The 57,671-nt window shown below is 61.0% G+C and carries 52 protein-coding genes (1 of these 52 only partly in view); 10 read left to right on the top strand and 42 right to left on the bottom strand.

All coding sequences use genetic code 11. The features are described from left to right. The 8 genes from EX00_RS15095 to EX00_RS15130 form a co-directional block, all read left to right on the top strand. On the top strand, nt 1–1,024 hold the 3' portion of the coding sequence (locus EX00_RS15095; RefSeq protein ID WP_047459183.1) for an LLM class flavin-dependent oxidoreductase. It extends 77 nt beyond the left edge of the window; 1,024 of the gene's 1,101 nt are visible here — the last part of the coding sequence; its start codon lies beyond the left edge, outside the window; the stop codon is at nt 1,022–1,024. Between the two features lie 148 nt (nt 1,025–1,172). Next, entirely contained in the window at nt 1,173–2,360 is a 1,188-nt protein-coding gene (locus EX00_RS15100) for an acyl-CoA dehydrogenase family protein (protein ID WP_047459184.1), read from the top strand. Between the two features lie 26 nt (nt 2,361–2,386). Further along, complete coding sequence (locus EX00_RS15105; protein WP_047459185.1) at nt 2,387–4,054, top strand: ABC transporter substrate-binding protein; 1,668 nt, start codon at nt 2,387–2,389, stop codon at nt 4,052–4,054. 17 nt (nt 4,055–4,071) lie between these two features. Next, on the top strand, nt 4,072–5,022 hold the full coding sequence (locus tag EX00_RS15110; RefSeq protein WP_047459187.1) for an ABC transporter permease: 951 nt from the start codon (nt 4,072–4,074) through the stop codon (nt 5,020–5,022). Between the two features lie 14 nt (nt 5,023–5,036). Beyond that, nucleotides 5,037–5,954 carry an ABC transporter permease gene (locus EX00_RS15115; RefSeq protein ID WP_080761252.1) on the top strand — a complete coding sequence of 306 codons (918 nt, stop codon included), beginning with the start codon at nt 5,037–5,039 and terminating at the stop codon, nt 5,952–5,954. After that, entirely contained in the window at nt 5,951–7,591 is a 1,641-nt protein-coding gene (locus EX00_RS15120; RefSeq protein ID WP_047459189.1) for a dipeptide ABC transporter ATP-binding protein, read from the top strand. Before EX00_RS15115 ends, EX00_RS15120 begins: the two co-directional genes overlap by 4 nt. Before the next feature lie 95 nt (nt 7,592–7,686). Continuing rightward, entirely contained in the window at nt 7,687–8,271 is a 585-nt protein-coding gene (locus tag EX00_RS15125; RefSeq protein WP_047459190.1) for a TetR/AcrR family transcriptional regulator, read from the top strand. After that, the gene (locus tag EX00_RS15130) at nt 8,268–8,870 is read left to right on the top strand and encodes a 2-hydroxychromene-2-carboxylate isomerase (RefSeq protein WP_047459192.1); all 603 of its coding nucleotides are present in this window, start codon (nt 8,268–8,270) and stop codon (nt 8,868–8,870) included. The genes EX00_RS15125 and EX00_RS15130 overlap by 4 nt, the downstream gene beginning before the upstream one ends. Nucleotides 8,871–8,972: 102 nt before the next feature. Here EX00_RS15130 and EX00_RS15135 read toward each other — a convergent pair whose 3' ends face one another. From EX00_RS15135 to EX00_RS15290, 31 genes are all read right to left on the bottom strand, one after another. Next, nucleotides 8,973–10,508: a glycosyltransferase family 39 protein gene (locus EX00_RS15135; RefSeq protein ID WP_052210747.1), complete on the bottom strand. Its 1,536-nt coding sequence runs from the start codon at nt 10,506–10,508 to the stop codon at nt 8,973–8,975. A 199-nt stretch (nt 10,509–10,707) separates the two neighbouring features. Beyond that, on the bottom strand, nt 10,708–11,172 hold the full coding sequence (locus tag EX00_RS15140; protein WP_047459193.1) for a DUF1801 domain-containing protein: 465 nt from the start codon (nt 11,170–11,172) through the stop codon (nt 10,708–10,710). Nucleotides 11,173–11,253: 81 nt separating this feature from the next. Then, nucleotides 11,254–12,450 (bottom strand): patatin-like phospholipase family protein, encoded by a 1,197-nt coding sequence (locus EX00_RS15145; RefSeq protein WP_234709021.1) that lies wholly within the window; start codon nt 12,448–12,450, stop codon nt 11,254–11,256. Between the two features lie 205 nt (nt 12,451–12,655). Beyond that, nucleotides 12,656–13,468, bottom strand: coding sequence for a class I SAM-dependent methyltransferase (locus tag EX00_RS15150; protein WP_047459195.1), 813 nt, complete (start codon nt 13,466–13,468; stop codon nt 12,656–12,658). A gap of 129 nt (nt 13,469–13,597) precedes the next feature. Further along, complete coding sequence (gene dhaL / locus EX00_RS15155; protein ID WP_047459197.1) at nt 13,598–14,254, bottom strand: dihydroxyacetone kinase subunit DhaL; 657 nt, start codon at nt 14,252–14,254, stop codon at nt 13,598–13,600. A 58-nt stretch (nt 14,255–14,312) separates the two neighbouring features. Then, nucleotides 14,313–16,409, bottom strand: a complete 2,097-nt coding sequence (locus tag EX00_RS31085) for a bifunctional sugar-binding transcriptional regulator/dihydroxyacetone kinase subunit DhaK (RefSeq protein WP_080761253.1) — start codon at nt 16,407–16,409, stop codon at nt 14,313–14,315. A gap of 154 nt (nt 16,410–16,563) precedes the next feature. Beyond that, on the bottom strand, nt 16,564–17,205 hold the full coding sequence (gene dhaL / locus EX00_RS15170; protein WP_047459200.1) for a dihydroxyacetone kinase subunit DhaL: 642 nt from the start codon (nt 17,203–17,205) through the stop codon (nt 16,564–16,566). Nucleotides 17,206–17,218: 13 nt separating this feature from the next. Then, entirely contained in the window at nt 17,219–18,211 is a 993-nt protein-coding gene (locus tag EX00_RS15175) for a dihydroxyacetone kinase subunit DhaK (protein ID WP_047459202.1), read from the bottom strand. Between the two features lie 33 nt (nt 18,212–18,244). After that, nucleotides 18,245–19,018 (bottom strand): SDR family oxidoreductase, encoded by a 774-nt coding sequence (locus tag EX00_RS15180; RefSeq protein WP_047460365.1) that lies wholly within the window; start codon nt 19,016–19,018, stop codon nt 18,245–18,247. 58 nt (nt 19,019–19,076) lie between these two features. Continuing rightward, on the bottom strand, nt 19,077–20,066 hold the full coding sequence (locus EX00_RS15185; RefSeq protein ID WP_047459205.1) for a substrate-binding domain-containing protein: 990 nt from the start codon (nt 20,064–20,066) through the stop codon (nt 19,077–19,079). Nucleotides 20,067–20,151: 85 nt separating this feature from the next. Then, on the bottom strand, nt 20,152–21,156 hold the full coding sequence (locus tag EX00_RS15190) for an ABC transporter permease (RefSeq protein WP_047460368.1): 1,005 nt from the start codon (nt 21,154–21,156) through the stop codon (nt 20,152–20,154). A 56-nt stretch (nt 21,157–21,212) separates the two neighbouring features. After that, nucleotides 21,213–22,691, bottom strand: a complete 1,479-nt coding sequence (locus tag EX00_RS15195) for a sugar ABC transporter ATP-binding protein (protein ID WP_047459208.1) — start codon at nt 22,689–22,691, stop codon at nt 21,213–21,215. A gap of 318 nt (nt 22,692–23,009) precedes the next feature. Next, on the bottom strand, nt 23,010–23,828 hold the full coding sequence (locus EX00_RS15200; protein WP_047459211.1) for an ABC transporter permease: 819 nt from the start codon (nt 23,826–23,828) through the stop codon (nt 23,010–23,012). Next, nucleotides 23,825–24,694 (bottom strand): ABC transporter permease, encoded by an 870-nt coding sequence (locus EX00_RS15205; protein WP_047459212.1) that lies wholly within the window; start codon nt 24,692–24,694, stop codon nt 23,825–23,827. The genes EX00_RS15200 and EX00_RS15205 overlap by 4 nt, the downstream gene beginning before the upstream one ends. Before the next feature lie 65 nt (nt 24,695–24,759). Beyond that, complete coding sequence (locus EX00_RS15210; RefSeq protein ID WP_047459215.1) at nt 24,760–25,938, bottom strand: ABC transporter substrate-binding protein; 1,179 nt, start codon at nt 25,936–25,938, stop codon at nt 24,760–24,762. Nucleotides 25,939–25,993: 55 nt separating this feature from the next. Next, nucleotides 25,994–27,079: an ABC transporter ATP-binding protein gene (locus EX00_RS15215; protein ID WP_047459218.1), complete on the bottom strand. Its 1,086-nt coding sequence runs from the start codon at nt 27,077–27,079 to the stop codon at nt 25,994–25,996. Then, nucleotides 27,079–29,142 (bottom strand): hydantoinase/oxoprolinase family protein, encoded by a 2,064-nt coding sequence (locus EX00_RS15220; RefSeq protein ID WP_047459220.1) that lies wholly within the window; start codon nt 29,140–29,142, stop codon nt 27,079–27,081. The genes EX00_RS15215 and EX00_RS15220 overlap by 1 nt, the downstream gene beginning before the upstream one ends. Further along, nucleotides 29,139–30,833 carry a hydantoinase B/oxoprolinase family protein gene (locus EX00_RS15225; protein WP_047460370.1) on the bottom strand — a complete coding sequence of 565 codons (1,695 nt, stop codon included), beginning with the start codon at nt 30,831–30,833 and terminating at the stop codon, nt 29,139–29,141. The genes EX00_RS15220 and EX00_RS15225 overlap by 4 nt, the downstream gene beginning before the upstream one ends. Nucleotides 30,834–30,952: 119 nt before the next feature. Then, nucleotides 30,953–33,646, bottom strand: coding sequence for a LuxR C-terminal-related transcriptional regulator (locus EX00_RS15230; RefSeq protein WP_047459221.1), 2,694 nt, complete (start codon nt 33,644–33,646; stop codon nt 30,953–30,955). A gap of 147 nt (nt 33,647–33,793) precedes the next feature. Further along, nucleotides 33,794–35,164 carry an amidase gene (locus EX00_RS15235; RefSeq protein WP_047459222.1) on the bottom strand — a complete coding sequence of 457 codons (1,371 nt, stop codon included), beginning with the start codon at nt 35,162–35,164 and terminating at the stop codon, nt 33,794–33,796. A 13-nt stretch (nt 35,165–35,177) separates the two neighbouring features. Continuing rightward, complete coding sequence (locus EX00_RS15240) at nt 35,178–36,398, bottom strand: ABC transporter substrate-binding protein (RefSeq protein ID WP_047459224.1); 1,221 nt, start codon at nt 36,396–36,398, stop codon at nt 35,178–35,180. Between the two features lie 16 nt (nt 36,399–36,414). Further along, entirely contained in the window at nt 36,415–37,467 is a 1,053-nt protein-coding gene (locus tag EX00_RS15245) for a CobW family GTP-binding protein (RefSeq protein ID WP_047459226.1), read from the bottom strand. Beyond that, a complete protein-coding gene (locus EX00_RS15250; RefSeq protein ID WP_047459228.1) occupies nt 37,457–37,789 on the bottom strand; it encodes a hypothetical protein in 333 nt (110 codons plus the stop codon). The genes EX00_RS15245 and EX00_RS15250 overlap by 11 nt, the downstream gene beginning before the upstream one ends. Before the next feature lie 35 nt (nt 37,790–37,824). Next, nucleotides 37,825–38,706, bottom strand: a complete 882-nt coding sequence (locus tag EX00_RS15255; protein ID WP_007689414.1) for a polysaccharide deacetylase family protein — start codon at nt 38,704–38,706, stop codon at nt 37,825–37,827. Nucleotides 38,707–38,735: 29 nt separating this feature from the next. Next, nucleotides 38,736–39,845 carry an ABC transporter ATP-binding protein gene (locus EX00_RS15260; protein WP_047459234.1) on the bottom strand — a complete coding sequence of 370 codons (1,110 nt, stop codon included), beginning with the start codon at nt 39,843–39,845 and terminating at the stop codon, nt 38,736–38,738. 86 nt (nt 39,846–39,931) lie between these two features. Beyond that, a complete protein-coding gene (locus tag EX00_RS15265; protein WP_047459237.1) occupies nt 39,932–41,167 on the bottom strand; it encodes an ABC transporter substrate-binding protein in 1,236 nt (411 codons plus the stop codon). 105 nt (nt 41,168–41,272) lie between these two features. Next, nucleotides 41,273–42,040: an SDR family NAD(P)-dependent oxidoreductase gene (locus tag EX00_RS15270; RefSeq protein ID WP_047460373.1), complete on the bottom strand. Its 768-nt coding sequence runs from the start codon at nt 42,038–42,040 to the stop codon at nt 41,273–41,275. Nucleotides 42,041–42,053: 13 nt separating this feature from the next. Further along, entirely contained in the window at nt 42,054–42,794 is a 741-nt protein-coding gene (locus EX00_RS15275) for an SDR family NAD(P)-dependent oxidoreductase (protein WP_047460375.1), read from the bottom strand. Next, nucleotides 42,794–43,639, bottom strand: a complete 846-nt coding sequence (locus EX00_RS15280) for an ABC transporter permease (RefSeq protein ID WP_007689401.1) — start codon at nt 43,637–43,639, stop codon at nt 42,794–42,796. The genes EX00_RS15275 and EX00_RS15280 overlap by 1 nt, the downstream gene beginning before the upstream one ends. 2 nt (nt 43,640–43,641) lie before the next feature. Continuing rightward, on the bottom strand, nt 43,642–44,541 hold the full coding sequence (locus EX00_RS15285) for an ABC transporter permease (RefSeq protein WP_047459240.1): 900 nt from the start codon (nt 44,539–44,541) through the stop codon (nt 43,642–43,644). Between the two features lie 48 nt (nt 44,542–44,589). Next, nucleotides 44,590–45,663 (bottom strand): ABC transporter ATP-binding protein, encoded by a 1,074-nt coding sequence (locus EX00_RS15290; protein WP_047459243.1) that lies wholly within the window; start codon nt 45,661–45,663, stop codon nt 44,590–44,592. 561 nt (nt 45,664–46,224) lie between these two features. Here EX00_RS15290 and EX00_RS15295 point away from each other — a divergent pair. Then, nucleotides 46,225–47,235, top strand: coding sequence for a GntR family transcriptional regulator (locus EX00_RS15295; protein WP_047459246.1), 1,011 nt, complete (start codon nt 46,225–46,227; stop codon nt 47,233–47,235). Between the two features lie 74 nt (nt 47,236–47,309). Here the strand turns inward: EX00_RS15295 and EX00_RS15300 are convergent, their stop codons facing one another. The 5 genes from EX00_RS15300 to EX00_RS15320 are packed head-to-tail and all read right to left on the bottom strand — an operon-like array spanning nt 47,310 to nt 51,563. Beyond that, a complete protein-coding gene (locus EX00_RS15300; protein WP_047459247.1) occupies nt 47,310–48,281 on the bottom strand; it encodes a 5-oxoprolinase subunit C family protein in 972 nt (323 codons plus the stop codon). Then, entirely contained in the window at nt 48,271–49,146 is an 876-nt protein-coding gene (locus EX00_RS15305; RefSeq protein WP_047459249.1) for a 5-oxoprolinase subunit B family protein, read from the bottom strand. The genes EX00_RS15300 and EX00_RS15305 overlap by 11 nt, the downstream gene beginning before the upstream one ends. Continuing rightward, nucleotides 49,146–50,531, bottom strand: coding sequence for an acetyl-CoA carboxylase biotin carboxylase subunit (locus EX00_RS15310; protein ID WP_047459252.1), 1,386 nt, complete (start codon nt 50,529–50,531; stop codon nt 49,146–49,148). The genes EX00_RS15305 and EX00_RS15310 overlap by 1 nt, the downstream gene beginning before the upstream one ends. Further along, nucleotides 50,528–50,770 carry an acetyl-CoA carboxylase gene (locus EX00_RS15315; protein ID WP_047459254.1) on the bottom strand — a complete coding sequence of 81 codons (243 nt, stop codon included), beginning with the start codon at nt 50,768–50,770 and terminating at the stop codon, nt 50,528–50,530. The genes EX00_RS15310 and EX00_RS15315 overlap by 4 nt, the downstream gene beginning before the upstream one ends. Further along, a complete protein-coding gene (locus EX00_RS15320; RefSeq protein ID WP_047459256.1) occupies nt 50,763–51,563 on the bottom strand; it encodes a 5-oxoprolinase subunit PxpA in 801 nt (266 codons plus the stop codon). Before EX00_RS15320 ends, EX00_RS15315 begins: the two co-directional genes overlap by 8 nt. Nucleotides 51,564–51,822: 259 nt before the next feature. On the opposite strand from EX00_RS15320, the gene EX00_RS15325 reads away from it, so the two are divergent. Further along, a complete protein-coding gene (locus EX00_RS15325; RefSeq protein ID WP_047459258.1) occupies nt 51,823–52,731 on the top strand; it encodes a LysR family transcriptional regulator in 909 nt (302 codons plus the stop codon). 102 nt (nt 52,732–52,833) lie between these two features. Here EX00_RS15325 and EX00_RS15330 read toward each other — a convergent pair whose 3' ends face one another. From EX00_RS15330 to EX00_RS15355, 6 genes are all read right to left on the bottom strand, one after another. Next, on the bottom strand, nt 52,834–53,508 hold the full coding sequence (locus tag EX00_RS15330) for a 4-carboxy-4-hydroxy-2-oxoadipate aldolase/oxaloacetate decarboxylase (protein ID WP_047459261.1): 675 nt from the start codon (nt 53,506–53,508) through the stop codon (nt 52,834–52,836). 141 nt (nt 53,509–53,649) lie between these two features. After that, nucleotides 53,650–54,486, bottom strand: a complete 837-nt coding sequence (locus EX00_RS15335) for an ABC transporter substrate-binding protein (RefSeq protein WP_047459263.1) — start codon at nt 54,484–54,486, stop codon at nt 53,650–53,652. 28 nt (nt 54,487–54,514) lie between these two features. Continuing rightward, nucleotides 54,515–55,279 carry an amino acid ABC transporter ATP-binding protein gene (locus EX00_RS15340; protein ID WP_047459265.1) on the bottom strand — a complete coding sequence of 255 codons (765 nt, stop codon included), beginning with the start codon at nt 55,277–55,279 and terminating at the stop codon, nt 54,515–54,517. Beyond that, nucleotides 55,276–56,037 carry an amino acid ABC transporter permease gene (locus EX00_RS15345; protein ID WP_047459267.1) on the bottom strand — a complete coding sequence of 254 codons (762 nt, stop codon included), beginning with the start codon at nt 56,035–56,037 and terminating at the stop codon, nt 55,276–55,278. The genes EX00_RS15340 and EX00_RS15345 overlap by 4 nt, the downstream gene beginning before the upstream one ends. Next, complete coding sequence (locus tag EX00_RS15350) at nt 56,034–56,741, bottom strand: amino acid ABC transporter permease (RefSeq protein WP_047459269.1); 708 nt, start codon at nt 56,739–56,741, stop codon at nt 56,034–56,036. Before EX00_RS15350 ends, EX00_RS15345 begins: the two co-directional genes overlap by 4 nt. Nucleotides 56,742–56,745: 4 nt before the next feature. Next, nucleotides 56,746–57,504: an SDR family oxidoreductase gene (locus EX00_RS15355; protein WP_047459271.1), complete on the bottom strand. Its 759-nt coding sequence runs from the start codon at nt 57,502–57,504 to the stop codon at nt 56,746–56,748. Nucleotides 57,505–57,671 lie beyond the last annotated feature (167 nt).

The raw sequence follows: 57,671 nt of genomic DNA on the forward strand, positions 1-57,671 counted from the left end.
TCCACGTTTTCTGGTGCGATATGCGCGCTCGCTTGACGATTACGGCTTCAATTATACTCTGGTCCCTTACGACTCCTCGTCCTTTGATCCATTCACGATCGGCGCGACCATCGCGGCGAACACGAAAAACCTCAAGATCATCATCGCGCTGCGCCCGAACACGCTCTATCCGACAGTGGCGGCAAAGGCGCTCGCCACCCTCGATCAGCTAAGCGAAGGTCGGGTCGTCGTCCACTTCATCGCCGGCGGCAGCGATGTCGAGCAAGCGCGCGAAGGCGATTTCCTGACAAAGGAGCAGCGCTACGAGAGGCTTGAGGAATATATCCGCATCCTCAGACGCGCATGGGAATCGCCGGAGCCCTTCGATTTCGACGGGCGCTATTACCAGTTCAAGCAGTTCAGCAACCAGGTCCGTCCGGTAAACGGCAAGATCCCGGTTTCGGTCGGCGGCTCCTCCGACGAAGCTTACCGGATCGGCGGCGCTCTCGCGGATATTTTCGGGCTTTGGGGCGAGCCGCTAGCCGAGACCAAGGAGCAGATCGACCGCGTCAACGCCGAGGCCAAACGCGCGGGACGCACCGATCGTCCGCGCATCTGGGTGACATTCCGGCCGATCGTCGCCGAAACCGATGAACTGGCCTGGGTCAAGGCGCATAAGGTGCTCGAGTCCTTGCGCGAAAACCGCGCCAACGGCCTCGGCAAGGCCCCGGCATCCGCACCGCCGCCGCAAAATGTCGGCTCCCAGCGTCTGCTCAACATCGCCGCGCGCGGCGAGGTGCACGACCGGGCGCTCTGGTACCCGACCGTGACGGCCACGAATGCGCGCGGTGCCTCGACGGCGCTCGTCGGCTCGCCACAGACTATCGCTGATTCTATTCTCGACTACATCGACCTTGGCGCCGATCTGATCTCGATCCGCGGCTACGACAACCTCAACGATGCCATCGACTATGGCCGCTATATTCTGCCGCTGGTCAGGTCCGGACTTGAGGAGCGTGCCGCGCAGCAGCGAAACGTTGCCTGAGGACGGAGACATCAGAGGATTAAGCCTGCCGCCCTGAACGGCGACGGCTTTGATCATCACCACAAGCATCAAGGCGAAAATTCAACGCGGCAAGCGAATGCGCGCGTGAAGTATCGCGCATTTTTTCAATCGGAAAGGGCTCATCAGAGTGTCCCATAGCACGATCGATTTGACGGATCTGACTCGTACCCTGGCCGACGCGGCACCTGCTGCGGACGCGACGGGGGCCTTTCCCTGGGTGGGTATTCAGGCTGTGCACAAGAGCGGTCTGCTCGAAAGCACGGTCGGAACCCGCTTTGGCGGCGCCGGCGCCTCGCTTGCGGACACCGGGCGAATTCTCGCGGCACTGGGGCGCGGAGATCCCTCGGTCGCGCTGATCAGCGCCATGACGATCTTCACGCATCTCGGTGAGGTCAGCCGCAACCGATGGCCGGAGGGCCTTTATCGCCGTCTGCTCGCTGAGGCGAATGAGCGCCCCATCCTGCTCAACGCGGCGCGCGTGGAACCTGATCTCGGATCGCCCGCACGCGGCGGCTTGCCGGACACGCTGGCGCGGCGCACGCCGCATGGATGGTCCATCACCGGCAAGAAACGCTTCGTCACCGGCGCTCTCGGACTGACGCATTTCCTCGTCTGGGCACGCACCGACGAGGAGCCGCAGCGCGTCGGCACCTTCGTGGTCCCTTCGGGCTTGCCGGGAATTAATGTCATCGAGAATTGGCGGAGCCTAGGCATGCGCGCCAGCGGTTCGCATGATGTGGAGTTCACCAATGTCGAGATACCGCACGAGGATGTGCTTGATCTCACGGACGTTGCCGCAGGCACTCAGGACAATCGTGCCCATGCCGGCATGACCCTGGCGCTCACCGCCATCTATCTCGGCGCGGCGGAAGCCGCCCTGGAAGCCTTCGTCCGTTTCGCCCATGAGCGCGTGCCGGCCAATCTCGGCTACCCGATTGCCCGCACGGAACGCTTCGTGACGCTTGCCGGAGAGATCGACCTTCTGGTCTCAGGCGCGAGGCAGATCATCTTCGACGCGCTGGATCACGGTCTCGACAGCCCGGAGAAACTGATCCGCGCCCGTCTTCTGGCCGGTCGCCAAATCCGCCAGAGCGTGCAGCTCGCCGTCGGCGCACTCGGCAATCCCGGCCTCAGCGCCGATGTCGGCATCGAGCGGCACTTCCGCGATATCCAGTCCGTTCTCGTTCATGCGCCGCAAGAGGATACGGCGATTTCCATCCTCGGACGCGCCGCACTCGAACAAGGCGCAAAGACGCAACGCCCACCGGAGCTTTCCCCCACGCTTGTCTCCCGATCCATTCTTAAAACCGGCTGATCGGCCACAGCATCAGGATATCCATCATGACGTCTTCTTCCTACACCGTGACACGCCGCCGTCTTCTTCTCTCGGCAAGCACCCTCGTTGCTCTGTCCGCGGCCAATCTTTCAATGAATCTTCCCGAAGCGAAGGCGGCCGGCGCGCCGACCCAGGGTGGAACGCTGCGCATCGCCTTCCTGCGTGATAACACCACCCTTGTCAGCATCGACCCCTTCCAGGTTTACTGGCTCGAGCATCGCGTCGTGCTGCGCAACGTCGCTGAATCCCTGACCGACCAGAACCCGCAGACCGGCGAGATCATTCCCTGGCTCGCCACCAGCTGGCAGATCAGTGAGGACGGGCTTACCTACACGTTCAACCTCAGGAAGGACGTTACCTTCTCCAACGGTACGCCGCTGAATGCGGAAGCTGTGCGCATTGCTTTCGATTCCAACAAGGCCTTCGCCGCGAGCGTCCCCGCCACCTTCGGCCGTACCTATCTCGCCGGCTACGACCACTCCGAAGTCGTGGACGACCACACCATCCGTGTTCGCCTGTCGAAACAGAATGCCGGCTTCCTGCAGGCGACATCGACCACCAATCTCGCCATTCTCGCGCCTGAATCCTACAAGCGCACGCCGGAGGAGCGCTCCCGCGGCGCGATCATCGGCACCGGGCCGTTCGTGCTCAAGGAATACAGGCCGGAGGTCGGCATCAAGCTGGCGCGGCGCGACGATTACGCCTGGCCGTCGAAAGCCGCGCACAATCCGGGCAAGGCCTATCTGGACGCTGTCGAGATCCAGTATATCCCGGAGGAAAGCGTGCGCAGCGGCCAGTTCCTGCAGGGCGAGCTCGAACTCCTCTGGCCGCGTGATCCGTTCAGTGACGTGGACATCAAGCAGTTCGAGAGCATCAACGCGCAGATCCTCAGCCGCTCGCTTCCCGGCCCGGCGCTTAATCTTTATCCCAATGTCGGAGAAGGGCGCATCCTCAGCGATCCCTCGGTCAGAGCCGCATTGCAGAAGGCCATCGACCGCAAGACCTTTGCCCAGGGCGTCTATAGCGCCGAGTTCCCCGTCGTTCAGGGACCCTATGATGTTACCACACCCTATTTCAAATCGCAGGCGGCAAAGCTCGCCTATGATCCCGACGGCGCGGCGCAACTGCTCGACAAGGCCGGCTGGCTGCGACGCGATGACGGCTGGCGCTATAAGGATGGCAAGCGCCTGACGCTCGTTCGGCCGCTTCAGACGGCGGAGACCGCCGGCGACGTGCTGATCCAGGATCAATTGCGGCAGGCGGGGATCGAGTTGAAGCTCGAAGTGCTGGTCGCTGGCGAATTCCTGACCTTCGTTTCTGCGGCACGCTACGATCTGCACTCGACCTACATGACCCGCGCCGATCCGGTCGTCCTCCAGACGATCCTCGACCCCCGCTACACCAACAACTCGGCACTTTCCGTCAATGCTTATCCGCCCGAGACACTGAAGAAGGTGGAGGCGTTCTTCGACGCCGGCCTGCAGACGACGTCGAGCGCGGAAAGGGCGAAAGCCTATGCCGGACTGCAGGACGTGCTGATCGACGACAACGTCGCCTTCCCGATCTACGAGCGCCTCTGGCAGGCGGCGGCCTCACCCCGGGTGAGAGATTTCCAGTGGACGTCGGAAGGCTTTGCGCTCTTCAACGACATCTGGCTCGACGCTACGGCATGAGAACGGGGGCGGAACGGATGAAGACCTATATTATCAGCCGGATCACACAGGCATTTCTGGTGCTTTGGGGCGCCTATACGATCACCTATGTGATCCTCTATCTGCTCCCGAGCGACGCACTGTCGCTGATGCTGACGGCATCGGGCGTCGATGCCGATACCTTGAGCGCCGCGCAGCTCGCCGAGGCCCGGCATCACTACGGGCTCGACCGTGGCGTGGTCGATCAATACCTTCATCTGTTGGGCAATCTGCTGCGGGGCGATTTCGGCGCGTCGCTATCGACCGGCAGCTCGGTTACCGCCTTGCTAGCCGACCGGCTGCCGCAAACGCTCATGCTTGCCGGCTGCGCCATCACGCTCTCGGTGGCGGCCGGGGTGGGCTTTGCCTATGCGGCGGCCTGGCTCAGATGGCGACCACTTCGGCTTGCGCTCCGCAGACTTCCGGCACTGGGTCTTTCGGTCCCGGTGTTCTGGACGGGGCTGCTGCTGATCCAGATCTTCTCCTTCACGCTCGGCTGGTTTCCGTCTATGGGCAACAAGGGCTTCGCGTCGCTGGTCCTCCCCGCAGTGACGCTGGCTATTCCGAGCGCTGCCATCTACGCGCAGGTGTTGATGCGCAGCTTCGACGATGTCTGGGGTGAATCCTACATCGTCACGGCACGGGCCAAGGGGCTTTCCCGTGGGCAGATCCAGTGGCGGCATGTGCTGCGCAATGCGGCACTGCCGATCCTGACGCTGATCGGGCTGCAGATCGGCAATACGGTCTCCGGCGCGGTCCTGGTCGAGACGGTTTTTACCCGCGTCGGCGTCGGCCGGCTCGCGCAGGAATCGGTGTTGAGACAAGACATTCCCGTCGTGCTCGCCGTGGTGACAATCTCGGCGGCGGCCTTCGTGACCATCAATCTCATTGTCGATCTTCTCTACCCACTGTTGGATCCACGCATCGCGCGCGCAGCGAAAGTCACCTGAAGGAGCTTGAGACGATGACCACTCCGGATTTCACCCATTTTTCGCCCCTCGCGCCGGCCTATATCGACGCCACGGATAGCGATGACGTGCCGATCCGCTCGGCCCGGCTGCGACGCTGGAGCGAGACGCTCGGCCTTCTGCGTGGTCATCCGGGCTTCCTGCTCGCGCTTGCCTTCATCCTCTTCGTGCTGCTTGCCGCGGCGGTGCCGACACTGCTGACGCGTTTCGACCCTTACGCGACCGTTCCGCTGGAAAAGCTGCGCGCGCCGAGCCTGCTGCATTGGTTCGGCACCGATGAGCTGGGCCGCGATCTCTACACCCGTATCATCTATGGCGCCGGTCTGTCGGTTCAGGCTGCACTTCTGGCCGTGTCGATCGCCTTTATCGGCGGCTCGACCCTCGGATTGTTTGCCGGCTTCTTCGGTGGGCGGATCGATGCTGTCATCATGCGCCTGATCGACGTGATGCTGGCTCTGCCCAGCCTTCTGCTCGCGCTCGTCATCGTCACGGCAATCGGTTTCGGCACGCTGCCGGTCGCCGTTGCCGTCGGCTTTGGTCTTTTGCCCGGTTTTGCTCGCACCATGCGCGCCGAGGTCATGCGGGTCAAAACGCTCGCCTATGTCGAGGCCGCCAGGCTCGGCGGGGCCGGCTGGAGCCGCATCCTCGTCAATCACATCCTGCCCAACGCTTCAGGCGCGGTCATCGTGCTCGCCACGCTGGATTTCGGAGTGGCGATCCTTGTCGCCTCGGGATTGAGTTTCCTCGGCTTCGGTGCGGTGCCACCGGCTGCCGAATGGGGCACGCTCATTGCCAATGGCCGGAAATTCCTCATCACGGCGCCCTGGCTTCCGCTTCTGCCCGGCATGTTCGTGGCGCTTGCCGTCTTCGCGCTCAACCATATTTCGCGCACGCTCGAGGAGGTGTCGAGATGACTGAAGCAGCACTCGAGCCGATCATCGACCTCACTGATCTCAGCGTCAGCTATCGCTCCGGCAACCAGATCGTCGATGCCGTCAAGCATGTCAGTCTCACTGTCGCCCCCGGCGAAGTGGTGGCGATCGTCGGCGAGTCCGGCTCGGGGAAATCCACACTGGCAAATGCGCTGATCGGCCTTCTCTCTGACAATGCCGAGGTCAAGACCGGCACGATCCGGGTTGGCGGCGAAGACATGACGAACGCGGGCGAAGGCCAGTGGCGGGCACTGCGCGGGCGCGTCGTCGGCCTCGTGCCGCAGGATCCGATGGTCAGCCTCAATCCAACCATGCGCATCGGCCGTCAGATTGGCGAGGCCGTGGAACGTGCGCGTGGACCTCGGGGCAGAAGCCTCGATGCCGATGTGCTGGAGCTACTCGAACAGGTCGGCATCGACCAGCCGGTGCTGCGCGCGCGGCAATACCCGCACGAGCTTTCCGGCGGCATGCGCCAGCGCGTCCTGATCGCCATTGCGATTGCCGGACAGCCCGAACTGATTATCGCCGACGAACCAACCAGTGCGCTCGACGCCACGGTGCAGCGCCGCATCCTTGATCATCTCGACCTGCTGGTGAAGGGGCGCGGCATTTCGATGCTGATCATCACCCATGATCTCGGCGTCGCGGCAGACCGGGCCGATCGGGTCCTGGTGATGCAGGCAGGTCGTATCGTCGAGCAAGGTCCGCCGGCCTCCATCCTGCGCGCGCCGGCCGAGCCCTACACCCGCGCCCTGATCGCCGCCGCACCGGCGCTGAGGGCTCCGCTCTCGCAAATAGGTGCGAAGCCCGTTGCCGCGACACGCGAGATCCTGCGTTTCGAGGATGTCAGCAAGGTCTTCGCCCTGCCGGGAGAAGCATCCTGGTTTGGACGAGGACCAAAACCGCTATTCCAGGCGCTCGATCGGGTGAGTTTCAGCGTCCATGCCGGACAGACACTGGCGATCGTCGGGGAATCCGGCTCGGGCAAGACCACCTCGCTGCGCATTGCCCTCGGCCTGGACAGGCCCACGTCGGGGCGCGTCATTTTCGAAGGGCGTGATATCACAGGGCTCGGCTGGAACGAGTTCCGTCCGCTACGCCGACGCATCCAGCTCATACAGCAGAACCCGTTCGCCTCGCTCGATCCGCGCTACACCGTCTTCGAAAGCATCGTTGAGCCGCTGCAATCCTTTGGGAAATATACGGCGGCTGAGCTTCAGGCCCGCGCGCGTCAGCTTGTCGACCAGGTGCGGTTGCCGAGACTGGCGCTCAACCGGCTGCCGCGCGAGCTTTCCGGCGGGCAACGCCAGCGCGTCGCGATTGCCCGCGCGCTGGCGCTCGGGCCGGAGCTTCTGTTTCTCGACGAGCCGGTTTCCGCCCTCGACGTTTCCATTCAGGCGCAGATCCTCAACCTGCTCGGCGATCTGCAGCGTGATCTGGGAATGAGCTATGTGCTCGTCTCGCACGATCTGGCCGTCGTATCGGCCATCGCACATCAGATCGTCGTGCTGCGGGGCGGACGCGTCGTCGAACACGGCGCTACGGGCCAAGTCTTCGGAAATCCGCAGGCCGCCTACACACGCGAACTTCTGGAGGCGATCCCTGGACGGGTTGCCTGATTACCCGTTTCATCATGAAGATTAACCCGCCCGATCCCACACCATCACGGGATCGGCGCATCCAGATCAAAAACAGAGGCATTCCGAATAGCATTATGAGAACGTCCATATCCGAACAGATCGTGAATGTCGCCGGAGCCCTCTTCTACAAGGAGGGAATCCGCGCCGTCGGCATCGACAGGATCATCGAAGAGGCCAGCATCGCCAAGGCGACCCTCTATCGCCACTTTCCCTCCAAGGATCATCTGGTTGCCGCCTATCTGAGCCAGCGCCACGACCGCGTGATGAACTCGCTCGATGAGGTGACGAGCGCGATCGAGCAACCCAGGGACCAGCTGGCCACGATCTTCGACAGGCTGTTCGAAAAGGCCGACAGTCCGGAATTCCGGGGATGCGCCTTTGCACTCGCGGTCGCCGAACACGGCGATTCCGAGCGCGTGGTTTCCGTTGCACGCGCGCACAAAAGTGCCGTTCGCGCGATTTTCAAATCGATCATGCTGCGCGCCGGCGCGATATCGGAGCAACCGGCTGCGCATCTTGCGCTTCTTTATGAAGGAGCGCTTGCAACAGTTGCCGTCGATCGCGATCCGAATGCGGTGCTGGTCGCCAGGGATTGTGCATTGACGGTTTTTGACGGGGCATTAGTGTCCCGTGGACTTCAAAGCAGGAATGGAAAATGACAAAGACGATCGACTATTTCTTCGGGATTGGATCCCCCTGGGCTTTTATCGGGCTTGAACCCTTTGCTGCACTTGCCGCGCGCTACGGCGCGGACATCCAGCCCTATGTCATCCCTCTGGTCGAAGAAAACGGCGCGATCTTTTCACGCAACCGGCCGGAGCCACGGCGCGCCTATTGGTTCAAGGACTTGAAGCGCTGGGCGGCGCTGCGCGGCAAGAGCCTCGACCTGGACAACAGGGCCGGCCTTTCCGATCCGACGCCCGCGGGCCTGACGGTGATTGCCGCACAACTCGAGGGCAAGGACTGGATCGGGCTGACGAAGGCTCTGCAGGAAGCCTTCTGGTCCCGCGCCGAGGACATCGGCAACGCTGATGTGCGCAAGGCGATCGCCGATGCCGCCGGCTTCGATGGCGCGGCGCTTGAGGCGCGGTCACAGCAAGGCGACGTACAGGAACTCTGGCGCTCGAACTATGACATCGCAAAAGCTGCCGGCGTCTTCGGCTTTCCCACTTTCCGCTATGATGGCGAACTCTATTGGGGACAGGACAGCCTGCCCTTCCTGGAGCGCCATCTGAACGGCGAAAAACTGATCGCCTGACGCAGCTCCGCAAGTCATGGAAGACCTGAAACTCCCGCTTTCCCGGCCACTTTCGTCTCGACGGAGTGGCCGGCAGCGCATTCGACGATACCGGCCGAACCGCTATTTTCCGTTTGGATAGACCCAGGCATAGCCGAAATGGTAGCGATCGGGTTCACGGCCATAATAGTATGGCACAGCCATGTCATGCTGTTGCGGATTGGACAGGGCCTCCCCGTATTTCTCCTTCAGCCACTGCGTCAGCGTGGGAGGCATCGTCGATGGCTTGCCGTCCCGCTCGTTCCAGACCAGCAACAGAGGTTGATGGCCTATGCTGGCATGATCGATGTCGTACAGGGGATAGGCGATCGAGATCACGGGTGTGTCCGGCATATTGATGCGGACATTGCCCGCTTTCTGCCACGTCGTCGTGACCACCGCCACCGGCTTTCGTCCTTCAGCCGCGACGACCTGTTCGAGAAACGGGGTGTAAGGGGTGTTCAGATGTTCGTAACTGCCGAGGAGTTTCGGAACCAGCACACTTCCCGCAATGATCATCGGCAGTACCAACATCATGGCGAAGGGCACATACAGAAATTTCCGGATCACCTGAGCGGACCCGACCCCCGACGCCTCCAGTTTCAGGCAGAAATACAGCGGCGCCAGGAACAGGAACGGCAGGAGCCAGCGATCCCGGAACACCGTCAGTGTAACCACGACGATCATCAGCAGCAGTATGGCGAGCGTTGTGGCGAAAATCGTGCCGACGAAATCCGACCATTCGCTTCTGGCACGAAAACTCCGCACGAACGCTTTGCGGAAAAAGATGAGGAAAATGACAGCGGTCGGCGCGATGATGGCGAAGCCTGTCTCGAATAGCTCCTTGAGCCCATTTCCGATGTCGGAAAATTTGCCGCCCTCTCCCTGTTCCGACATGGTCCGCGTGGTCTGATCGACTACCGCGTTCATATGGGTGATCATCCACAGACCGTGGGGCAGGAAGACTAGGATCGCCAGCAGGATCGTCAGCAATAGCCGCTTGTCGAGAACTCGCTTCAGCCCATCCGGATGTCTGAGGACGGCGGCGAAAGTCGCAAGGACGATCAGGATGAAATTGTACTTCGTCAGCATCCCCACGCCGACCCACACACCCATCGACGCGTAGGATATGAAGCTGGGCTTTTTGAGCGTCGTGACGACGCTGTGCAGAAACAGGCAGATCGCCAGCAGTGTCCCGACCGTGTGGGTCAGGTCCCGCTGCGCCTGCCAGAACATCTGCGGCATCGTCAGCAGCGACAGGGTGGCGATGGCCGCCAGCCCCTTGTCGGTAAGCAGCAGTCGGGCCAGCCGATAATAGGTGTAGTAAACGAGAAAGAGCAGGACGTTCTTCAAAACCACCAGCGACGCCAATGTGGTGCCGAAGATAGCGAACACGCCCTGCTGAATCCAATTGTAGAGAGGAGGCTGCGCATCATAGCCCCAGTCAAGCCATTGCGCGACGACGAATTGCTGCGCCTCATCAACGCGCAACGAATTCGGCAACGCGATGCGAACGATGGCCTGCACGAGGAAATAGGCGGCAAGAACCCAAGGCACCCAGCGCAGAGCGGAAAACAACCCCGACTTGGCGGAACGCTCGCCGCCGTCAATGCTATTCATCGTTTTTCCTTCTGGTGGAAAATCTCGTCCGCGAGTGACGACGGCATGCACCCGCGCCTCTTTTAGGTAAGCGGTATAGTGCGTCACTGTGACGAAGGCAAAGCCTATAGCAGAGGCCAGAAGAGAGCGTACATCCGGGAGGAAATCTCAGAGCAACCGCGCCGGTTCATTCCGAATGCCCGTCATCTCGCTATGTTCCTCAAGCGCGCTCTGAGCTCTTCCGCGAACGGACGCGAGCGGCAGATCGCACCGACATGTTCAGCGACACGGCCGCACGAATGAGCGCCTTCAACGCCTCTTCATCAACCTTGGCGCCCTCCTGGAAATCGATGGCACGCCTGGTGTTGCCCTCAAGGCTGGAGTTGAAGAGGCCTGAAGGGTCTTCCAACGAAGCGCCCTTGGCAAATGTCATTTTCACGACATTCTTGTAGGTCTCGCCGGTGCAGACGATCCCGTCGTGCGACCACACCGGAACACCTCTCCACTTCCACTCCTCGACCACTTCGGGGTCGGCCTGCTTGATGAGAGTTCGAACCCGCGCGAGCATCTTGCCCCGCCAATCACCCAGCTCCTCGATCTTCGCATCGATCAGCTGAGAGGGAGAGGCTTCTCCCTTTCCATCCTTCGGGTCGCTATTCTCCGTGGCTGCTGTCACTTTCCTCATCGCTACGGTCTCCTCGCCAAACGCATAACGACTGAACCATAGCAGAGTCAGCCGATCAACTCCTGACCTCTCTCCCGAGCATCAATTGGACGAGGACTGAGCGGCCACCGCGACCGATGGTGAGGGCACCGATTGGCACTCGGGATTCGACGTGGCGGCGGTGAAGAGCGGAGCATCGTTCCAAAGGGTTCCGTTCAATGTCTCGCGCTCACCCAGATCGAATACTGTGCGCATATAGCGGTCATTGAATGGGTCGGCGATGTCATAAGGAATTTGGCAGTCGATTGACGCAACGTGAAATGTAGCGCCGGTTCGGCGTGCCCAGCCGTACAGCGCCATCAGCGCATCCCGCTCCTGTGCCTTGATCAGCGTGGCATATGCCCGCGCCATGACGGGCAATGTCCGCTCGGACGTGTTGGAAAATTCAGGCATGAGCGCATTGTTGACGAGCACGAAAATATTGAGTCTCCGGGTCTGCGCCCGAGGCGCATGCCACGCCGACGCCAGCACCGTGCTCGGGAAGGTGAGAATTTGCGAGGAGGAGCCGCCATCGGAGTGGAGCTCCTGAAAATGCCTGTCTCCCGCCTGCACTTTGATCAGCACGGGCGGATATACGCCGGGAATGCTTGCGGAGGCGACAAGCACGTCACGAAATAGCTGAAGGGCGCCCGGCCGGCCGCTTGTGGCTATGGCGCCCATATTCCAGACCACCGCTCTCTGTGAATCGAGATTGGAGGTAAGAACCAGGAGCCGGCGCCCGTTTCGATGTTCTCTCGCGATCGCGTCGAAGACGTCCTGCGTGATGTACTGATCGACCATGTTGCGAAGCGTCCGTCCGCGCAAAAGGCTCTTTCCAAGCATCTGATTTGGCAAAAGCCTGCGATCGACGAGGTTCTTTGCAACGCCGCTGGTGTAGAGCCGGGCGATCAGATCGTCATAGGATGATCCGAGAAAGGCGAAGGGAGCGATGAGCGCACCGGTGCTGACGCCGCTGACGATGTCGAAGCGCGGGCGTTTGCCTGTCTTCGTCCATGCCGACAGCACGCCGGCACTGAAGGCACCCCCAGCCCCGCCTCCCGAGATCATCAGGTAATTGACGTCTTCCTGTGCGGCGGTGGGTTGCCAGTCAAAGGCGTCTTCCCACGACCTGGAGCCTTCGTCCAGGTAGGATCTTACCCCCGGAAACCCCGGAACCTCGGCGGCGGCGGACTGGTCTGCGCGGTATTGCGGGCGCGAGGCGGTCATGCAGCCCGCAAGGGGAAGAAGCAGGATGATCAACAGGCAAAGAGATCTGCGGTAGGCTTGGCTGCGGTTCGGCAACGCGGATACTCCGGGGAAAGCTGTCGCGTCATGCGTGAACCGTTCTTAGCGTCGGCTATGGGCGCGGATATGTTCCGCATATTTCCGTTGGTGAATGCCGTGTGACCAAACCGTGGCCGAGTCTAGCAAATCGACGGACCGCAAGCGCGGCATCGTCAATCCGCTAGGCGCGTGCGACGATGACATGCGCCTGGATATTTCCGGAGACAGGGCCTTCGCCATACTTCTTTGCAATCGCGTCGGCGGCGCGGTCGGTAACGGTCTTCAAGGCCTTCGGGTCGCGAGCTTCGATCTCGTTGCGCAATGGAGTCCCCTGGCAGTAAGCAGTCGCGGCGGCGCGGGCGCTTGAAGCGTCGCTTCGATGTCGAAGCGTCGTGATCTCGATGGCTGTGAAGCCTGCCATCCGCAATTCTGCTTCGATCAGCCCGACATCGTGATACCCGTGCGGCGTTCGAGCGAGGAACCGGGGTGGATCGCTCGGGAAAATGCTGCATGCGACATCCGTCACTATGCGAGCAAAGTCATTTTCCTCGATGCGATCCCACACATTGAAGAGAAAGCGGCCGCGAGGTTTGAGAACGCGAAGCGCCTCTCGATAACCGGAGACCCGGTCGGGGAAGAACATTGCGCCAAACTGGCAGACAACCGCATCGAAGCTTTCATGCTCGAAGGGCAAGGAAAGCGCGTCCGCCTGTTGCCAGACGATACGCTCGTCCGCGCCCTGTCGAGCAGCGGCTCTTTCGAGCATGGGTTGATTGAGATCGCTGACGATGTAGCTGGCGCTTTTATCGAGAAGCGGCGCCAACGCTCGCGTAACGACACCGGTTCCCGCAGCCGTTTCCAGAACTTGGGCGGGAGCCGCTTCCGCGACCCGGCGGGCTAGGTCAAATGCATAGGGCTCAAAGATGAGAGGCACCATATAGGTGTCGTAAATCTCAGGGATGGATCCCGCGAACAGCTTGTCCATGGCAGGCATAAGTGATGATCCTATCGCGCCTCAGGCTCCGATGGCCAATAGGAGTATACATCGGCAGGGCCTCCGACGCCATCGCCTGTTATTCATCGAGCCATCCGTCGCACGCAACCCGAATGACTGCTCCAGTCCCTACCCTGTCGAGTCATTCGTGGAGAAACTATCCCTCATGGCGCGCAGGATGATCACCGCCGATGCCGCACCCGGATCGACGTGGCCTAGCGAGCGCTCTCCCAGCCTTGCCGCCCTGCCGCGCGCGGCAATCATAGACCGGGTCGAATTCGCGCCGGTTTCCGACGCCTCCACGATGCTGTTCCAGAGCTCGCGCGTTCCGCATTGTTTTGCCCGTGCATTGACGGCCGCTTCGGTCGCGGGAATCCAGGCATCCAGCATAGTTTTATCACCGCGCTGCCCCTTGCCACGCTCCTTTATGCCGGCCGTCATTGCTTCGACGATCGCAACCTGGCGAGCATCCGAAAGGGACTCGTCCTGCTTGAGCGCTTGCGCTGCTTTTCGGAATGCAGTCGCATAGAGCGGGCCGGTGGATGCGCCGACGGCGTCCAGAAACGCCGAGGCGGCAACCGTAAAAATATCCGACGGAAGCACTTGCTCCAGATCGAGTTTTGCGAGCGCGGCATTCACGGCCATGAAGCCGAGAGCCATGGTGATCCCATGATCCGCGTCTCCGATGGCGCCGTCGAGTTCCGAGAGATGATCCTTCTCCGCGGTGATCGCTATGGATATGCGTTGAAACATGCTGCTCAAACGTCGCGCCGCGTTTTCCGGCATAATCTTCCTCCCAGTCCAGGAGATCGCGGCGGTTTTCTCCGACCCGCGTCTCGCATCTTCATCCCACCTTCAAAGCGGCGGTATCGCAAGGATGGTACAGCAGCTCGGTCAATTCCTGATCGAGGTGCAAAATCGATATGGACGCGCCGACCATGTCGAGCGACGTGCAGTAATGCCCCACCCAATTCGCTTCTATCCTGATGTCCTTCGCGCTCAGCCGCTGCTCGACGCGCCTGAACAGGATGTAAAGCTCCATCAGCGGCGTTGCGCCGAAGGAGTTGATCAGCACGGCGACACGGTCGCCGGGCGTCGGCTTCATTTCCGCGAAAATGCGGTCCATTACCCTGTCGGTGATTTCGTCGGCCGTCATCATCTTCTCGCGGATGACGCCCCGCTCGCCGTGGATGCCCATGCCGAACTCGATATCATCGGGACCGATCTCGAAATTGTGCCGGCGCGTCTGCGGCAGCGAGCAGGGCTCCAGCGCAACGCCCATCGTATAGGTTCGATCATTGGCTTTGCGCGTCGCGGCCTCGCAGGCATCCAGCGACAGCCCGCGATCACAGGCGGCTCCGGCGACCTTGAAGATGAAGAAGTTCCCCGCAACACCGCGGCGGCCTTCCCTGTCCTCCACCGGAGAGGAGGCGATATCGTCCGTGGTGAGAATGGTGCGGACATCGATCCGTTCGTCCTGCGCCATCTCGGCCGCCATCTCGAAATTCATCACATCGCCGGCATAGTTACCATAGACGAAAAGCACGCCCTCGCCGCCGGATGCAGCCCTGGCGCATTGCAGGATCGGCGTGGGCGGTGGCGACGAAAAAATATTGCCGACGGCAACCGCATCGGCAAGGCCCTTGCCGACATAGCCGACGAAGCAGGGTTCGTGGCCGGTGCCGCCGCCGATGACGAGCCCGACCTTCCCCGGCCTCGGTCCTGTCCGGGCGACAAGCGCGCGATTGGATCCCTTGATGGGCGCGACATGGCCAGCATGCGCCTTGACGATGCCGTCGAGCATCTCGTCGACGACATCGTCGGGATTGTTCAAGAACTTCTTGATGTGAGTGCGAAAGCTGCTGGGCAGTGGCACTGTATTGTCCGTTCGCGAGCGCTGCGAAATCTTCTGGTCGATCTCGGTTACGCCGTCGGCGTTGAGGATACCCCGACCGGTGGCGGCATCGGTGATCAGGACATTGATGTAGCCGCCACGCAGCGCCGCGAGGATCGCCGGCACTTTGTCGAAACCGCCCGCAACCGCGATGCGCAGCCCTATCGCCTTCAGCATGTCGAGGGATATGCCGATGGTCCGGTCATCAAGCGGTCCGGCGACCGGCTCTCCCTTCGGATCGATGAAGCGGCCGGCCACGACCCCGACGGCGTTCTTCGCCAGATAGTCCTGGAGCGAGACGGATTCAAAGAAGCCGCTGCTGTGGATGGTCGAATTCGGGCGCAGCGACGAGATGCCGAACAGCGCCTTGTTGGCTTTGGAAAGCGTTGCGAACTGGTCTTCCACCAGCGGTTCCCGCAGCAGGATGTTGCGCACCTCCCCGGTCGAAACGATCGCCGGTGCGGTGATATTGATCAGCTTTCCGCCGACCGCATTGGCAAAAGCCGCCGCGCAGAGTTCCGGCGTATAGGCAAAGCGCGCCCGCGTGCCGCCGGTCGCCTGGACGATGGTGACATCCTGGAGATTGGGTACGGACGCCTGCTCGGCTATCGCCAGGACCGTTCGCCCCCAGGCGACAGCCAGGGTATCACCCGATTTCAAAAGCTTGGCGATCGCCTGGGCGCCCGCCGTGCCGAGACGATCGATCAGCGGTCGCGTTCCGTCGTCACTGGGAACGACCAGGCAGTCATGCAGGCCGAAATGGCGTTTCAGCTCCATGGCAATCGAAAGCGAACTCAGGCGTGACGGCTCGAGGGAAATGTTCACGATCCCCCGGCTGCGGGCATCGGCCAGATAGCTATTCACCGTCGCGCGCGAAATACCCATGATCTCGGCGATATCGCCCTGTGTCCTGCCATCCTCATAATAGAGCCAGCAGGCCCAGACGTAGGGATCGTCGCCGTAGCGCAGCGGCATGGCGTCCGATGTTTCCGGCACGCCCGCCTTGCCTACACCGGTTTTTCCGACTGAAGATGTCTTGCCTGTCATGACTGTCCGCGGTTCCCTTTTGTCGTCCGAAGATGAAAGCAATAGAGCATGTTTGCAAATGCTTCTTCAGAGAAAGGGGCGGCGCGCGACCCCATCGACAATAATGGGATCGCGCAGCCTTGGGAGATCCTTGTGTGGGCGAGTATCGCGGTACCTATTGAAGCCTCTCGCGCGCGCCGAAAGAGAGTTCTCTCAATATGATCGCACACGATGTCGCCCCGGCATCCAGCACGCCCAGCGAGCGTTCGCCGAGACGGCTCGCCCGGCCGATCTTCGCCACCAGATTGAGCGTCGAATCCCGGCCCGCTTCGGCCGCCGCCGCCAACGCATCGAGCGCGTCGGCAAACGACTCGCCGGCCGCGATCGCACTATCGAAGGCTTCGGTTGCCGGAACGAGCGTGTCGAGGAGCGTCTTGTCGCCGACTTTCGCCGCACCGATTGCCTGGATGCCTTCAAGCCCCGCATGCAGCATCCGGCTATAGGTCGCGCTGTCTATGGCGTCGACGCCCTCCAGCTTCTCGGCGAATTCGATGAACATCACACCGTAGAGCGGTCCCATCGAGCCGCCGATCTCGGTCATCAGAACGGTGCCTAGCGTATCAAGCGATGCGGCTAGCGACAGATGCTTGCCCTTCATACGCTCCGCGGCCATGCCGAAGCCCTTGGCCATATTGACGCCGTGGTCTCCGTCGCCAATCTTGCCGTCGATCTCGCTGAGATAGGCGCGATTTTCGACAATCCGGTCGGCCATTGCCAGGACGATATCGCCGGCCGTTGCGTTGCTAAATGTCTGCATGGATCTGTCTCCCTCAAAGCAACGTCGTGCATTGGACTTCAACGTCGAGAAGCTCTTTCAACTCGTCGTCGAGAGCCAGCACCGTCAGTGTCGCGCCGACCATCTCGAGCGAGGTGAAATAGTTGCCGACATAGGTCTTGTAGATCTTGAGGCCACGCGCGGTGATCTGCGTTTCGATCGTGTCGTTCAGAATGTAAAGCTCGTTGACCGGCGTTGCGCCGAGACCCGAAACCAGGACCGCCACCTCGGTGCCGGCGGCAAGGTTATGATCGTCCAGAACGATCTGGCTCATGGTTTTGGCGATTTCCGCAGCTGTCTTGAGGGGTTCCACGCGAACCCCCGGCTCGCCATGGTGACCGATACCGACTTCCATGGTGCCGGGCTCGATCTTGAAATTCGGATGGCCGACGGCCGGCAGCGTGCAGGGGCCGAGACCGATGCCGACGGAGCGGCAATTGTCGATCGCCTTCTGGGAAATGGCACGCACTTCTTCGAGGCTCGCGCCCTTCGAAGCCATGGCGCTGCCGATCTTCCACATGAAGATTTCGCCGGCGACACCGCGACGCTTCTCGCGCTCCTCCGGCGGGGCCGAGCACACGTCGTCATTGGCAACAACGGTCGCAACCTCGATGCCGTCCTTGGCCGCGAGCTTGATCGCCATCTTCACATTCATGTTGTCGCCCGCGTAATTGCCGTAAAGGCAGATCACGCCGCGACCGCCATTAGCCTCGCGAACGGCGTCGTAGAAGCTCTTGGCCGTCGGCGAAGAGAAGAGCTCACCGACGGCGACAGCGTCGAGCATATTCTTGCCGGCATAGCCGATGAAGGCAGGCTCATGACCGGAACCGCCGCCGGTGATGACTCCGACCTTGCCGGCATGGGGCGCATTCTTCGCGACGACGACGCGCGGGTTTTCGGCAAGGCGTACGGTCCCCGAATGCGCCTTGACGAAGCCCTTTACGGTGTCTTCGACGACTTCATCGGGATTGTTGATGAACCGTTGCATAGTGTCTCCTGTAGGATGCCCGAGCGCCTGCGCTCAGAGAATTGTGTAGCCGCCATCGATCAAGAGATCGGCGCCATTGATCATGTCTGCTCCTGATGAGGAGAGGAAAACGGCGGCCGCCGCGATCTCCTCCGGAAATGCGAAACGGCCCGAAGGAATGCGCTTTTTCGCCGCCTCGCCCTTTTCACCGGACCACGCCTTCTTGCCGAGCTCGGTCAGGACGATGGTTGGGGAAATGGTGTTGACGCAGATGCCGTGCTTGCCCCATTCGGCGGCGAAGGTCTTGGACATGCCGATGACGCCGAATTTGGAGGCGCAATAGGCGACATGTTCCTCGATCGCGACGGTGCCGGCCTGCGAGGCGAGGTTGATGATCTTGCCGCCCTTGCCGGCTGCGATCATCGCGCGGCCAACCGCCTGGGTCACCAGGAAGGTGCCTTTGAGGTTGATGTTGATCGTCTTATCCCAGTGGTCCTCAGACAGGTCTTCGGCGGGCGCGAGGAAAACCACGCCGGCGCTGTTCACCGCAATGTCGATCTGGCCGAAGTGCGACAGGACATCGGCGATAGCCTTGTTGACGGAGGCTGCATCTGCAACATCGCAGGCGAACGGCTTGGCATCGCCGCCCAGTTCGGCAGTTTTTGCCCTGGCAATATCGACATTGATATCCAGAACCGCGACTTTCGCGCCCTTGGACGCAAAGGCAGCCGCGACCGCGGCGCCAATGCCGGATCCACCGCCTGTCACAACAGCGACTTTGCCGGAGAGCGGGAAATTCAAATCAATGTCTGGAGCTTTATCAGTCATCTTGTTCAAGCCTCGATAGGGTGGAGTGGGGCGAAACTTTCGCCCCACCGGATCGATTTCACTTACGGGTTTCAAGCAGCTTGTCGACATTCTCCGTGGTCACCGGGGTCCACGGAACGTTGTAGTTCTTGTCCTTGCCGTCGTTAAACGGCATTTGCGGATATTCGGCCCAGATCGGGGACTCCGGCTTGTAGGTGCCCTTCTTGGCGTTGAAGATCGCGAGATCCAGCGCACCCTGCGCCTGCGCAGTGGCGTCCTGCAGGATGGACGTCATGGTGCCCTGTTTGACGGCGTGAAGCGCATCGGTAATGCCATCGATGCCTGCAATGGCAAAATCGCCGACATTGAGCTTTGCCGCCTTGATCGCCTCGATCGCGCCGAGCGCCATTTCATCGTTCTGGCCGATCACGCCGTTGATCTGTCCCGGATGCGAGGTCAGCCAGTTTTCCATCAGCGTCTGCGCCTCGGCGCGCGACCAGTTCGCGGTCTGGTCCTCGATGACCTTGACGTTAGGGCACTCAGCAAGCGCCTTCTTGTTGCCTTCAAGGCGGGAAATCTGAGCCGACTGGCCAATCGGGCCTTCGAGGATCACGACATTGCCCTTGCAGCCGATCTTGTCGAGCACTGTCTTGGCTTCCATGTAGCCGGAAACCTTGTCGTCGGAACCGACATAGGCGGACAACAGGTCGGAATTCACCCTTGTATTGGAGCCCACGACCGGGATGCCGGCGTCATGGGCCGCCTGAACCGCCGTCGCACCCGCTTCGATGTCGATCGGTGCAAAGATGATCGCGTCGAATTTCTGCGTGATCATCGTGTTGAACTGCTCCTGCTGAACAAGAGCGTCGTAACGGCCGTCGAAGATCGTCAGCTCGACTTCGCCGCTCTTGACGGCGGGATGCTGCTGGAGTGCTGCGGACCAGATCTGCATGAATTCGGCGTTGAGGCCGTAAGGCGCGGCGCCGATCTTCAGTTTCTTGTCCTGCGCCAGGGACGGTGAAGCCAGCAGCGCGGTTGCGGCGGCAAGGGCAATCAGTAATTTCTTCATAGTAAATCTCCTCCGTTGATAGTCCGGCGGCCGTTCTGGCGCGCCGTTTGGTTTCCGGGTGCGCGGCACCCGAATGTCTTCGGGCTCAAGCGCCCAGATTTCGTTTCTGGTCGAGCATCACCGCCCCCACGATGAGCGCGCCCTTGAGGACCTGCTGGTAGTAGGACTGGATCCCCATCAGATCGAGGCCGTTGTTCATGACGCCGATGATCAGCGCCCCGATCAACGTGCCGGTGATGCGCCCGACACCACCGGAAAGGCTGGTTCCACCAATGACGACGGCGGCGATTGCATCGAGCTCATAGGCAATGCCAGCCTGGGGCAGCGCGGAGCCGGTACGTGCGGAAAGGATCATGCCCGCCAGACCGGCAAGACCACCGGAAATCACATAGACGAGGAAGCGCAACCGGGTGACGTTGATGCCCGACGTGTTGGCCGCATGCGGATTGCCGCCGACGGCATAGATATATCGGCCAAATCGCGTGCGATTGAGCACCCACCAGGAGACGGCAAAGACGATCGCAAGCAGGATCACCGGCATCGGGATGGAGAAAACGGTCCCGGTGCCGATCCAGCGAAAATCGGGGGTCAGTGCAGGAACCGGTTTGCCGCCGCCATAAATCAGCGTCAGGCCGCGGGCCGCGGAAAGCATGCCGAGCGTTGCGACAAAGGCCGGCACGGCAAAGCGCGAGACGATCAACCCCACCACCGCGCCGCATGCGACACCGACTAGCAGCCCGATCGCGAGCGCCACATAGGGTGGATAGGGTGCGCCCACAATGCCCGCCGTCGCGGAGGTGGTCGCAAAGCTCGCACTGATGATGCCGGTGAGCGCGACGACGGAGCCGACGGATAGATCGATGCCCCGTGTCAGGATGACGAAGGTCATGCCGATTGCCAGGACACCGTTTATCGAGGTCTGCAACAGCACATTCGATATGTTGCCCGCCGTCAGGAAATATTCGTTCGAAACGGAAAGAACGATGGCGAGCAGCAGGAACGCCAGGAAGATCCCGTATTCCTGCATGATCACCCGGCGCCGGTCCGAACTGAACCAGGCGCTGGATCGATTATTGTCTGTGGCGGACATATGAAACACCTCTTGTTGCCGGTCGCGACCCTGTCGCTCGTCGTTGCCTGTCGCGGTCATGTCGACAGGTGGACGAGCGCTTGTGCGTCGGCCTCTTTCCGTTCAAGGATCCCGGCGGAGCGCCCCTGACGCATCACCAGGATGCGGTCAGACATGCCGAGAACCTCATCGATCTCGGACGAGATCATGATGACCGTGCCGCCTTCGGCGGCGAAGTCGCAGATAATGCGGTAGATCTCGCGCTTGGCGCCGACATCGACGCCGCGGGTCGGCTCGTCCAGCAGCAGCACCTTCGGCTTGCGCAGGAACCATTTACCAAGCACGACTTTCTGCTGGTTGCCGCCAGACAGGCCCGAAACCGCCATGCTGTCGCGCGCCGCCTTGATGTCGAAACGCTCGATCATCGCCGTGCTGGCGGCGGCTTCCGCGCGGCGGTCCATCGAAAAGTGCGGGCTCATTTCCGGCAGGCTGGCAAGGCAGATATTGTTGCGGACGCTGTCGCTGAGATTGAGCCCCGTCAGCTTGCGGTCTTCGGTCACGAAGGCGATGCCATGCTGCATCGCCTCGGCCGGCTTTCTGACCGATATGGCTTGTCCGGCCAGCTTCATGTCGCCGCTGATCGGCCTGTCGAGGCCGAATATGCAGTCGAAAATCTCGGTTCGCCCCGACCCCATCAGGCCGTAGATACCGAAGATCTCTCCCTTGTTCACCGCGAAGGAGATGTCTTCGATCTTGCCGGGGGCTGTCAGGCCGGAAACTTCAAATCCGGCGGTGGCGGTCGGTGTGTTTGTCTTGATATATTCCTCGCCGAGTTCACGGCCAACGATCATGCGGATCAGGCCAGCCCTGTCGACGTCGGCGATAGCGCCGCTGCCGACATAGGAGCCGTCGCGAAAGGCCGTGTAGGCATCGGCGATCTGAAAGATCTCCGACAGCCTGTGCGAGACATAGACGATGCCCTTGCCTTCGGCCTTCAGGCGCTCGATCGTCGCAAATAGCTGCTGGGCCTCCTTCTCGCCAATGGCGGAGGTCGGCTCGTCCATGAAGATCACTTCCGCATCGTGGCTGAGCGCCTTGGCGATCTCCACCAGTTGCACCTGCGCGACGGAGAGGTTCATCATGAATTGCGTGGCGCGGATATTGAACTCCAGCCGATCGAGAAGGGCCTGGGCGCTACGGTTCATCGTCTTGAAATCGATGCCGCCAAAGCGGGCCGACGGCTCACGACCGAGATAGATGTTTTCGGCCACGGTCATGTGCGGGATAGGGCTAAGCTCCTGCTCGATAATGGCAATGCCGGCCGCCAGCGCTTCGGCGGGGCTCGCATAGTCGACCTCCTTGCCACGACGGCGGATCAGACCTGCGTCGCGCGCGTGAATACCCATCAGGATCTTGAGGAAGGTCGACTTGCCGGCGCCGTTGCCGCCGCAAAGCGCATGCACCGAGCCCGCCCGCAGCTGAAAACGGCCATCGCGCAATGCCGCGACGCCACCAAAGGACTTCTGCAGCCCGTCTACCTCAAGCAGGAATTCCACGACTTCGCCTCCTCAAGCGCAACCCGAAACATGGGGTCCAGAGATACCCATGGCCTCCTCGGTTGGCGCATTTTGACATTATTCGACTCAGTATCGACAAATGTCAAGTTACCAAATGAAGATGCGATATGTCGGACGCCGATCACACGGAAAAGCCTTCGCTCCATGGGAGTGCAGCTCATGTGAGAGACAAGCCGAGCGGGACCACGCCGAGACGTCGAAGGTCAGAGCGAGAGAGTCATCGATGGTGAATTGATCGCGGATTGCCGTTTTGGCGAACCGATGGGAGCCTCGGCACCTGCCAGTATGTTGGCAAACTCAGCCGCTGTTGCGAACTGAATCCGCTACCCGGCCCTGCCACAGAAACCGGAGCGCAATCAATGCGACGCACAGGACCGAGATCAGGAAGATGGCACCGGACATGGCGTAGATCACCGGCGAGGCCCCGGAGTTCATCTTCCCGAACAGCACCACGGGCAAAGTGTTCTGCCGTCCGGCCAGATAGAAGGCCCGCGTGAATTCGTTGAGCGACAGCAGGAAGGAAAAGATGAAGGCGCTGATCAGTCCGGGGCGGACCAGCGGCAAGGTGATATCGATAAATTGGCGCCCCCAGTTCGCGCCAAGATCGGCCGCTGCGATGAGATAGGACCGCCGCACCGCCGCAAAGCTCGTCAGAATGACGATGAATGCGAAAGGCATGGCCCACAGCAAATGACCGGCGATGACCGTCAGGGTCGACGCCTTGATGCCCGCGCGCGTAAACACCGCCGAGAGCGCCAGCCCCTGAATCACACCCGGCACGAACATCGGCAGGATCACCGCCAGCAACCACGCGGTCCGGCGCGCGCGCAATTCGAAATAGGCAAGTGCTGCCAGCAGCGACATGATGGTTGCAAGAACCGCCGTCGCCGTGGCGATGATCAGCGACTGCTCCAAGGCACCGATCAGCGCCGTCTCCTGCGGCAGCGATGCGTACCATTTGAGACTGAGTTCGGAGATATTCGGCAAGCCCGGCTGCAGGGCGGGATTGAAGGAGATCGCCAGCAGATAGAGCGGCGGCGCATAGATCACGAGCAAGCCGGCGATGGTGACGACCCAAAGCAGAACACGGTTGGCAAGACCTTCGCGCAACATCATGGCGACTGGTCCTCGAATAGCGATGCAAGGCCGAAGATTCGGTTGCCTATCAGCACAAGACCGAAGATCACGGCAAGCACGATGGTCGAAATGGCGAAGGCCATCGGATAATTGGCGACGCGCATGACGTCGTTGATCATCACCGACACGATCGAAGCGCCCGCCCCGCCCAGCATCTGCACCTCGGTGGACGAGCCCACCACCATGACGAAGACGAACAGGAAGCCGGCAAAGATGCCCGACTTTGTCAGCGGCAAGAGGATCGTCGTCAGGCCCTTCCAGAATCCCGCGCCAAGGTCCTGGGCGGCCGCCAGATAGGTTGGATCAACCCGGCGCATGGACAGCAACAACGGGAAGATTGCAAACGGCAGATAGGAAGCAACCAGCCCGACGATGACGGCGAAATTGCTGAACAGCAGCCAGTCAACTGGCGCATCGGTGATGCCGACAGCCTGCAGCCAGTCATTGATAATTCCGACACGTCCAAGCACGAGTCGCCAGGAAAAGGACCGGATCAGATAGGAGGTGAAGAAAGGAATGGTGATCAGCGCCAGGAGAATGACGTTCAGCCGCCGCCCGGCCAGGAAATGGATCGCATAGCTGGTGGGATAGGCGATCAACAGGCATAGCAGCGCCGTGCCGAATGCCTTGATCAAGGTCGAGACGATGACCGTCCAGCGTCCGGCCTCGAGGATGCCGGCGTAGCCTGCAAGGCTCACGTCCGGCTTGATCCAGTATGTCACCGGATCCCAGCTCCAAAAACTCCAGACGACGACGACGATCAAGGGCAGCAGTCCGAACGCCAGGATCGCCAGCAGTGGCGGCGCCATCAGCATTGACGAAATCGGCAAACGTGCTCTGGACATACGAGGCCTTCAAGAGTGGACGGCAGCGGCGAGGGAGACATCGCCGCTGCCCACGATTATGAAACTCAGGCGTTACGAAGCTTCTGCCACCACTCTTCGTAAAGCTGGAAATTATCCGGCCGGGTGTTCTGCCAATAGACCTTGCCGGCGAACTTGGCCTTGACATGCTCGGCCAGTTTCTCGACCTCGTCCGGCTTGTATTCGTCCGGATGGGCCTTGGCATAGGCCAGGTTGTTGTCGGTCGGCACAAGATAGCCACGGGCCTGGCCGAGTTCGCAACCATAGAAACCGCCGAGCAGGCCGTTGACAAATTTATGAGCGACGTCGGTGACACCGCGATCGCCAGCACCCTTCAGGAGCACCGTATTGTTGCCCCAGGCCTCATAGCCTTCGACGGGCGCGGCATATTCCACCTGGAGGCCACGCTTGCGCCCTTCGTAAACGATCGGTTCCCAGCCGGTCATGGCGTCGACTTCCTGATCGGCCACCAGCTGAACGCCCTGCTCCCAGCCATTCCAGAAGGTGCGGAACTGGCCGTCCTTCTTGTGCTTGATCAAGAATTCCATGACCAGACCGAGTTCGGATTCGGTCAGGTTGCCCGGCTCGACGATCGGTTTGTTTTCGCTCTCCTTCAGATACATCGCGGTGAAGATGGCGCTGTTGATCCAGGCATCTTCCATGGCCACGCGGCCCTTGAGCTTGGGATCGAAAATGACGCCGTAGCTATCGACCTTGCCGAGCTTGTCGGGCCGGTAGATGATCGAGTCGGCGTTGACGACGGTCGGGATGCTGTACTGCTTGCCGTCATGCTTGAGATAAGGAATATCCTTGGCCCATTGCCAGACGCTTTCGTAGTTCGGGATCTTCGTCAGATCCCAGGGAATGATGACGCCCTGGCGCGCCAGTTCCTTCTCGGCACCGCCCTGGAACCCGCCGATGTCGAAAAGATCATTGGCATTGCCGGCGGCGAGGCGGGCAATGACCGGGCCGATGTCGTTGCCGTTATCGGTGAACTCGGGTGCAACGCCGTTCTGTGTGGCAAATGCCTTCCATTTGTCGCCGATATCCAGCGTCGCGGTTGCCCAGAAGGCGACCGTTGCGGCATCCTGCGCGGCGGCACGCGAGGCCCAGCCAAGACTGCCGGCCGACAAGGCAGCCCCCCCTGCCCCCATAAGCTTCAGAAAATCGCGCCGCTGCATATTGCTATGCTGCGCCGATGCAAACATTCCGACATGCTTCGTCATTGCCATTCCCCTTTGCGGTCCGGTTGAATCACTCTTCACACCACAAAGCAGCCATTCAGCTCGTAGGCAATAGTCCCGCATCGGAAATCAGAACGGCGGCATCCGGCTTCAAGCCGACCCGGATGGATCTTCCCGCCTCGAGCCTGCCAAACCCCGCCTCTTCCTCAATCGCCATCGTCAGTATCTGACCATCCCAGAAGGCGAGCTTGAGATCGTGATAGAGGCCGCGAAATGTCGTTTCGACCACGGTCAGCATCAGCGTTTCAGGTGTATCCGCGGCAGCGAGAAACAGCCGGTCCGCGCGGATGGCAACGACGGACTGCAGCGGGTCCACCGGACCGGCGACCCGCACCGGCACATTTTGCCCGGCAATGACCGCGTATGTCTGGCCGTCGGACGTCGTGATCTTCTCCGGACGCACCAGCGTATCGATGCCGACGAAACGAGCGACGAAAGCATTGGCCGGAGCCTCGAAGAAGCGGGCGGGTGCATCCACCTGTTCGATACGACCCTTGTGCATCACGGCCATGCGATCCGAGAGGCTGAGCGCTTCGTCCTGATTGTGCGTGACGAGGACGAAGGTTGCGCCGGTGCGCTTGTGCAGTCGTGCGAATTCGTCGCGCATCTGCTGGCGCAGGCGCTCGTCGAGGCCGGTCAACGGCTCGTCGAGCAACAGGATGCCGGGCTCCATGACCAGGGCCCGCGCAAGGGCGACACGCTGACGCTGGCCGCCGGACAAAAGATTGACGTCGCGCGGGCCGAAACCGGAGAGCTCGACGAGATCAAGGGCATCGTTGATCTTGGCCGCGAGCGCACCACCTGATAGCCCCCTCAGCCGCAGCCCGTAGCCAACATTCTGCGCGACGGTCATATGGGGAAAAAGCGCAAGGCTCTGGAAGACGGTGTTGACCGGGCGCTTGTTGGCCGGCACGTCGCTCACATCCTTGCCGTCGAAGGAAATACGGCCAGAGGTCTGCCTGTCGAAACCACCGATGAGCTTCAACAGCGAACTCTTTCCGCAACCCGACGACCCAAGCAGTGTAAAGAATTCACCGGCGGCGATATCGAGCGTTACATCGTCAAGAGCCTTAACCGGCCCGTACTCCCTGCTGACCTTCTCGATCTGAATGGATATAGCCACTAGCCTGCCTCGGAGACGCTTTCGCGAATGATCAGCACGCCATTATCGGCGACGCTCAGTTGCTGGTTCTCCTGTACGAGCGTCGTCGCCGTTGCCTCCTCGACAATCATCGGACCCTCGATCGACAGACCGGGCGCCAGCAGGCTGCGCTCATAGACCGGGCAAGAGACCCAGCCAGGAACAGCACCAAAATAGACATTGCGCCGTCCTGTCAACGCAGCTTCGAGACTGCGTCCGTTTTTGGACAAAGCCGGCAGAGCAATCACCGGGCCGTTCAGAACTGCTTCGAGATGCAGCGTGGTGATCTCGATGGCCGCGTGCGGCAAGCGGAACGAATAGGCGCGCTCATGGACAGAATGAAAGCGCTCGGCAAAGACCTCACGATCGTCGCCGCGTTGGAAATGGGCAAAAACGCCGTGTTCCTGTCCGCGATACCGCGCCTCGACCTGATAGGTGAAGCGGATATCGGCATCCTGCCCCTTGGCGAAATAAGCGATCGCTTCCTTTTCGAGCTTGTCGAAGCGCGCCAACAGCGCCTTGATCGCCTCGGCCGTCAGTGCTGAAAACCAGGTATGACGAAAATCGGCGCGCGGCTCGGCGGCGAGCATGCCCCAGGCGGAAAAAAGGCCGGGATGAAGCGGGATGACCGTCGACTTGACGCTCAGATCCCGTCCGAGCCTGGTTGCAAGCGCGGGGCCGGCACCACCACTGATGACGAAGGCCACTTCGCGCGGATCATGCCCGCGCTGGACTGTCACCAGTTTCAGCGCATTGATCATGCTTGCATGAGCGATATCGATAATTGCCATCGCGGCATCCTCGATGCTCAAGCCGAGGGGCGCGGCGATGGTGGCAATCGCCTCGGCCGCTTTCTGCTTGTCGAGGTGCATGGAGCCGCCGGCAAAATTGGTGGGATCAAAGATCCCGATCAAAAGAATGGCATCCGACAATGTCGGTTTCGTGCCGCCGCGACCGTAACAGGCCGGGCCTGGCATGGAACCAGCGCTCTCCGGGCCGACACGAAGGACGCCGCGTTCGTCGAGCCAGGCGATCGAGCCGCCGCCGGAGCCGATCTCGACAATATCGACCACCGGCACCTGAATGGGATGACCGGGCTCGATGCGGGTATGTTCGAGCTTGTATTCGACGTTCAGCGTCGGGCGCCCGCCGTGGATCAGCGAGCATTTGGCGGTCGTGCCGCCGACATCGAGCGACAGGACTTCGCTCTCGCCGAGCGCATTGCCTATCCGTGCCGCGCCCGCCACACCGCCGGCCGGACCGGATTCGACCAGGGTCAGCGGACTGTTCACCGCCTGTTCGAATGTGGCGATACCGCCGTTTGACTGCATCGCGTAATAGGGGCACGTCAGGTCGCGCCGCATCAGCGCATCTTCCAGCCGTGCGAAGTAGCGGCGAATGATCGGCTGGACATAGGCATTGAGAACGACCGTGTTCGAACGCTCATATTCGCGCCATTGACGCGAGACTTCGTAGCTGGCGCAGACAGTCGCATCCGGTAGCGCAGCGGCCAGAATATCGGCGCAAAGAATCTCGTGCTCGGGATTTGTATAGCTGTGCAGGAACAGGATCGCGACCGCCTCGATCTTTTCCGCCTTGCACTGGGCGATAATCGGTTTGAGGTCTTCGACCTGCAGCGGCGTAATGATTTTTCCCGAAGCGTCGAGTCGCTCGCGCACCTCAAAGCGTAAGCTCCGGGGAACAAAGGGGGCCGGACTGCGGAACCGCAGATTGTAGAGATCGGGACGGTTGCCGCGACCGATCTCGAGAACGTCGCGAAAGCCCGCCGTGGTCACCAGTGCGGTTCGCACACCCTTGCGCTCGGTAATGGCATTGATGACCGTCGTGCCGCCATGGGCGAAAAACGTGACGTCCCGTGTGCGAAGCCCATCCTTGGCTTCGGCGGAAGCGATCGCGTCGAGCACTCCGATAGACTGGTCGGGCACCGTCGTCAGGCTCTTGGCTGTGAACAGTTCGCCGCTACGCTCATCATATCCGACGAGATCGGTGAACGTGCCACCGACATCCGTTGCCAGTCTGATCATACTGCCACTTTCGTTTGGTAACCGTAAAGCTTCACGGCCTGTGCTTCGGTAATGAAGCCATTGCGCAAATCGCGCTCGATCAGATGCTGTTCGCGCTGGCGCGCGTCGCCCCATCCCCCGCCGCCGCCAGTGATGACACGCAGGATATCGCCGGAATTGAGATCGATATGGGCGATCCTGCCGTAAGTCCGCACCTTGCCGTCGCTCGCGGATGCGATCTGCAACGCATTCACCGTTCCGCTTCCGCCGCCGTCCATACCCCAGGGGCGCGTGCGGGTGCGGCCGAAACTGCCATAGGCGGATGCGTCCTTGCTGAGGATTTCATATTCGCGCACGATACCGAACCCTCCCCGCCTGCGACCAGCGCCAGTGCCGGCTTCGATATTGTAGCCGTAACTCTTGACCCGCAAGGGGAACCGCGCCTCGATGGCTTCGACCGAATAATTATAGGTATCTCCGTCCGTCAGCGCTATCAACGCACCGGCGCCATCAGCCTCTTCGCTCGCACCCCAGCCGCCATGCTGCGGTTCGATATGGATGAAAGGCTGTCCGTTGCGATCCTTGCCGGAGATGTAGACAACGCAGAGGCTGGAATAGGAACCGGCGGAGAAGCGAGACGGCACCAGAGGCGCAAGCGCCTTCCAGACGAGCTCGGAGGCATGCACCGACCCTTCATAGTACCAGCCGGTCGGCGAAGGCTTTTCCGCGGTGAAGATCGTTCCGGGCGGCGCAATCACGGTCAAGGGACGGAACCATCCCTCGTTGGACGGCTCCTGCGGCCCGACCAATGCCTTGACGATGGTTCTGACCGCCGACTGCAAGGCGCCGCGCGCGCAGTTGATGGGGCCGGGCACGGCCGGCGGACAACCGGTGAAATCCGCGATAATGCTGTCGCCGTCGATGGTGACCGCCACCTGCACGGGGATCGGCGCATCAGTGATGCCGTCGCCATCGATGATATCGCTCGCTTCATAACGGCCATCCGGAAGGGCGGCGATCGCTGCCCGGCTGCGCTTTTCGCTGGCTGTCAACAGATTGGCGAAAGCCGCCCTGACGACATCGGACCCGTATTTCGCCGCAAGTTCGGTTAGACGCCGCGCAGCGACCCGAACTGTCGCCACCTGCGCGTTGAGATCACCGAGAGCGATTTCCGGCAGGCGCACATTTTCGCAAATAATGCTGAGGATGTCGTTCGAAAAGACGTCGGAGCGCGCGATCTTGACGCCCGGCAGACGTATTCCCTCCTGGAAAACCGAGGTGGCATTCGGCGCCAGGCTTCCCGGCACCGAGCCGCCGACATCGAGATAATGGGCAACATTGATGGCATAGCCGAGAATTTCGCCATCGACGAACAACGGCTTGACGATGGCGAAATCGCAGGCATGGGTGCCGCCGGCATAGGGATCGTTGGAGAGAAGGACATCACCATCGGAGAGATTTCCGGCGGATTTCTCAATCAACGCCTTCACCTGGACACCGAAGGTGCCGGTGAACAGTGTGATACCGTTCATCTGCGCGACGAGCTCGCCATCGGACGTCAGTAGCCCACAGGCAAAATCGAGAACTTCATAGATCACGGGGCTCATGCTGGTGCGCGCCATGACGATCCCCATCTCGTCGACGACAGCCGTCAGCTTACCCTCGATGATTTCCTGAGTCACGGGATCGACGGAAATTGCCTCAATGGTCATCGTCTCGGTCACCCTCATCACTATCGTTGCGTGTAGACTAGGCTGGTTCCCTGGGGGCAGGTAGCCTGTCAGAAGGGTGGGCAAGGTTTGCCGACCCTACCCGTTCGGGTGGGGTTTGGTCAGAGAAGGATACCGGTATCGCGCGCTATGGTAACGGCAGCCGTTCGAGTCGTAACATTCAGCTTCGCGTAGATGTTGCGCAGGTGGAACTTGACGGTGTTGTTGCTAAGGTCGAGCTTGCGACCGATTTCCTTGTTGCTGAGGCCGGCGCTCAGCAGCCGGATGACACTGCGCTCGCGGTCGGTCAATCCACCAGTTGCGAAGGCGGGTGTAGAGAGCAGGCCACTGTCTTCAGCACCTGTTGTCGCCACGACATCCTGTAAACACTCCAATCGCTGCATCACGACGTCGGGTACGCCTTGGGCAGTCGCCAACAGACGTAAGGAATTGCCGAATTCCGGCCCTTCGACCAGCAGAATGGCCCGGTAATCCACCACCGGCAACGATAGCATCATCTCGGAAAGCCTGACCGCGGCCGTGGCCTCGTCGCCTTCGGCGAGCAGCAGGCGGATATCGAGGAAGCCCAACTCGATACGCCGCGGTACATGCAGCTTCTGCGTCTGATGCATGATCAGGCGATGGAAAGCCGCGCGCGCGCGGGCAATCTCGCCTTGCGCGAGATAGATCCGCGTCCACAATAAAGCGGGTACGTTGCCGCGCAGATTGACAGCAAAATCGTTGGCGCTGTCGGAATCGATGCTCTGGGCACTGAAGCCGCTGACTTCAGCGTAACGCATTGCCTCGTCGATATCGCCGGAGGCAAGAAGAAGTGCTGTTCGTTCACCGTCGATCAACCGAACCAGGCGATCGAAGCCACGTCGCTTGGCGGCGGCGCGTGCATTATCGATCGCCGCATGAGCCGCCATGATCTCGCCGTTCAGCCGCAAGATGCGCTGTTGCGCCATAATGCCGGCGGCGAGAAGGTCGAACCAGGCGTCATGTCGCTCCAGATGTGGCAGTGCCCAGGCGAGCACGGAGGCCGCGGCCTGACGATCGCCACTCATCGAAAGCAGCTCGCTCTGCAACACCTGGCTGATGGCGTCGAGATCGCAGCCCTTGCCGATATTGGCCTGCGCTTCAGCGATGAGACTTCGGTAGGCGTCGGCGGCACTGGCACTATCGCCACTGAAGAATGCGGCCTGTCCGATATGCGTGTAGAGATGCATGGCGCCGAAATCCGCACCCGCATCACGGAAGGACCGTATGGAAAGCTGGCCGTAATGCAATGCGCGCTCGAGATCCGTGCGGATCAGAAAATTATAAGACAGCATGTTGAGCGCCAGCGCTCGATGGATCGGCTCCATGTCGCTGTCCTGAGACAGATCGGCCTCGAGCGCGGAGAGATCCGCGGCAGTCGCCCATCTATCCGTATAGAGCGACATGAGCACGCGAACGACGCGCAGGTCCTGCGCCATTTTTTCGCCCATTGGGACCGCGGCGCGCTCGGCAAGTGCCAGATAGTGGTTGGCGGCATCGAGCTGGCCCGCCTTGGCGTTGATCACTGCCAACCCCAACGTCGTCAAGGGGAAATCCGCCAGGTTGATGCCGGCCGCCTTGGCGATCAGCGTCTGGAACAGCGCGGTGCCGCCGCGTGTCGTCGCGTAGACACGGCGCCATCCGCCGGCTCTTTCAATAATCTCGGCCGCCAGCCTCGCATCATCCGCCAGGAGCGCATGGCGTACCGCCGCATCGCAGTCGCCGCCGGCCTCGAACCAATGCGCCGCTTTTCGCAATATCTGTTTCGTATCGATGCCAACACGCTCCGCCTCCTCCTTGAGGTAGCTGTTGAACACCGGATGGTATCGGATCCAGGTTCCCTGCCCATCAAGAACAGCGATTGGCAGGGCGTAGTCGCCGAGCCGGTTGAATAGCGCCACCGCATTGTCTTGGCCCGATACAGCGCCGATGAGCGCCCGACTGACGGCGGGGAGAGCCGCACTTTCAGTCAGAAATTGCCGGATGTCCTCCGGCAGGCTGGAGAACACCTGCTCCGAGAGGTAACGGCCCATCTCGGCATTGCTGCCATCGAACGACGAAAGGATGGCACTGCTGTCCATATTGTCATTGACCAGAACCCGAACCATCTGCAGCGCCACCGCCCAGCCTTCCGTGCGCTGGTTGAGTTCGCTGATCTGCTCGCTCGTCAGCTTCTTTGCCCGGCTACCGAAAAACTCCTGAGCTTCGGTATCGGTGAAGCTGAGATCAGCAACTCCAATCTGTTTCAGCTCGCTGTTGAGCCGCAAGGCGGAGGTCGGAAACCGAGGCGGGCTGCGCGAAATCAGCACAAACTTCACATGTCCGAGATCGGCCGCCGCCAGCAGCTTTGCCATCAGTGATTCGGTGGCGTCGTTCTGGGCAAAGTGGTAGTCGTCGAGGAAGAGGACGATCGGCTCCTCTATGCGACGCAGCCGCGTGACAAGCACCGAGAGAAGCGACGCAACCGGCATGCTGTTGGCATCCGACCCCTTCCTTTCGTCTGGAAGCAGTTTCTGAAGCGATTCCAGCAAGGCCAAAAGGAAACGGCTCTGGTCACTGTCTTCGGGATCGAGGGGAATCCAAACCGCCTGACCGCGCTGTGTTCTAAGCAACTCGTACCACTGCGCGGCAAGCGACGTCTTGCCATATCCCGCCGGGGCGACGATCGTGGTTAGCCGCCTTAGCCCCGCACGTTGCAGCAGCGCCAACAGATTGCGGCGCCTGACATGCTCATTGCCGGCACTCGGCGGTTGAAAACGAGTTTGATTGATGATCATTCCTCATGATTGCGGCGGCACAGCAAGTTTGCAAGTTGGGAAGCCGAAAAAGCGACAAGTTTAATAGATTTACGCATTAAAGTGTGGACTGTTGCTCTCCTCTTCCATCCCGTGAGAGGAAACAACAGCACTTTGTCGCTCGCCGGATTACGCCCTGGGAAGGACAACTTGCTCGGCGGCCAAAGCTGCCGCCAACAGCTGTTCATCCTGCCCCCTCTTGGCCGACAGCAAGAAGCCGACCGGCATACCACCATCAGCTGTGCCGCAAGGCAGGGATACACCGCAACAATCAAGGAAATTGCCGATCAGCGTGTTGCGCAGGGTCTTGCCATTCGTCTTGACGAAAAGATCGTCGTCATCGCGCAATGGCGCAAGCGGTGGCGCCACATGGGCAACCGTCGGATGGGCGATGAACTCGTTCGGCGCCATGGTTGTCGCAAACGCCTCGATCAGCCGTTCACGCCCATTCAACAGCGCGATATAGTCGACCAGGCCGATCTTCTCGCCCAGCGATGTACGGGCCACCACGCGGCGATCCATGGCTGCGGCATCAGGGCCGGAAAGCCGATAATAGTGGAGTGCGTAAGCCTCGGCTGTCACCATCGGACCATGCTTCGCCATCAGGTCAAAGACACCGCTGAAGGTCGGAAATGCCGCCCGGCGCACCCGCACTCCGGCCTGCTGCAATCTCTCTATGGCAGCGTCGAAAGCCTGACGGACGCCGTCCTCGACATCGTCCATGACGACGGTGTCGGGCACGACCAGCGAAATATCCTTCAGGCTGGCGCGAACGATTTCCGGTGCCGTGAGGCGCCGCATCGCCGCATCGACCCAGATGGCATCCTGAACGCTGCGGCAAAGAGGACCAAGCGAATCGAGACTGGTCGCCAAGGGAAAAACACCGGCCATGCTGTAGCGGCCACGGCTTGCCTTGTACCCAACCAGACCATTGAAGGCGGCTGGAATGCGCACCGACCCACCCGTGTCCGTTCCGATCGAGACCGACACGAGACCGGCGGCGACGGCGACGGCCGAACCCGAGGAAGATCCGCCAGGCACCCGCTCGACATCCGTGGATACCGGATTGAGCGGCGTGCCGTAATGCGGATTGAGGCCGAGACCGGAAAAGGCAAACTCGCTCATATTGACCCGGCCGACACTGACCATGCCAGCCTCTGCCAGGGCCTGGACGACATCGGCATCCTCGCTTGCGGGCGCTTCCCGGGCAAGAACGGTTGACCCCGCCGTCGTTGACAGCCCGCGGATGGCGAAGAGATCTTTCCAGGCGATGGGAATACCGTCGAGAAGCCCGCGCGACCGACCCTCCCGTAGCCGCTTCGAGGCGGAAGCAGCCTCCTGGCGCGCCCGCTCCTCAAGCAGGCTGATAAAGATGGCCTGATCCTTATGGGACCGGATCGCGTCCAGGCTCTCCTCGGTAAGCGCCACGGGATCGAGCGCTCCCGATTGCATCAGAACGGATAGCTGCGCGATCGATTTGCCCAGATGTGAATATACCATGACCCTCTTCTCCTTATCGACCGACGAGCTGCATCCATCGGCGGACGAGATAATTATGCTCATCCATAGTGGTATTCCAGACCGCGATGCAATTGGCGCGCTGCCAATAGGATCCGCCGCTCCTGACCGAGCCCGCCTTTATCCGCGTCAGGCCGTCCGGCCCGGGCAGATCTTCGGCGGCGGCAAGGCCCTCATACCAGTAATCCCATTCCGACGGCGTCATGAACTGGCGGGAGCGCTGCGGGGTGGAGATATAATAGCCCTGACGGGCAACCACCGCTCCCGGCCAGCCGGATAGCCACCAGTTCAGATAGTCGTAGGCGATATCAAGCAGGCGCCCGCTCAGGCTCTTCGAAAGGCACAGGCCGCCGTGCCAGGCGCGATAGCCCTCCGCCGGCACCGCCTGTTCGACCGGAACACCCTTGGAATTCAATATGCCGATACCCGGCGACCACATGCTTTGAACTGCGGTGTCCCCCGCCATCATCAGGCGAGCCGCATCCTCCGCTGTCTGCCAGAAGCCACGGAAGAAGCCCGCCTTCTTCCGCTCTTCCAACAGGTCGATCAACCGGTCGATCTCCGCGATCGACATGTTGCCAATATCGTCGAAGGACATGAGGCCGGCGGCCTGTGCGGCCAATGCGGCATCAAAGATGCCGATGGCCGGTTCGTCCACCAGAGCGACCCGGCCCGCCCATCGTTCATCGAAAAGGGCGCCCCAGGAATGCATGGCCACGGCATTGTCCACGAGATCGGTTCGGTAGGCGAAGCTGTCGAAATTATGCGTCGTTGGCAGCATGGAGATGAAACGTGAGGGCGTATCGCCGAGCGCCAGGTTCGGCTGCACATACAGCTTGCGCGCCGGCACATCGCCGAGCCCCAGTCGCGGGTTGGGACCGATGTGACCGGTCTTGGTCAGGTCGTTGATCTCATCCCACAAGGTAATGCGCTTCGTGTCGACCGGCTGGATCGCGCGCCAATGCCAGACGATATCGAGATTGTGGAAGCACTGATCGTAGATGTCATAGGTCTCGGGCTCCCTCGCCGCCTTGTACTGAGTGGTGAGGAAATCATTGTTATCGAACGACACTTCGATGCCGAGATCGTCCTGAGCCCGGATGCGCAGCTCTTCGAGCAGGGAAATGGCTGTCCCAAGGATGCGCAGTTTCGGCCGGCCGGCCAGATGCAGCGCAGGTGCGGAAGTGGCCTTTGCCGGAGACTGATGCTTGTTCATGAAGGAATGACTTATCCTATTCCGCCGGGATGGCCAGAGGTGGCCTAACGTCCGCGTCCGCCAGCGTAAAAGCCTCGAAGGACCGTTTCAACACTTCTCCGTCGAGGCCATCCAGAATGAAGACCAGGCGGGAGCTTCTATCGTCAGACGGCCAGGCTTCCATATGAACGGGCGTATGGACAAGGTGCTGCACGCCATGAATGGCAACCGGCCGTTCCTCGCCCATGAGATTGAGAATACCCTTGACCCGCAGGACCCGCTCGCCATGGCGATTGAGCAGCATGGTCAGCCATATGCCGAATGCAGTCCAGTCGATAGCGCGGTCCACCGTCATCGTGACGGAGGAGATCGCGGCGCGATGCGGCGCGCCGTCGGCATTGGTGAGCCAGACCGGTTCCTCGCAATAAAAGCCACTCGGCGACTGGACATGATCGCCACGCATCGTGGCGGCGTCCTGCAACAGCGAGGACAAATCCAGATCGTCATCCCCAGCGCAGACGAGGAGCGCGTCGGGGTTGATGCGCCGCAGGCGGCTTTCCAGCGCGTATCTCTCGCTATCGGTGGCGAGATCGGTCTTGGTGATCACAAGCCGGTCGGCAATCGCCGCCTGCCGGTTGGATTCGATATAGGTATCGAGCTGACGCTGCCCGTTGACGGCATCCACCGCAGTCACGACGCTTCCGGGTCGGAAATGATGCCGGAGGATCGGGTCCGCCTTGATGGTCGAGAGGACCGGAAAGGGATCCGCCAGCCCGGTGCTCTCGATGATGACACGCCGAAACGGCGGGACCAGCCCCCGCTCACGCTTGGAATAGAGATCCTTGAGTGCGTCTGCGAGCTCGCCGCGAACGGTGCAGCACACGCATCCGGAGCGCAGCAGCACAATCTCGTCATCGATCCGCTCGATCAGGTGATGATCGAGGCCGATCTCTCCGAATTCGTTGATCAGCACGGCAGCATCGGCAAAGGCTTCCTCCGCCAGCAGCCGCCTGAGCAAGGTCGTCTTTCCCGATCCGAGAAAGCCGGTGAGGAGATTGACGGTCACGAAGCCGGGCTCGTCATCCGTCACGGCTGACCTCCATGCGGGCGATCAGGCCGGGATCGAGCGGATCGCAGGGGCGGCCGATGAGCCGCTCGGCCGCCGGCCAGAGGTGCCCCAGATCCTCGACGATCTCGCTCTTGCCGGTTTTCGTGGAGAGAACGAACGAGGCACCCTGCCAATCCGACAGAACAAGGCCGAAGGCCGAAAGCATGCGATTGGCGGCGGCGACGCGGTTGGCCCGCTCCCGCCGCCGGTCGAGACGGCTGTCATTGCGCGTAAACACCCCCGGCCGCGCCGCGGCGTCGGTCCAGTGTTCATTGCCGCCGAGAACACCGCAGAGCGAGCACATGATGGTGTCTACCTCCTCACAGGCCTTACCGCTTGTTACTTCTTGCGCGGGAAGCGCGCGGCGAAGTCGTCGGCGATTTCGTTCATGGTAACGAACTTCACGCCCGGATGCTTGATCATATGGGCATAGAGCCGCTCGAGCATCATCAGCACCTGCGGGCGACCGGCAACGTCGGGATGGATGGTGATCGGGAAGACAGCATAGTCCATCTCGCGATAGACCCAGTCGAACTGATCGCGCCACATCTGCTCGATATCGTGCGGATTGACGAAGCCATGGCTGTTCGGGGCTTTCTTGATGAACATCATCGGCGGCAGATCATCGAGATACCAGGAGGCAGGAATCTCGATCAGATCGGTCTCCTGTCCGCGCTTCAACGGTACCATCCAGTCGGACGGCTTCTTCGAATAGTCGATCTTCGTCCAGCTGTCGCCGACCCGCACATAATAAGGGGTGAAGTCCTTATGCATCAGCGAGTGGTCGTATTTGATGCCGCGCTCGAGCAACAGCTCGTTGGTGACGTTGGAGAACTCCCACCAGGGCGCGACATAGCCGGTCGGGCGCTTGCCGGAAAGCTTGGTGACAAGCTCGATGCACTTATCGAGGATCTCGGTCTCCTGCTCGCGTGTCATCGCGATCGGATTTTCATGGCTGTAGCCGTGGATGCCGATTTCATGGCCCGCATCCGCCACGGCCTGCATCTGCTCGGGAAAGGTCTCGATCGAGTGGCCGGGAATGAACCAGGTCGTCTTGATGCCGAAGCGCTCGAACAGCTTGACCAGGCGCGGGCTGCCGACTTCGCCGGCAAAGAGGCCGCGGGAAATATCGTCGGGCGAATCCTCGCCGCCGTAGGAGCCGAGCCATCCGGCCACGGCATCGACATCGACGCCAAAACTGCAGAGAATTTCTTTCGCCATGGGAAGTACCTCCTTGGGTTTCTATGGTTCTAGTAAGCGGGAATGACGGTGGCTTCCGCCGGGTTCCAGGCAAGCAATACGCCGGCACCGACCGCAAAGGCGCCGGGCCTGTATTTGTCGACATGCGCCTCCAGCGCGAGCGAACGCCCGTCGGGAAGACTGGCGGTCAGGTGCGAGATATGGCCGACGACGTCGAAACGTTCGATGCGGGCACCGACGACATTGCCGCCGAAGGCGCTGGCGATGCGCTGGCGGTCCGCGCCCTCGCTCGCATGCACCTCGATTGCCTCGGACGGGATGACGATATCGACCTTCCCCTTACCGGCAACCGCACCATTCGGGCGGCCCGACAATAGGCCAAGCGGCGTGGCAACGACGGTGTTGTCCCCTTCGCTGCCGGCCACCTCGCCGTGAAAAATCGTGTTACGGCCGATGAATTTCGCCACGAACGGCGTGTTCGGCCGCGTATAGAGTTGATGCGGCGGGCTGATCTGTTCGACCCGGCCCTGGTTCATCACCACGATCCGGTCGGAGAGCGCCAGCGCCTCGGATTGGGCATGGGTAACGAAGACGAAGGTCACACCGAGCCTCTTTTGCAGCAGCTTCAATTCGTTCTGGATCGCCTTGCGCAAATTGGCGTCGAGAGCTCCGAGCGGCTCGTCCAGCAGAAGAACGTCGGGCTCAACCACCAGACCGCGCGCAAGCGCGATGCGTTGGCGCTGGCCGCCCGAAAGCCTGTCCGGCTTGCGCTCCGCGATATCCTCCAGCCCAAGCGTCGCCAGAATCCGGTCAACGCGGGCATCGCGCTCGGCCTTCGCGATACCCTTGACCTCAAGGCCGTAACCGACATTGCGGCGAACGGTCATGTGCGGAAAGAGCGCATAGTTCTGGAAGATCATCGACGTCGGGCGGTTCTGCGGCCGGACATCGTTCATCCGCTCGCCTTTGATCATCATGTCGCCGGAGGAAATCGTCTCGAAGCCGGCGATCATACGCAGCGTCGTCGTCTTGCCGCAGCCGGACGGGCCAAGGAAGGCGATGAATTCGCCCTTGGTGACCGTCAGATTGAAATCGGCGACGGCCGGCGTGCCGTTGTCGTAGACCTTGCCGACATTGATGAGTTCCAGGTCGTAAATCATAACCATTCTCCAGGCGCGGGCGAGAAGACCGCCAGCCGGTCTCCTCGCGTTTCAGGTGCGGAGCGGCGAGCCGCTCCGGCATTGCGTCAGGCGTTCAGGAACTCGTCCCACTTCTGGACGAGATGGTCGTATTCGTCCGGCCACTGGTGCCAGTAAGCGACGTTCTTGGCGCGTTCTTCCAGCGAGCCGCCGTCGCGCAGGTCGCCTTCCTTGATGCCGCGCTCCGCCGCACCAACCCAGGGCTTGCCCTCGTACCAGAAGGCGTATTTATCCGGCGCCATGACGTTCTTGATGTTGGTGGACGGAGAATAGTAGCCCTGCTCGGAGACGGTGATGCCCGGCTCGCCGGACAGCCAATAATCGGCATAGGCGATCACGGCCTCCTTGTTGGTCGTGCCGGCGATCATCGACGGGCCGATTGCCCAGCCACGATAACCTTCCTTCGGTACGGCATATTTGCAAGGCTTGCCCTGCGCCTTGACGGCCATGACGGCCGGCTGCCAGGCGTCGCAAACGACCATTTCGCCGGAGGCCATCAGGTTGACGAGCTCGCCGAAATCACCCCAAAGGGCGCGGAACTGACCGTCCTTTTTCTTGGAGACGAGGAATTTCGCGGCTTCGTCGATTTCCGCCGTGCTCGGATTGCCGGGGTTCTTCACGCTCAGGAGACCGAGCGTGTTCATCGCCATGATGGCCTGGCCGAAGGCGATCAGCGGATCGGTGTTGAGGCCCGACTTGCCCTTCCATTTGGGATCAAAGAGTGCGGCCCAGCTATTGGCTTCCTCGGCGCTGAGGACATCGGGATTGTAGCCGATGGAGTCGTAGTTATAGACCGCCGGAACCATGTTCAGTGTGGTCTGGGCGTCATCGGCCCAGATCTGGCCGACAATCTGCTGCTTGGCGCCCCACTTGTCGGAGGGCTTGGTGAAGGTGTCGCGGATATTGGCCCAGTTCTTCAGCGAGGCGGCCGGGACAGGCTCGACATTGTTGGTCATGACGATCGACGGCAGGCGCTCGGCGATAATCTCCCAGCAATCGTAATCCTTGGAGCCAGACAGGATCTTCGTCTGCGCATCCGGAAAGGTTGCCGCCGTGCCGGAGGTCTGGCCAACGCCGCTTGCCTTGCGGAAGTCGGCGAGGATGCGCTCCTGTACGGTGACCGACAGGCCGATGGTGCGCAGCTGCTCGCCAGCAAGATTGGCGGCCTGCGCGAAGGCGGTGCGCGACGAGAGCAGGGACGTCCCGCCGCCGATGGCGGCAAGCGCCATCACGCCGGCGGAATGCTTCAACAGAGAGCGTCTATTCATTTCCATTTTGGACATTTCTGTTCTCCAGTGTTGTTTGCTGTTCCCTGAAGCCACTGTGGGCTTCTTTCATTGTCGTATCGCCAGCCGCCCGGCAGCAGGTTGCCGCCGGGATCTCCGCGATCAGTAACGGCCCACGAGGAGGCCGCCATCCACGACCAGAACCTGGCCGGTCATGTATCTCGCGCTATTCGACGCGAGGAATGCGATGACGTCGGCGATATCATCGGGAGCACCGATCCGACCCATGGGGATGAATTCCGGAACCTTCTCGGCACCTTCGGCACCCAGCGAGTTTTCTTCGGAGAGCAATTGCGCGGTGCGGATATAGCCGGGCGCAACGCCATTGACCCGCACGCCGTCCTTGGCGAGTTCCACCGCCAGTCCGCGCACCAGCCCGACGACACCCGATTTCGCGGCGGAATAATGCACATGCTCATCCCAGCCGTAGGCGACGCCCATGATGGAGGAGAGCGCAACGATGCTCCCCGATTTGCGGCGTCTCATGCCGGTTGCGGCGGCGCGCACCAGCCGGAAGATGCCCTTCAGATCGATGTCGAATGTCAGATCCCACTTATCGTCGCTGAGGTTTTCGAGCGGCGTGCGATGGGCGATGCCCGCATTCGCGACGATGACATCGATCCTGCCGAAACGCGCCTCCAGATCCGCGACCAGCGCATTGGCGGCCTCGGTCGAGCGGACATCGTAGAACCGGAATTCGGCCGACCCGCCGGAGGCGACGATGTCGCGGACGGTCTCTTCGCCTTCTGCCTTCAAGATATCCGTCACGACGACATGATCCCCAAGAGCCGCGAAAGCCTTCGCCGTCGCCTGGCCGATCCCGATGCCGGCGCCAGTGACGATCACGATGCGTTTTTCAGTCGTTGTCATATCCATCATCCTTTCAGAGCATCACGTCGCCGGAATTCGGCCCGAGCGTCTGGCCGACGAAAAGGCTGGCGGCGGGGGAGGCGAGAAAGGCAACTGTCGCGGCCACCTCCTCCGGTTCGCCGAACCGGCCAAGCGGCAGCTCGCGCTTCTTGCGTTCGCGCCATTCATCCGAAAGGCCAAGCACCAGCGGCGTGTTGATCGGCCCGGGGGCGACGGCGTTGACGCGCACCCCGCGACTGGAAACCTCGCGGGCGAGCGCCTTGGTCATGCCGATGATCGCCGCCTTGGCGCCGGAATAGTGAACCAGCTCGATGCCGCCGATCTGGCCGAGCTGGGAGGCGACATTGATGATGCCCCCCTCGCCACGTTCGAGCATCAATGGCAGGACCGCCTTGGTCATCAAAAACGTGCCGCGCACATGCACGGCAAACATGCGGTCGAAATCCTCAAGCGCGAGATTTTCGAAGGATGCCTGGTGCACGATGCCGGCATTGTTAACGAGGAGATCGACCGCGCCATGCCGCGCCACCGCAGCCGCGTGGATGGCGGCCACATCCTCGGGCAGGGAAACGTCGCCGGCTGCAGCCGTGGCCGAACCGCCCGCCTTGCCGATTTCGTTCGCAACAGCCTGCGCGCGATCGAGCGACAGATCATTCACCAGCACGCCATAGCCGTCAGCGGCAAGCCTGTGCGCGATCGCCCGGCCGATGCCGGAACCCGCGCCCGTTACGATCGCTGAAGGTTTTCTCGTCATCATGCGTCCTCCTGAACGCGAATGCGCCGGGCCCGGCGAACCGACAGCCCCATGAGGGTGGCGTAGGTGCCAAGCAGCGCGAAGGAAAACAGGGTCGTCAGGACGCCGAAGGCGAAGACGTTGGGATGAACCTCGACCGAGAAGGTGCCATAGATCGCCAGCGGCAGCGTCAATTCGCGGCCGGAGGCAAACAAGGTGCGCGAGAACTCGTCATAGGAGAGCGTAAAGGCAAACAGCATGGCCGAGAGCACGCCGGGAAAAATCAGCGGAAAGGTGACCTTGCGGAATGTCCGCGCCGGCGTCACGCCGAGCGACCAGGAGGCCTCCTCCATGCTCGGATCGAACCTGTTGAAGATCGCCAACATCACCAGGAAGGCGAAGGGAAAGGTGTAAACAACATGGAGGACGAATGCCGTGCTCCACCAATGCCGATCAATGCCAAATGTATTGGCAACCAGCGCCATGCCGAGCCCCACCAGAACGCCCGGAACCATCATGCCGAGAACGATCAGGTAGAAGACGACGCCGGAACCGCGGAACTTGCGCCGGAAGGCCTGGGCGGAGGTCACACCGAGCACGGTGGAGACGATCATGGTCATTACCGCAAGGGCCAGAGAGCGGATCAGCGACTGATCGATCGGCAGCGGCGCGATGCGCGAGGGTGGCGTCAGGCCGAACAGATGTCGGTACCAGTAAGTCGACCATTCGATGATCGGGAATTGCGGGCCGCCCTCGGGGCCGGTCTGGAACGACAGGATCGCCAGAACCACCAGCGGTCCATAGAGAAAAACGAGAAAGAGGGTGGTATAGACGCCGAGGCCGAGCTTGATGCCGCTTGCGTTCATGATCAGAGCTCCTTTCTCAGATCGACGATCTTGAGAAGCACGGCAACGACCGCCCCCATGATGATCGTCAGCACGACGCCGGCCACCGCCGCAAAGGCCCATTTCAACGAGCCAACCTGGGTGACGATGATATTGCCCAACAGGTTGACCTTGCGGCCGGACAGCGCCGCCGAGGTGGCGAACTCGCCGAGCACCATGACCGATACGAAAATCGCGCCGACGACGACACCCGGCAGGGAAAGCGGCAAGATGATCGTGCGGAAGATGCGCCAGAAGCCCGCGCCGAGATCCTGGGCCGCCTCGATGACGGAGGCGTCGATGCGGCCGAGCATGAAGGCGATCGGACCGACCATAAAGACGCAATAGATCTGCGTCATGCCGATGATCACCGACAGCTCGGAAAACAGCAGCACCTCGATGGGCTGATGGATGATGCCGAGGTTCATCAGGATCATGTTGATCGCGCCCTCCGTGCCGAGCATCGGGCGCCAGGCGAGCACGCGGATCAGGAACGACGTCCAGAACGGGATTACGCAAAGCACGAGCAGCACGGTCTGCAATGTCTTGTTCTTGACGAGAAGGCCGACGAAGAGCGCTGCCGGATAGCCGACGACGAGCGTCGACAAGAGGACGAGAAGCCAAATGCGGACGGTCGTCCAGAGCGCACCGAGGTAAGTCGGGCTCGTGAGAAAAGTGATCCAGCTTTGCAGGGTGAGTGTCGGCTCGATCTTGAAGGTCGTCTGGGTCCAGAAGGAGACGTAGACCATCATCAGGAGCGGCAGCACCAGGAAGAGCAGCATCCAGAGCACGCCCGGCGCCAGCAGCCACAGGGCCTTTCTCGATGGACGGCGCGTGACCGTCGTTTCCTGCACGGCATCCTCGCTCGTTGCGACCATGGTCATCTCTCGTTCTCCTGGGCAGGTCCGTGGGGTCGGTGCAGGAAGTGCGCGTCAGCCGAAGACAAGGGCGTCCTCCTTCTTCCAGACCAGCGCGTAACGGCTCTTTTCGACAAAGGTGGGCGGGCGCGAATGACTGAGATGCGACTCCACTTCGAAGACGCGTCCATCACTCAGCACGAAGAAGGAGTTGATGGCCGCGCCGGAATATTCGCTGGCGATGAAATCACCGTCGATGCCAACCTCGTCCGCTGAAATTGCCGCATCCCACGAACGGATGGCGACGCGATCATGGCGGATGGCATAGCCCGGCTGCGGCGCTTTCCTCAGCGAAGCGTTCAGCGGGAAACGTCCGGCCTGGCTAACGAAGTGATCGTCAACGACATCGCCGGCAAACAGATTGTAGCAATTGAGAAAGCGCGCCACGGCCGCCGAGGCCGGACGATTGTAGATCACGTCGGAGGTCGCCGCCTGCGCAATGCGGCCCTGATCGAGCACCAGAACCATGTCGCCCATCGCGAGCGCTTCGGACTCGCTGCCCGTCACATGCAGAAAGGTGACGCCGCAGCGTTCGCGGATCGTCTTTAGCTCAGTTCGCATGCGACTGCGCAAATTGGCGTCGAGCGCGCCGAACGGCTCGTCCAGAAGCACCATCTTCGGCTCTGTCACCAAAGTGCGCGCCAGCGCGACGCGTTGGCGCTGACCGCCCGATATCTGCGTGACGGCGCGATCCTCCAGGCCCTTCAGCCCGACAAGGGCCAGCATGTCGCGGACCCTTGCATTGACGACGCTCGCATCCGTGACCGGATCAATCTTCCTGTTGCGCAGCCCGAAGGCGACATTGTCGGTGACCGAGAGATGGGGGAAAAGAGCAAAGTTCTGGAAGACGAAGCCGATGCCGCGCGCATGCGGCTCGACCCCATCGAGACGTTCGCCATGAAACAGGATCGAACCGGCATCGGGCTCCTCGAAACCGGCGATGACGCGCAGCAGCGTCGTCTTGCCGGAGCCGCTGGGGCCAAGCAGCGAGATATAGGCGTCGCCTGGCAGGGAAAAATCCACCGAGGCCAGCGCCGGTACGCCGCCAAAGGACTTGGCGACTTGCTTGAGTTGAAGAACGGTCGACACCGATTTCCTACCAGTTCAAGGCAAGGACCATCCTCTCGACAAAGCTTCGCCGCAGCTCGGAATCGGATCGATCCGAACGCTGGACGTCAGCCGTCACGCATGCATCACATGCGCTTCAAAGAGATGTTCCTTGGCGTTTCAACGAGTTCCACCTGTGGCGCTTCTGACGAGTGCCTTGATGTCTTGAAGCATTACATAAATGATTTTTGTATTCAATAGACTTTTTCTGACAAAATGAATTGCGGCAATGAATAAGCCCGGGAACGCAGAACCATAGGTGTAGCGACAGACTGAGCCGCAAGGGCCGCAACCGGTGAATTCGCTAAAATTCAGCGCATAAAGCACCGATCGAAGAGTCGACTGACCGCGACCTTCGCGCAAAAATTCCGTAAAATCGGGCACATACCGGCATAGCGCCGCAATCCGGTCGCGCCATCCACTCGCATAAGCACCGCATAAAAATCAGACTTTGTATTCAATAACCATTTATTTTTGAGCTACTTTACCGCTATAAATAGCGTAAGAGTGAGGCATCGGAGTGATGTGGGCACATTGAATCAGATGACCGAATACGGCGCACGACCCAACGCGCAGAAGCGCTACGAGATCGCGGAGGATGTCCTGCGCAGCAACATCGAGGACAGCACGCTGCCGCTCGGCGTCGTGCTTCTCGAAGGTCCGATCGCTGAAATCCTTCAGATCTCGCGCGCGCCTGTTCAACGGGCGCTTCAGGCCCTTGAAAGCGAAGGGCTTGTGCATCGCTTCAACGGTCGCGGCTATCTCGTCGGGCCTGCCGATCGGGGCATCGAGCCGAACCGCACCGACATCAAGACGCTGGGCCTGACCATCCCACGTCATGCCGACGAAGCACTGCAAAGCCGCTCCTCCTGGGAGCGGATCTACAACACCGTCGAGGCCGACGTGGCCGGCTGCGTCGTCTTCGGCCAATATCGCATCATCGAGATCGAACTGGCCAATCACTTCAACGTCAGCCGAACCGTGGTGCGCGACGTGCTGACGCGCCTGCGCGAGCGCGGTCTCGTGCGCAAGAACCAGTCCTCCCATTGGATCGCCGGACCGCTGACCGCGCAGATGATCAAGGATCATTTCGTGCTGCGCGGAATGCTCGAACCCCAGGCGCTGATCGCCGGGGCCGGGCATGTTGACCGCAGCAGGCTGAGCGAACTTTTTCAGCGCCTGTCCGATCTGGAGAAGCACGACACCGCCGATCATCTCAAGGCGCTGGAAGCCATCTATGCTGATTTCGTCGAGATCTGCATTCTGGCGACGCCGAACGAGAGATTGAAGGAATCGATCCGCAATAATCTTCTGCCGGTGACGGCGACCGAGCGGCTGCTGCGGCGGCTTGGCCTGCCGGGCGATCCCGCTATCATCACCGAACTTCGCCTGGTAACGGAACTGCTGCTGCGCGGCGGCGTGACCGCTGCCGCCGCGATGATGGAAAGCCATCTGGATGCCTCGGTGAAGCGCATGATCGCCCAGATGAAGATTGTCGCGATCATTCCCGGCCCGAGCGTGACGGCCGCCTATCTGACGCGCGTTCTCGAGTAAGAGCAGGCGGCCGCCAAGCAGCTGCATGTTCTGTCTTCGGCGCGGGACAGGCAAGACGGCCATCGCTTTTCCCCTCAGATCAAGGAGGCGCGCATGCGCTCGATCAGCGCCTGCCGCTCGGCCCTCGCCGCAAGCGCCTGTTCCATCGTCACCTCAATGAAGCGGGTCGGCGTATGCGGCTGCAATTGCCCGATCAGATCCATATCGGCCGAAATCACAGTGCCGAGCATGAAATAGCCGCCACCGGAGACGGCATCGCGGTGCAGAATGATCGGCTCGGTGCCGCCGGGCACCTGGATGGAGCCGTAGGGATAGCAACTGTCGACGATGTTGGAGGGATCCGAACCAGCGCCGAAGGGTTGCTGGCGCTCGACAAATTCGAGCTTGCGGCCGCCACGGAAGCGATAGCCCATGCGGTCGGCTTCGGGCGCGACTTTCCATGGATCGGCAAAGAAGCTCTTCTTGGCCTCGTCGGTCAGGCGATCCCAGTAGAGCCCGGGCAGGACCCGAAGCTCAGCGGGCGTGCCGGGCATGCGGCGCAGGCCTTCTTCGACCGACCGGCAATCCCGCACCACCGGACCTTGCCCAACCGGGAGCTCGTCACCCACCGCCAGCGCCCTGCCCTTGTAGCCACCGAGCGCACCGATCGGATAGGTCGACCGGCTGCCAAGCGCCACGGGCACATCGATGCCGCCCGATACCGCGATATAGATGCGCGCCCCGGACTTCAGAAAGTCGAAGCTCAGGACCTGGCCAGCCTTGATCTTCAGCGCCGTCCATCCCGGCTGGGCAACGCCGTCGATCTTGGCCGGCATGTCGGCACCGGTCACCGCGATCACGGCGTCGCCAAGAAATTCAAGCTGCGGCCCCATGAACACCGCTTCCAGGCCGGCAGCACCCTCGTCATTACCGACCAGAAGGTTTGCCGCGCGCATGGCGTAACGGTCCATCGCGCCACCGACGGGAATGCCGAGGTGGAAATAGCCCGGCCGACCCAGATCCTGGACGGTGGTCGCCAGGCCATGATGAAGAACCTTAATGGCCATAGAGCACGCCCTCCAGCTTGGCATTGTAGCCATCGATATCGGTCTGATATTGCCTGAGATCGAAGCTGACCTCGCGGATCGGCGGGCTGAACAAGCCTCTGTCGACCTCCTCGACCGCCTTGTCGTAGCCGTCGCGATCGATCGGCTTGAACTTGACGATATCGCCCGGGCGGAAGAACACCATGAAGTCGCGCAGATAACTCGTCGTCTGCGTCGGGTCGAAGATCGGCATCGGCGTGATCCCGAACATCTGGTAGCCGCCCGCGCCACGCACCGAATAGATGCAGCCGAAGCAGCCACCATGGCCGACCGTCAGCCGTGGCGTATCGGTGCGGGGGCGCAGATATTTCGGGACCTCGATCTGCCGCTGACGCTCGACCATCTGGTACATGAACGGCAGGCCGGCGACGAAGCCGACCATGGAGACGAACCAGGGCGAACCGGCATGGGCGGCGATGAAATCGTCGACCGCGCCGTAACCGTTGATCCCGGCGGCATAGTCGAGATCAGTGCCGGACGGCTCCTGATGGCGCTCACGGAAGCGCATCAGGGTCTCATGCGTCCAAGGGTCGTTGTAGAAGACCGGAATTTCGACGATGCGCGTCTTGATCACCGGCTCGGCCTTTTCGGCCGCCCCTTCGATCGCCCGCACTTCTTTGAGAAGGTCGTCGGGCTTGATCAGGTCCGGATTGAACTTGATCTGGAAAGAGGCATTGGCCGGGCAGATCTCAGTGACGCCCCTGATGGCGCTGTCCCGAACGCCGGTTGCCATCGACAGGCTCTTGAAGAAAGCCTCGAGCGACATCTCATCGCTGCATTCGACGAAGAGATGTTCGTCGCCTCCGAATGTATAGCGTGCAGGCATCAGGCAACCTCCTGGGTCCGGCCGGCTAGAGTGACGAAATCGTTGTCCAGCCAGTGTTCGAGAAAGCGGGTATGGAAAGCGCCTTTGGCGACGCTCGCGTCACGCGCCAGCGCCAGGTGCAACGGCACTGTGGTCGGCACGCCCTCGATGACGAGCGCCTGGAGCGCGATGCCTAGCTTTGCAAGGCAGGCATCGCGCGTCTCGGCATGCACGATCAGCTTGCCGAGCAGGGAATCGTAGAAGGGCGGGATCGTATAGCCCTCATAGAGCATCGTATCGAACCTTATGCCCTCGCCCTTAGGAACAGAGAGTTTCGTGATCGTTCCCGGCGACGGCTGGAACGCCTTGAACGGGTCCTCGGCGTTGATGCGGCACTCGATCGCATGGCCGCTCGCCCTGATATCGCCCTGCGACACCGAAAGGACCGCGCCGCCCGCCACCTTGAACATTTCCTGCACCAGGTCGAAACCGGTAATCATCTCGGTGACCGGGTGTTCAACCTGGATGCGGGTGTTGACCTCTATGAAATAGAAGTCGCCCGTCTCGTCATCGTAGAGATATTCGACCGTGCCCGCGCCGCGATAACCGACCTCGCGGGCGAGCGCCACGGCGCTACCGCAGAGCCGCTCGCGCACGGCGGCGGGCAGCTGGAAGGCAGGGGCTTCTTCCCAGACCTTCTGGCGTCGACGCTGCAGCGAGCACTCACGCTCGAAGAAATGCACGAAATTCTGCCCGTCGCCGAAGATCTGCACCTCGACATGCCGGGCGCGGGTGATGACCTTTTCCATATAGAGGCCGCCATCGCCGAAGGCGGCAAGCGCCTCGGCCGAGGCAAGCGGGAATTGTTGCTCCAGCTCGGCGATATCGGCGACAATGCGAATGCCACGCCCGCCGCCGCCGGCCGCCGCCTTGATCATCACCGGAAAGCCGATCGTTGCCGCCAGGGCGCGCGCCTCATCGAGGCCGGCTACCCGCCCGTCGCTTCCCGGGACCGTCGGAACGCTGGCTTTTGCCGCCACCTGCCGCGCTGCCACCTTGTCGCCCAGCATGCGGATCGCATCGCCGGAGGGACCGATGAAGATCATGCCCGCCGCCTCGACGGCCTCGGCGAAGTCGCCGTTTTCGGACAGGAAGCCATAGCCCGGATGCACGGCGTCGACGCCTGCCGCCTTTGCGGCGGCGATGATCGCCTCGATTCTCAGATAGGACTTCTTCGGTGCCGGCGGCCCGATATCGATCGCCTCGTCCGCGAGCTTGACCGCCAGCATATCCGCGTCGGCGGCGCTGTGGACCTGGACCGTGCGGATGCCGAGTACCTTCGCCGCCTTGATGATCCGCACGGCAATTTCGCCGCGATTGGCGATGAGCACGGACCGGATGGTCATGCCTCGACCTCGGCGATGACCTGTCCGGCCATGACGGGCTCTTCGTTGTCGACCAGAAACTTGATGTTCTTGCCATCGAGGCCTGCGGGAATTTGCTGGAAGGTCTTCATGACCTCGATAAGGCCGATCGTGTCCGTGGCGCTAACAGCGTCGCCATCCGCCTTGAAGACCGGCGTGTCCGGGGAGGAAGCCCTGTAGAACGTTCCCGGAAGGGGCGATTTGATCTCAAGCTTACTCATGTGGCCTCCGCACTATGTCGTTGTTCAGGAATTGGGAAACGGGTGCTATCCGGACCCCCGCACCGACAAGGGCTGCCCGCACTTCACGGGCGATCTCCAGCGCTCCCAGCGTGTCCGAATGAAAGCAGACGGATTCGAACTCGATATCGATGTCGGCACCGGTCACCGTGCGGACCTTGCCTTCGGTGCAGGCACGCAGAACCTTATTCGCAATGGCTTTCGGATCGGGACGGCCCGCGTCGCGCGTAAAAACAATCCAGCCATTGTCGCCATAGTCGCGATCTGCGTAGAATTCGCGCACCGCCGGCTGGCCGACTTCCAGAGCGGCTATATGCGTTTGAGACCCTCCCATGCAGAAGACGGGCGTATTCGGAGCGACCGTGCGCATGTACTGGATGAAAATCCTAGATAGCTCGGCATTGGCCGCCAGTTCCATGTAGAGCGCACCATGCGGCTTCACATGCTGGACCGGCACACCATGGCGGCGGGCAAATTCACGAAGCGCACCCACCTGATAGATCAGGTCATTGATGATCTCCTTGCTGCTCCCGTTGACCTTTCGCCGGCCAAACCCCTGTAAATCATTGTAACCCGGATGCGCGCCCACGCCGACGCCATGTTCGGCAGCCATGCGTACCGTCTCGTCCATGAGGTTCGGATCGCCGGCATGAAAGCCAGTTGCGATGTTGGCGGAACTGATCAATGAAATGAGATGCTCGTCGCGCGTATCGCCGATACGCCACCGGCCAAAGGCCTCCCCCATATCACAATTGATGTCGACGACTTCTTTCAAGCGTATTTCCTCATGCCTGTTTTCATCTGCGGCCGCGACAAAACGCTAGGAGGAAAAGTGGGATTTGAAAAATACAATTTTCAATATGGTATTATCTGATAATCTGATATCTCCGCACAAAAAGACGGCATAATTATTTATTTAAATTCAGCTAGTTAGGCAGATTGCATTGAATTACACCGTTGCTCGCCAACAGCTGTGATAACGATATCTGATTTTTTCGAGAATTTTTCAGATTAACCGATAGAGGATAAAAACGTTGAGCCTCAGCCTGCGCCAGCTTCGATACTTCGTCGCGACCGCTGAATATGGTCAGATCTCCCACGCTGCGATGAACCTTTCGATCTCGCAGTCTGCGGTGACGGCGGCGATCAAGGATCTCGAACTGACCGTGGGCGTGATGCTATTCAACAGGACGCCGCAGGGCATGGAATTAACGGCCGCCGGTCGGCAGTTTCTCTCCCATGCCTATGAAATATTAGCGAAGGTCGACGAGGCCACGCATCTCAATCTCGTCAGCAGCGATATTGAAGGCGATCTGGTCGTTGCCGCGACCTATACGGTGATCGGATACTTCCTGCCTCTCCATATCGAGCGCATGCGGCGCCTGTATCCGCGGCTGCGCATCCAACTCTATGAGGTCAATCGCGAGACCATCGAGGAAGGGCTGCTGTCCAACCGCTACGATATTTCCGTGCTTCTGACCTCGAATATCCTGAACCCGATGCTGACTACGGAGACGCTCTTGAGTTCCGTTCGACGCCTCTGGGTGCCGGCGCAACATAATCTGTTGAGGCGCGACGGTGTCAGCCTTCGCGAAATCGCCGAGGAGCCCTACATCATGCTGACCGTCGACGAGGCGGCGCACTCGTCGCTGAAATACTGGAGCGGCACCGCCTATCAGCCTAAAGTCCTGCTGCGAACGAGCTCCATCGAGGCTGTTCGATCGATGGTCGCCAACAGCCTCGGCGTCGCCATCCTCTCGGATATGGTTCACAGGCCCTGGTCGCTGGAAGGCCGGCGCATCGAAACAGTCAATATCCAGGATCCCGTTCCGCCGATGGATGTCGGGCTGGCATGGCGGGCCAACAGCGAATTCTCACCGCAGATGCTCGCCTTCAGGCGATATTTCCAACAGGCTTTCGGGCTGCCGGGAACCAACGCATGACTGATGCATGCTTCTGGCCCTCAGCCTGCGGGAAAAACAGTTATCCGGCTATTGGAAGAGGATGAGGCCCGCCACACCTATGTGGGCAGCGGGCCTTGTTCCTCAGCCTTCGATTACCAGGCCCTTGGCCTTCAGCACGGCCTCGAGATTGCTGACCTCGACGACCGACTTTCCGGCCTTGTATGCGGCGATGTAACCTGCCTCGGCATCTTCCCTGGCCTGCGCCAGTTTCGCGACCTCGACGGCCTCCGACTTGCGGACGACGACCAGACCGTCGGCATCGCCGACGATGATGTCGCCCGGATGGACGATCTCGTCGCCGATCAGGATCGGCTCGTTGGTGGCGCCGAGCGTTTCCTTGACGGTGCCCTTGATGCAGACGCTGAGCGAAAACACCGGGAAGCCCAGATCGCGCAGTTGCAGCGTATCACGCACGCCCGTGTCGGTCACAAGCCCGCCGATGCCCTTGGCAAGGCAGGCATTGGCAAGCACATCCCCGAACGAGCCGGCTTCTTCATACTCGCCGGCGGAGACGACGATGATATCGCCGGGTTGCGCGTAGTTGATCGCCACCTGAAGCATGATGTTATCGCGCGGCGCGCATTTGACGGTGAAGGCGGGGCCGCAGAGTTTCATCTGGTAGTCGACCGGCTTAATCCGGGAAGACAGCGCGCCGCGACGCCCTTGCGCTTCGTGCAGGGTCGCCGGCGAAAATTTCGCGATCGCCGCGATCTCTTCCTGGCTGGGACGATCGATCTTCTGCTTCAGTATCACCATGTCATGTTCCTCCAGACAAATTAGCAATTGCGAGCCTGCTTCATCGGGCAGGCTGAAAACGTCGTGCGGTCACGATACGGCACGGCAAGAAGCCGGCCGCATCGCCAAGAGCGGCGGGGCATTCGCGCCCCGTTCGCAAAGTTACGGGATCGGATCGAACTTCAGTTCGGTGATCGGGACGACCTTGTCCGTACGGGTCATCTTGTACTCGGTGTTCGGGCCGAGCCACTTGTCCCAGATCTTGTTGATGTCACCCGACTTGTCGAGCGAGACCAGGACCTCGTTGATCTTCGCGGTCAGTGCCGGCTCGTCCTTTTTCATGCCGATGCCGATCGGCTGATAGAGCATGGGTTCGCCGATCATCCGCATCTCGGCGCCCTTGGTCTTCGACTCGTTGACGATCTTCGTCGTCGTCATCGTGTTGGCGACCATGCCGCGTGCCTTGCCCTGCTGGACGGCGAGATAGGCCGACCCCGTATCCTGGAAGGTCAGCGGCTGCGACTTGTTGAGGCGGATGGAGAGTTCCGAGGTCGAGCCCTTGGTCGATGCCAGGCGAACGCCGGCAAAGTCGGCTTTCTTCTGGCCGGCATCGCCGACCTTGACGATCAGCATTTCCTTGGCCAGGTAATAAGGATCGCTGAACTGGATCTGCTCGGAGCGGCTGACGGTGTAGGCGAGATTGGCAACCGCGATATCGACATGGCCGAGCTTGACTTCGGGAACACGCGCTTCGACGGAAACCGGCTTGATTTCCGGCTTGACGCCGAGTGCCTGGGCGATCGCACCGCAGAGATCGACGTCGAAGCCGACCATTTCGCGCGTTTTCGGATCCGGAGATGCAAAGGGAGGAACGTCCGCAAAGGTTCCGCAACGGATCACCTTCGCGGCTATAATATCGGCAAGCTGGTCCGCATTTGCCGACCCGGCCAACGCTGTCGCTGCGAGCGCGAGGCCTAGGGTCCATGACTTCATGTTCATTGCAAGGTCTCCTGTGGGTTGGACGAAATCAATGCCGCAAATCAGCGAGAAACCGCTGAGCACGCGCATGTTGCGGGTTGGAAAAGAATTCTTTCGGTGGTGCTGCCTCGAGGATCAGCCCGTCATCCATGAACCAGACGCGATCCGCCACATCGCGGGCAAATCCCATCTCGTGGGTGACGCACATCATCGTCATGCCGTCGGCTGCCAGGGTCTTCATGACCGCGAGCACCTCGCCAACCATTTCCGGATCCAGCGCGCTTGTCGGCTCATCAAACAGCATCACCGGCGGCTCCATGGCCAGAGCACGCGCAATCGCCACCCGCTGCTGCTGCCCGCCGGAAAGCTGGGCGGGGAAAGCGCCTGCCTTATCGGCTAGCCCCACCCTGTCGAGAAGCTGCTTCGCCTTGTTGCGGGCGACATCGCGCGCGACCCCTTTCACCCGGATCGGCGACATCGCGATATTGTCGAGAACCGACAGATGCGGGAACAGGTTGAAATTCTGGAACACGAAGCCGATGCGGCTACGGCGGCGGTTCATCTCGCTGGCGGGCACCGAGCCATGCATGTCATTGCCGTCGCAGGTAATCGATCCGCTGGCGATTTCCTCAAGACGGTTCACGGTCCGGATCAGGGTGGATTTTCCCGAACCTGAGGGGCCGCAGACGACGACGACCTCGCCGCGCGCCACCTCGGCATCGATCCCCTTGAGGACTTCGAAATGGCCATAGGACTTGCGCACCCCGGACAGCCGGATCATGGGCGGATTCTGAGAAGACTGGGTGAGGGTCATAGCGACTGATCCGTAAGAGCTTTAAGTTGCAGGACTTCTTCGGGCGTCCGTGCGGCTGGTGTTCCAGCGCGCTTGCGGGTGATCCGACGCTCCAGAACCGATGCCACCTGGGACAACGACCAGCAGATCACGTAGTAGACGGCCGCCAGTATGAAGAAGACCTGGAATGGCTGGGTCAGAAGCTGGTTGTTGATCTGGTTGGCCGCGAAAGTGAGGTCCGGCACGTTGATCACGTATCCAAGCGTGGTGTCCTTGATCGTCGACACCAGAACCGAAAGGATGCTCGGGATGACGTTGTAGAGCGCCTGCGGCAGGACGACATAGCGCATGGCGCTGAAGTAGCTGTGTCCAAGCGCGCGGGCCGCTTCCGTCTGACCGTGCCCGAGGGCAAGGATACCGCCGCGCACGACTTCGCTCAAGAAAACACCCTGATAGACGACCAGCGTCACAAGCATGGTAACGAAGCTCGGAACGTCGGCACCCGTTAGCAGGGGCACGAGGAAATAACCCCAGAGGATGAGCATCAGCAGAGGTACGCCACGCGTGAAATAAACCAGCGCGGTGACGGGCCACCTCAAAAACGGTGACTTCGAAAGCCGGGCGAGCGCCAGGAGGATGCTAAACGGAAAGGCAAAGGCGATTGCCAGGACCGAGAGGATCAATGTTGCCGCAAGCCCGCCGATTGGGCCGTTCGGATATTGCCCGACAAGCAGCAGGAGCCAGTAGTCATGGATGATCTGGATGATATCGCCAATCATGCCCGTCCACTCCTGACCGGATCGGTTCTCCGGGTGACGTATCCACCGGCAGCCATGATCATCAGCGAGAAGGCGAGGTAGAGAACCGTCGCCAGCAGATAGGTCTCGAAGGTCAGGAAGCTGAGATTCTCCACTTCCTTGACGGCATAGGTCAATTCCGCGACGCCGATTGCGACCGCCAGACTGCTGTTCTGGAACAGGGAAACGCTATGATTGATCAGCGCGGGCAGCGCATTTCTGATCCCCTGCGGGATCATCACGAAGCGCATGGCCGAGATATATCCATGCCCGAGCGCGCGCGCCGCCTCCATTTGACCCGGGCTCACCGAGCGCAGGCCGGAGCGAAGATCCTCGCTGAAATAGGCCGCCTGACACAGGCCAAGCCCGATAATCGCGAAGGTCGCCTCGGCATTGTGATCGTTCAGCCAATCGGTGACCGGCTGCGGCATCAGGGCGAAAATGCCGAAATACCAGAGCATCAGCTGCACCAGCGTCGGGACGTTCCTGTGATAGGAGACATAGGCGGAGACGATTGCATTGCCGATTGGGCCGGGCGCGTATCGCAGGCCGAGAAGAAGCATGGCGAGGGTCATCGCCAGAAGCCAGGAACCGATCGCCACGACAAAGGTCATCTCGACCCCGTGCAACAGCATCGACACATATTCCGGATTGCTCAAGATCGCGGAGAGATCGAGCTTGCCCAAGATCTCAATCCCCTTGCTTGGAAGATTGGGGCTTTGCCGTCTGCAAGCCGCCCATCACCTGAAGGGTCGGCGTGATTTCCATATGGCCGATGTTCACCGCAACCGGCGCTGCGATCGCAAAGGCGATGGCATCGGCGATATCTTTCGCCTGGGGGAGCTCGAAACCATCGATGAAGCGTTCCCGTATCTCGGGGCTGTCGCCATGAACATGCGCGAAGATGTCGGTGGCAACGCGGCCGGGGCAGATTTCCGTCACACGCACCCGCTTGCCGAAGGCATCGAGACGCAGCTGGTTCGACAGCATGCTGACGCCCGCCTTCGTCGCGTGATAGGAGGAATTGCCACCGAAATTATAGGCGCCGGCGATCGACGAGATATTGATGACGTGACCGCGATCGCGCGCCACCATCCCCGGCACCACCATGCGGCAGAGATGGAGGACGGCACGCAGGTTGACGTCGACAAGAAGATCGATATCGCCTTCGTCGGAATCCAGGAATTTCTTGGGACGATCGACGCCGGCATTGTTGACGAGAACGTCGAACGGGACGCGTTTCGTCAGATCGACGAGAGCCGGCCGGTCGGTGACGTCGATCACATGGGCGATGCAGCCAGTGCGTTCCGTCAACTTCCGCAGGAGCTCACCGTTGCGTGCGACCGCATGTACCTCAAGTCCCTCGGCACAAAAGCGCTCGACGATTGCTGCCCCGATTCCAGAGGAGGCGCCGGTGACAAGTGCGGTTTTGTAGTCGGAAAATGGCATCAATAGTTCCCTTTTGTTGGTGGAACCTTAGCCGACCTTTCCGCCGTGCGATAATTCCGATTATCTTTGGAGGGATAAGCCGATCTTATGAGGGGCATCCAGCCGTATCCGGACATTGATTCCATTGGATGAATCCACATGTTTTCATAGCCGAAGGCCGGCGGGCG

This window comes from Martinezella rhizogenes (assembly GCF_000799715.1).
GTDB classification, from domain to species: domain Bacteria; phylum Pseudomonadota; class Alphaproteobacteria; order Rhizobiales; family Rhizobiaceae; genus Rhizobium; species Rhizobium rhizogenes_C.

What these genes read in the sequence shown, in the direction of transcription:
- EX00_RS15135 (WP_052210747.1), bottom strand. Translation starts at nt 10,508, where the DNA reads ATGAATAGCATTGACGGCGGCGAGCGTTCCGCCAAGTCGGGGTTGTTT.
- EX00_RS15340 (WP_047459265.1), bottom strand. Translation starts at nt 55,279, where the DNA reads ATGACCCTCACCCAGTCTTCTCAGAATCCGCCCATGATCCGGCTGTCC.
- EX00_RS15240 (WP_047459224.1), bottom strand. Translation starts at nt 36,398, where the DNA reads ATGAACAAGCATCAGTCTCCGGCAAAGGCCACTTCCGCACCTGCGCTG.
- EX00_RS15190 (WP_047460368.1), bottom strand. Translation starts at nt 21,156, where the DNA reads ATGTCCGCCACAGACAATAATCGATCCAGCGCCTGGTTCAGTTCGGAC.
- EX00_RS15335 (WP_047459263.1), bottom strand. Translation starts at nt 54,486, where the DNA reads ATGAACATGAAGTCATGGACCCTAGGCCTCGCGCTCGCAGCGACAGCG.
- EX00_RS15210 (WP_047459215.1), bottom strand. Translation starts at nt 25,938, where the DNA reads ATGACGAAGCATGTCGGAATGTTTGCATCGGCGCAGCATAGCAATATG.
- EX00_RS15345 (WP_047459267.1), bottom strand. Translation starts at nt 56,037, where the DNA reads ATGATTGGCGATATCATCCAGATCATCCATGACTACTGGCTCCTGCTG.
- EX00_RS15115 (WP_080761252.1), top strand. Translation starts at nt 5,037, where the DNA reads ATGACCACTCCGGATTTCACCCATTTTTCGCCCCTCGCGCCGGCCTAT.
- EX00_RS15205 (WP_047459212.1), bottom strand. Translation starts at nt 24,694, where the DNA reads ATGTCCAGAGCACGTTTGCCGATTTCGTCAATGCTGATGGCGCCGCCA.
- EX00_RS15185 (WP_047459205.1), bottom strand. Translation starts at nt 20,066, where the DNA reads ATGAAGAAATTACTGATTGCCCTTGCCGCCGCAACCGCGCTGCTGGCT.
- EX00_RS15310 (WP_047459252.1), bottom strand. Translation starts at nt 50,531, where the DNA reads ATGACCATCCGGTCCGTGCTCATCGCCAATCGCGGCGAAATTGCCGTG.
- EX00_RS15225 (WP_047460370.1), bottom strand. Translation starts at nt 30,833, where the DNA reads ATGACCATTGAGGCAATTTCCGTCGATCCCGTGACTCAGGAAATCATC.
- EX00_RS15200 (WP_047459211.1), bottom strand. Translation starts at nt 23,828, where the DNA reads ATGATGTTGCGCGAAGGTCTTGCCAACCGTGTTCTGCTTTGGGTCGTC.
- EX00_RS15220 (WP_047459220.1), bottom strand. Translation starts at nt 29,142, where the DNA reads ATGATCAGACTGGCAACGGATGTCGGTGGCACGTTCACCGATCTCGTC.
- EX00_RS15230 (WP_047459221.1), bottom strand. Translation starts at nt 33,646, where the DNA reads ATGATCATCAATCAAACTCGTTTTCAACCGCCGAGTGCCGGCAATGAG.
- EX00_RS15105 (WP_047459185.1), top strand. Translation starts at nt 2,387, where the DNA reads ATGACGTCTTCTTCCTACACCGTGACACGCCGCCGTCTTCTTCTCTCG.
- EX00_RS15330 (WP_047459261.1), bottom strand. Translation starts at nt 53,508, where the DNA reads ATGGTGATACTGAAGCAGAAGATCGATCGTCCCAGCCAGGAAGAGATC.
- EX00_RS15280 (WP_007689401.1), bottom strand. Translation starts at nt 43,639, where the DNA reads ATGAACGCAAGCGGCATCAAGCTCGGCCTCGGCGTCTATACCACCCTC.
- EX00_RS15120 (WP_047459189.1), top strand. Translation starts at nt 5,951, where the DNA reads ATGACTGAAGCAGCACTCGAGCCGATCATCGACCTCACTGATCTCAGC.
- EX00_RS15275 (WP_047460375.1), bottom strand. Translation starts at nt 42,794, where the DNA reads ATGACGAGAAAACCTTCAGCGATCGTAACGGGCGCGGGTTCCGGCATC.
- EX00_RS15285 (WP_047459240.1), bottom strand. Translation starts at nt 44,541, where the DNA reads ATGACCATGGTCGCAACGAGCGAGGATGCCGTGCAGGAAACGACGGTC.
- EX00_RS15315 (WP_047459254.1), bottom strand. Translation starts at nt 50,770, where the DNA reads ATGAGTAAGCTTGAGATCAAATCGCCCCTTCCGGGAACGTTCTACAGG.
- EX00_RS15355 (WP_047459271.1), bottom strand. Translation starts at nt 57,504, where the DNA reads ATGCCATTTTCCGACTACAAAACCGCACTTGTCACCGGCGCCTCCTCT.
- EX00_RS31085 (WP_080761253.1), bottom strand. Translation starts at nt 16,409, where the DNA reads ATGACAGGCAAGACATCTTCAGTCGGAAAAACCGGTGTAGGCAAGGCG.
- EX00_RS15130 (WP_047459192.1), top strand. Translation starts at nt 8,268, where the DNA reads ATGACAAAGACGATCGACTATTTCTTCGGGATTGGATCCCCCTGGGCT.
- dhaL (WP_047459200.1), bottom strand. Translation starts at nt 17,205, where the DNA reads ATGCAGACATTTAGCAACGCAACGGCCGGCGATATCGTCCTGGCAATG.
- EX00_RS15250 (WP_047459228.1), bottom strand. Translation starts at nt 37,789, where the DNA reads ATGTGCTCGCTCTGCGGTGTTCTCGGCGGCAATGAACACTGGACCGAC.
- EX00_RS15265 (WP_047459237.1), bottom strand. Translation starts at nt 41,167, where the DNA reads ATGTCCAAAATGGAAATGAATAGACGCTCTCTGTTGAAGCATTCCGCC.
- EX00_RS15255 (WP_007689414.1), bottom strand. Translation starts at nt 38,706, where the DNA reads ATGGCGAAAGAAATTCTCTGCAGTTTTGGCGTCGATGTCGATGCCGTG.
- EX00_RS15110 (WP_047459187.1), top strand. Translation starts at nt 4,072, where the DNA reads ATGAAGACCTATATTATCAGCCGGATCACACAGGCATTTCTGGTGCTT.
- EX00_RS15260 (WP_047459234.1), bottom strand. Translation starts at nt 39,845, where the DNA reads ATGATTTACGACCTGGAACTCATCAATGTCGGCAAGGTCTACGACAAC.
- EX00_RS15175 (WP_047459202.1), bottom strand. Translation starts at nt 18,211, where the DNA reads ATGCAACGGTTCATCAACAATCCCGATGAAGTCGTCGAAGACACCGTA.
- EX00_RS15180 (WP_047460365.1), bottom strand. Translation starts at nt 19,018, where the DNA reads ATGACTGATAAAGCTCCAGACATTGATTTGAATTTCCCGCTCTCCGGC.
- EX00_RS15270 (WP_047460373.1), bottom strand. Translation starts at nt 42,040, where the DNA reads ATGACAACGACTGAAAAACGCATCGTGATCGTCACTGGCGCCGGCATC.
- EX00_RS15300 (WP_047459247.1), bottom strand. Translation starts at nt 48,281, where the DNA reads ATGGCCATTAAGGTTCTTCATCATGGCCTGGCGACCACCGTCCAGGAT.
- EX00_RS15295 (WP_047459246.1), top strand. Translation starts at nt 46,225, where the DNA reads ATGACCGAATACGGCGCACGACCCAACGCGCAGAAGCGCTACGAGATC.
- EX00_RS15305 (WP_047459249.1), bottom strand. Translation starts at nt 49,146, where the DNA reads ATGCCTGCACGCTATACATTCGGAGGCGACGAACATCTCTTCGTCGAA.
- EX00_RS15235 (WP_047459222.1), bottom strand. Translation starts at nt 35,164, where the DNA reads ATGGTATATTCACATCTGGGCAAATCGATCGCGCAGCTATCCGTTCTG.
- EX00_RS15150 (WP_047459195.1), bottom strand. Translation starts at nt 13,468, where the DNA reads ATGCCTGCCATGGACAAGCTGTTCGCGGGATCCATCCCTGAGATTTAC.
- dhaL (WP_047459197.1), bottom strand. Translation starts at nt 14,254, where the DNA reads ATGCCGGAAAACGCGGCGCGACGTTTGAGCAGCATGTTTCAACGCATA.
- EX00_RS15140 (WP_047459193.1), bottom strand. Translation starts at nt 11,172, where the DNA reads ATGAGGAAAGTGACAGCAGCCACGGAGAATAGCGACCCGAAGGATGGA.
- EX00_RS15125 (WP_047459190.1), top strand. Translation starts at nt 7,687, where the DNA reads ATGAGAACGTCCATATCCGAACAGATCGTGAATGTCGCCGGAGCCCTC.